This is a genomic window from Corynebacterium sp. HMSC062A03, assembly GCF_001811145.1.
Classification (GTDB): Bacteria; Actinomycetota; Actinomycetes; order Mycobacteriales; family Mycobacteriaceae; genus Corynebacterium; species Corynebacterium aurimucosum.
This window is the reverse complement of sequence record NZ_KV803703.1, coordinates 13294-70642: the sequence shown is the minus strand read 5'-3', so window position 1 is coordinate 70642 and position 57349 is coordinate 13294. Positions and strand designations below refer to the sequence as shown.

Genomic DNA, 57349 nt, shown 5'->3' with positions numbered 1-57349 from the left:
CGTCGCTTCCTTTTCGTGGAATCTGGAATTCCCAAGGAAGACGTTTCTATCTCTGGCTACTGGCGTATCGGAATGACTGAGGACCAATGGCAATCCTCCAAGCGCGAATTCAATGCAGAGATTGAAGCAGAGGAAGAAAGAGCTAAGGCCTAACGCTTGTTTTCACGTTAGACTGCGGCAATGATCGATTTCACCGACACCGCCGACGTCGTTGCTCCCCAGCTTCTGGGCACGGTGCTCACGCACAACGGCGTTTCAGTACGCATCACGGAGGTCGAGGCTTACCTCGGCGCAGACGATGAGGCCTCACACACTTTTAAGGGCCGCACTCCGCGCAACGCAGCCATGTTTGGCCAACCCGGGCGCTTCTACGTCTACATGTCTTATGGCATCCATCGGAACGGCAATATCGTCTGCGCGCCCGAAGGCACCGGTCAGGGTTGCTTGCCCCGCGGCGGAGAAGTCATCGACGGGCTAGACATTGCCTACCAGCGCCGGGGCGACACGGATTTTCATAATCTCGCCCGCGGCCCTGGCAATTTGGGCAAGGCCTTAGGATTCAGCCTTGAAGATAACGGAACCCCGGTAAAACTTGGCGCACGCGAAGAGGAGCCCGAGTGGGTCCGCGGGCCGCGCATCGGCATCTCAAAGAACCAAGACGCCGCGCTACGATTTTGGATTCCCTTCGACAAGACAGTGTCTCGGCGTCGCGGTCTCCCCCGCTAGCCCCTACCGGCGCATGAGTCCTGAGACTCATGCGCCTTATCTTTAAGCCAAGGCTGCTCGCACCAGCTCCGCGGCCTGCGAGGGGGTCTTGCCCACCTTCACGCCGGCCGCTTCCAGCGCCGCCTTCTTGCCTTCTGCCGTACCAGAACCACCAGACACGATGGCGCCAGCATGCCCCATCGTCTTGCCTTCCGGCGCGGTAAAGCCCGCGATATACGCAATCACCGGCTTCGTGACGTGGTCCTTGATATAGGCAGCGGCATGCTCCTCTGCATCACCGCCGATTTCACCGATCATAATGATCGCCTCGGTATCCGGATCATTCTGGAAGGCCTCAATCGCTGAAATGTGCGTGGTCCCAATAATCGGATCTCCACCGATTCCCACGCACGTGCTAAAACCAATATCGGATAGCTCGTACATCATCTGATACGTCAGCGTGCCCGACTTCGACACCAAGCCAATCTTTCCTGGGTTTGGCGCAGTCTCTGCCGGAATAATGCCCGTATTAGATTCGCCCGGTGTGTAGAGCCCCGGACAGTTCGGCCCAATGATGCGGGTTTTGGATTCTCGTCCCAGCGCATAGAGCTCAGCGGTGTCCTTCACCGGAATTCCTTCCGTAATGATGACCACGAGTTCAATACCGGCGCGGATGGCTTCTTCCGCTGCGTCCTTAGTGAACTTTGCCGGCACAAAAATGACGGTGACATTGGCATCGGTAGCCTGCATGGCCTCACGCACGCTGCCGAAGACGGGAATCTCACGCCCCTCAATATCCACGCGCTCACCTGCCTTGCGCGGGTTGACCCCACCTACGATGGTGGAGCCGGATTCCAGCATGCGACGCGTGTGCTTCATACCTTCGGACCCCGTCATGCCCTGGACAATGATCCGCGAGTCTTTGTTGAGAAAAATCGACATGTCTACTCCTAGTTCGCCAGCTCCGCAGCCCGGCGGGCCGCAGCGTCCATGGTTTCAACCTGCTCCAGTTTGGGCAGGTGTGCGTCATTCAGAATCGCGCGCCCCAATTCCGCGTTGTTGCCATCCAGGCGCACCACGAGCGGCTTGGGTTCAATCCCCTCCGAGTCCAGGATTTTGTAGGCCTGCACGATGCCCTTGGCCACTTCATCGCAGGCGGTAATACCGCCGAAGACATTGACAAAGACCGATTTCACCTGCGGATCACTGAGAATCACTTCGAGCCCGTTGGCCATCACCTCCGCATTAGCGCCACCACCGATATCGAGGAAGTTCGCGGGCTTCGGCTGCGAAGAAAAATCCTCGCCGGCATAGGCCACGACGTCGAGCGTGGACATCACTAGGCCAGCGCCATTGCCGATAATCCCCACGGAACCGTCAAGCTTCACGTAGTTCAACCCGATCTTCTGCGCCTTGAGCTCCAGCGGATCGGTCGCCCCGTGGTCTTGGAGGTCCCGGTGCTCGGGGTGGCGGAACTGCGCGTTATCGTCCAGCGTGATTTTGCCATCAAGCGCGATGATCTCACCGCTCGATGTCTTGACCAGTGGGTTCACCTCTACAAGCGTGGCGTCTTCTTCCGTGTACACCGTGTAGAGCTTCTTGAATACGGGCACCAGCTTGGCGACGTCCCCCTCGTCAAACCCCGCCTCATACGCCATGTCTCGAGCGAGGGTGTCTGTCATGCCATCGAGTGGGGAGAAGCTGCGCTTAATCAGGGCATCTGGGCGCTCTTCGGCCAGCTTCTCAATCTCCACGCCGCCTTCTTTGGAGAGCATGGCCAGGTAACGGCGTTTGGTGCGGTCCAGGAGGATGGAGAAGTAGTATTCCGCAGCGATGTCGGCACCTTCTGCCACCATGACCTTGCGCACGGTGTGCCCCTTGATCTTCAGGCCTAGAATCTCATTGGCCTTCTCCGCGGCTTCCGCAGGACTGTGCGCTAGCTTGACTCCCCCAGCCTTTCCGCGCCCACCGGTTTTGATTTGTGCTTTGACCACGACCACCGGTGTCCCCAACTTCACGGCTGCTTCTTCAGCCTGCACGGCCGAGGTCGCAACGATGCCTTTGAGGGTGGGAACGCCATGAGCTTCAAAGAGGTCTCGAGCTTGGTACTCGTAGAGATCCACTTCTGCCTCCATCTTTGCAGTGAATAACTAGTTCTCCACAAGATTCACCAAAACAAAGACGTGATGCAAACCACTTTGTAGAAGTTAAAGCATTACACTTCACACACTTTGCATTACATGCGCGCACGTCGCAATGCTGCCCGTTACAGCCATTTAGGCCACTGACGCCGAATTAGCTGTTTTAACTTTCGGGTGCACCCTGATCGATCCCCGGGGAGCTACTGATTAGCGGTAGCATTGCCCGCAGACCAGGTAGCCCAATCCATATTCCAGTCCCCTAGACCATCGAGCGCACTCAGCACACCACCGCCGGTGTTGGAAACCCTCACAATATCGCCGCGTTTGACCGTGTTTTGGAACCACTGAGCAGCCTCAGTAGTTACATTGATACAGCCGTGGGACTGGTTATAACTGCCCATCGCACCCACAGCCCAAGGCGCCGCATGGACATAGATTCCGGAATAGGACATCTGCGTCGCCCACTGAACGTCGGTCTTGTAACCGCCAGCGTCGAGAGCCAGGCCAAAGGTAGTCGAGTCCATGGTAAGGGACGGGTACTGGTCACCGATGATGTAGGCGCCGTTCGGGGTATCCCACTGGCCATCCCTGCCCATCGAGACAGGAATGCGGCGCAGCACCTCACCATTCTTGAACACCGACATCATCTTCGTGTTGTTATCGATCAGCGTGATGACGCGGTCGCCGATAGTAAAGTTGGTTGAGGCATCCTCGCCGCCGTAGACACCGCCGCCGAGGTTGCGACCGTACAGGTCGACGTCAACAGTCACCTTCGTACCCGGCTCCCAATAGTTTTCCGGGCGCCAGCGCACCTCCTGGTTATTCACCCAGTAAAAAGCACCGTCGACGGCGGGCTCTGTTTTGACCGTAATAGCCTTTTCGGCCGCCTTGCGGTCAGTGACGTAGTTGCCAAAGCGCACGCCGATAACCTGACCCACGCCTACTTCGGAGTCCGGCAGTGGGCTCAAAGCTACCTCGGATACCCCCGCGGCCTGCGGGGTGGTGAACGTGATGGTCTTGTGGGTGCCATCTTTGTCCGTGGCATCGATGGTGTACGTGCGGTTATATCCCAGCACCTCAGCACTCTTCCACGTGGTCGAGTCCGAGGACAGCTCATCTTCCACTTCAATGCCAGCCTCGTTGGTCATCGTCACCGACTTCAGGCCAGCCGGGGAGTTCACTTCTACCGGTTCGGATGGATCAACATTGCTAGCACCGTCCTTGACGGAAAACTTCAGCTGCTTCGCTTTAGCGGCTGCCGAGGCCGACGCCTCCGCCGAAGCACTCGTCTGAGCATCTGCTTCCGATTGGTTTTCGGCTGGGCCAGAATCCGCGGCCCCGCCGATGGTGCAGGCGGCCAGAAGGGAAGCCGTTGCAACGAGGCTCGAGAGAAGTACTGCGGGACGTGCAGAAGGGAATAGAGAACGCACAGAAACCCCTAGCTCATAGAAATGATTAAAGACAATGACAAGAGTTCTCATAGCCTAACCGCCAGCGCACCTCTCAAACCAGTTGACGCCACCACCCTTAACCGTTTCGTTACCCACCCGTTGCGCACCCAATTCGCCCCTCCTTCAAAGCGGCCACAACGCCACCACCGAAGACCCCAATAAACCACCAACTACCTGGCGATTTTACCTTTTTACAAAGAGGGTGTTAAAGTTACATCTCGTTGCACGGCAGGCACTGAGGAAATCAGCAGTCACCGAGTAAACACAAGCGCCATTAGCTCAATTGGCAGAGCAACTGACTCTTAATCAGTGGGTTCGGGGTTCGATTCCCTGATGGCGCACAGTTCAACCCCCTTCATCCTTCGATGAAGGGGGTTTCCTCATTCCGTGGCCGCCCCAAAGACCTCCAGGCGCTGCGTCTTGGGCCGCCACCAGGCGGCAGATTCTGCCCTGAATTCTTTATGCTCCGGCCCGGCAATCTCATCGAGGACGCGCATATAGTCAGGCACCAGCGCCCGGGGCAGGCGCAGGCCCATCGTCAGATGCGGCGTCCACCGTGGTCCGCGCCCCTCGGGGTTCTTAGCGCTTATCTTCCGCGCCGCAATTTCTAGCTCATCGGTGGTCTCCAGAAGCCAGGCCACGGTCTGCTTGCTTTTCCTTCCGAAGACCACCGTTCCTACGCGATGAAATTGCGCCGGCATCAGCGGTGGGAGCAGGCTGCGAGCCTCGTCAACGACTGAAGTCTCGAGCACCGGCGCGAACGTCACCGTAATGTGCGGGCGCTGGTGCTGCACCGGAAAGCCACGCTGAGCCAGGGCTGCGTAGACTTCCCGGATGGTGTTTTCGTCCTCCGGGGTGAGGTACAACAGGAGGTTCTCGGGCGAATTTCGGCTCACACGGCCCGAGTCTAACTAACCTCCCGCAGCGCCACGACGGGTTGCCCGCGGTGGTCCAGCACATCCGTCTCTACGCCGTAGACCTCGCGCAAGAGTTCCTCCGTGAGCACCTCCCCCGGCGCGCCATGGGCGCGGGCCTTGCCACCGTGGAGCACGACGAGCTGGTCACACATCCGGGCCGCCAGGTTGATGTCATGAATCGCTACCAACGCGAGGCTGCCTTCCTCCCGAGCTTTTGCCCGCACGCGGCCCAAGACGAAGAGCTGGCGGTTGAGATCGAGGGCGGAGGTGGGTTCGTCGAGAAGCATAAGCCCAGGGGTCCCCACCAGCATCTGCGCCACGGCGACGAGCTGGCGCTGGCCGCCGGAGAGCTCGTTGAGGTAGCGCTGCGCAATGTCGTCGAGCCCCATGGAGTGCAGGACCTCGGCGGTGCGGGTGACGGGGTCCTCGCATGCTTCCCGACGCGCCGCAATCAGCACCGCCTCAAACGCCCGCAGCGCCGCGGTGTGCGGCAGGCCCTGTGGCACGTAGCCAATGAGCCGGCGGCGCCGCTGTCCGCGCGGAACCTGGCCGTCGACACGAAAATCCACCGTGCCGCCCCGCGCGCGGTGCACGCCGGCGAGCGTCTTGATGGTGGTGGTCTTGCCGGACGCGTTCGGCCCCAGCAGCCCCACGACCTGCCCGCCGCACAGGGTGGGAAGGCTCAGCCCGTCCACCACCGTGCGCGAGCCATAGCCGGCAGATAGATCGGTGATGGTGAGTTCTACGTCCACAATGCCCTCCTTCGGGTCATGACGATGGCGATGAAGAACGGCACGCCCAGAAGCGAGGTGACGATGCCAATGGGGATGGCGAGCCCGGGCTTAATCAGGAGGCTTAGCGCGTGGGCGGCGCACATCACCGCCGCGCCCGCGGCCATGGAGGCCGGCACGAAGTAGCGCTGGTCCTCGCCCACCAACATGCGCGCGATGTGCGGGCCCACCAGGCCGATAAATCCGATGATGCCGGCAAAAGCCACGGTGGTTGCCGCGACGAGTGAGACCACGACGAGAACAATCACGCGCAGGCGGGAAGTGTTGATGCCGAGGGCGGTGGCGCGGGCGTCGCCAAGCCGCAACGCCGTCAGCCGCCACGACAGCGCGCCCAGGATGGGCAACGCCACCGCAAGCACGCCGGCCAGCACGGCGTTGGCCTGCCAGCTAGCGCGGGTGAGGGAACCCATGGACCAGAAAACGATCTGCTGGAGAGCCTCGCTAGAAGAGCGGTATTGGATGAGCGCCAACATGGCCTGGAAGAAGAAGACGAGGCCGATACCGAGCAGCACCATCGTCTCGGACTTCGCACCGCGGATGACGGCGGCGACGACGATGATGGCCGTGGCCAGCGCCGCCGACAGCCACGCGATGAGCGCGAGGTTGAACTGCGGCTGGGCCAGGAGCTGCCACCGCAGAACGATGGCGCTGGCCCCGCCGAAAGCAGCCGCCGCGGAGATGCCGAGGGTAAAAGGCTCCGCCAGCGGATTATCCAGGATGGTCTGCATCTGCGCGCCAGCCAGTGACAGGCTAGCCCCGATGAGCAGCGCCATGACGGCCATAGGCAGGCGCAGGCTCCACAGGACTGTACGCGTTTGCTTGTCGACGCCTCCCGGGTCCACCATCCCCCGCAGCACCTGCCCCGTGGTGAGGTCGATGGCGCCAACGATCACGCTCACGACGAAGGCGGCGAGTGCTACGGCGATAAGCCCGGCGACGATGGCGATGCGGCGGCGGGTCACGCGGGAATGTTCGTGTGCGAGGGCCTCCACAGGAAGTTCCGCGGTTTCTGCGCGCGTGGTTCGTTCAGGGTTTGCCGTGCGCGTGGTTGATGTGAGAATGCTCATGACTAGTTGGTGCTGAAGAAGGTTCCGTCGCCGGGGACGGGCGAGTATTTCTCTTGGGCTTCGGCCCATTCTTGCTGAACGTTGACGTCTGCGTAGTCCTCCGGGTGGAGCCACGCGGCGATCTGGAGGAGCGCCAGGTAGTTGAAGGGCGAGTTGTAGAACTGGTGCCACAGGCCGTGGAGGTTGTGCTCCTTGACGGCAGAGAGGTCCTCAAAACCAGGTTGGACGCTGGCCAGCGTCTTGGCGCTGTCGTGGGCATCCTTTTCGCTGATGCCATAGCCAGTAGCGGCGAAACCGGTGTGGCCCCTTGCGTTATCCACCTTGGTGGACCAGTCACCGCCGGTGGCGATGACCATGTCGGGATCGACATCGATGACCTTCTCCGGGGTCAGTGCGCCAGACTCGCCCTCGATGATGCCATCTGCCACGTTCTTTCCGCCGGCGACATTGACCAACTCAGAAATATTGGAGTCGTTCCACGAGCCGCAGCAATCTGAGATACCTGCTGCACGCCACACGAAGGTGGACGGCTTATCCTGCGCCTTCTTTGCGCGCTCAGTTACCAGGTCAACGTTCTTTTGCCAGTCTGCGATGAACTCCTCCGCGCGGTCCTCGTGGCCGAAGATATCGGCGAAGATTTCCATGGTGGGCACGGTGTTCTCCAAGGGCTTGGAACGGAAGTCTGTGACGGCATAGGTCAGGCCGGCCTGGTCCAGCTTGTCGGTGAGCCCGGCGGTCTGGGAGGCCTCATACTGATCCTTGGAGAGCACGATGAGGTCCGGGTCGAGGCTGATGAGCTCCTCCACGGTGACATCACCCTTGGTGAAGCCGCCGATTTCCGGCAGCTCGTTGACTTTGGGCGTGGTCTTTTCCAGCTCGCGGTAGTAGTCGGGCACATTCTGCTTCAGGTCCGATCCGATGGCCACGACCTTGTCCAGCGGGTCTTCCTTGTTGAGGATGCCGGTGGCAAAGACACTGCGGCCCTCTCCCAGGATGACGCGTTCCGGCGCGTGGTCCAGCTCCACCTGGCGGCCGGCAAGGTCTGTGAAACTCACAGCAGCAGTCCCGGCCTGCTCGCTGCCAGCACCGGCATTGTCGGCGGCACAGCCCGCCAGCGCGCCGGCCAGCGCCGCCACCATGGCGCACGCCCCTACCACTCGCCCGGTGCGTGGACGGGATGCCTGGCCTGCAGGCGTCGATACGTGAAGCACAATTTCTCCTTCAAGCTTTCGTCTTGTGGTCTGTTCGGAGGTTCATACTACACAGATAAGTAAGGCTACCCAAAGCTTGCATAGGGTAGGCAATGCTTTTTCTAGTTTATGCGGAGCGTAAAAATGCCCCACCCCAGGCATTTCCCAAGGCAGGGCCTCTACGCGCGCAGTCGCGCCCACTGGCGCGCGCCCGCGCTAGCGGCGCTCAGCGAGCAGGCGCTGCAGCTCCTTGATGTCGGACTTACGGCGCTTGGAGCGGAAGACGGAAAAAGCGATGAGGCCTACGACGGCCGCGCCAACGCCGGCGAGCGCCATCTGCACATTGCGCTCCTGCAGCTTCTGGGTTGCCGCGCCCTTAGCATCCTCGACGAAGTTCTGCGGCTTGCTGCGATCAGCGAGCTCATCCAAGGTACTAGCCAGCTGACGGCGGGTGCGCTCGATGTCGCGCTGGATATCATCAATGTTGCGTGCCACGTGAATCTCCTGAATTTTGACTTCGTTCGGTGTTGTTGCGGTTAGCTTCTATCTAACCGTTGTGGTTCTAACGTGGACATTCTACATTGACCGCCAGCGTGTCTGCAGAGTCGGTCAACGTTTATCTCACCCACGCTGCACCGAGTGAACATCGATGAGCGAAAGAGCCCTTGAACAGAGCACGGTAAGGTAGACACCATGACTGAAGCACAACGACTGTCCGTAGGGGACAAAGCCCCCGCTTTTTCCTTGAGCGATGATGCCGGCAACACCGTGAGCCTGAGCGACTACGCCGGCCAGCGCGTCGTGGTTTATTTCTACCCGCGCGCCAACACTCCTGGCTGCACGAAGGAAGCCTGCGACTTCCGCGACAGCCTGGAACAACTCAATGGCATGAACATCGCCGTGGTGGGAATCTCCCCTGACAAGCCCGAGGCACTGGCGAAGTTCCGCGAGGACCACGAGCTGAATTTCCCGTTGCTGTCTGACCCCGACAAGGAGGTCATGACGGCGTATGGTGCTTTCGGCGAGAAGAAGAACTACGGCAAGATCGTCCAGGGTGTTATCCGCTCTACCTTCCTCGTCGAGGAAGACGGCACGATCGGCCAGGCCATGTACAACGTCAAGGCCACTGGCCACGTCGCCCGCGTGCTCAAGGGGCTCAACTAAACCGTGGAATCTAGCTCGAAGTCACCGGAGATTCTGGTCCCGAGGCGTCGCCCAGCGCAGGCACGCAGCCGGGCCAAGTATGACCGGATTTTGTCCTGCGCGCGTCAGGCGCTCGTGGACTATGGCTTTGAGTCTTTTACCTTCGACGAGGTCTCGCGCCGCGCGGAAGTACCAATCGGCACGCTATATCAGTATTTTGCCAACAAGTACGTACTGATCTGCGAGCTCGACCGCCAAGACACCGCCGCAATGCAGGCGGAGGTTGAGCGTTTTTCCCAACGCGTGCCGGCCCTGCAGTGGCCGGACTTTCTCGAGGAATTCATTGACCGCATGGCTCGCGTCTGGCGCGAGGACCCTTCGCGCCGCGCGGTGTGGCACGCCGTGCAGTCCACGCCAGCTACCCGCGCCACGGCCGCTGATACCGAGCTCAGCCTGCTCAAGCCCATCGCGGAAATCATCGAGCCTCTTGCACAGGGCATGGACGCCGACGCCCGAGTGGAGATCGCCGCCTTCCTCGTCCACACCGTGGTGTCCTTGCTCAACTACAGCACCATGCGCTCCGAGGAGAGCTTCGATGGCGTGGTGGAAGAGATTAAGCGCATGCTCATCGCCTACCTCTTCGCCATCGCGACCAGCGCCTAGGTCATGGCGTGGGTTATGGCATGTGCCGCGAAAGGTGCACGGTAGCGGTGGCGTAGTCACCATCGTGGCTGATCGACAACGCCGTAGAAAAATCCCCCAGGGATTCCCGCACGAGCCGGGCAATCTCCCCGCGCAGTTCAACTGCCACGCGCCCCCACGCATCCGGGCGGACCTCAATCTCGGCCCAGTCCACGGCCTCCTCCGCCAGGACCGGCGGGCGCCCGTAGAGCGCTTGCGACCACGCCTTGATGAAGGCCTCCTTCGCTGCCCAGCGCCCTGCGAAGTGCTGCGCGCGGGCAGCACCGATTAGCCCACGAGCCTGCGCCACGCGCAGCTCGGAGGCGCTGAAGACCCGCGCAAAACGTGTGCCGGGAAGCTCCAATTGCTGGGCAAAGGACGGAATGTGCACCAAGTCGGTGCCCACGCTCACGCCACTCATAGTCATGCAGACCAGCTTAGTTACGCCAACCGTGGTCTAGCGCGCCAGCTCCTGCTTGAGCTCCTCCAATTCGTCGCCGCCGGCCATCCACTGGGTCAGCTCCGGCAGCGTGACCTCCTCCTTGGAAGCGTCGAGAGACATCTGCCCCACCGTGAGCACGATGAAGTGATCGCCCACGAGGTAGGCGTGTTGCGGGTTGTGCGTAATAAACACCACGCCCATGCCGCGTTCGCGGGCGGCGTCGATAAAGCGCAGCACCATGCCTGATTGCTTCACACCGAGCGCGGCGGTGGGCTCATCCAGGATGATGTAGCGCGCGCCGAAGTAGATGGCGCGGGCAATGGCGACCACCTGGCGCTGGCCGCCGGAGAGGGCGGAGAGTTCCACGGAGACATCGCCAAGCTCAATGCCCATCTCGGCCAGCTGGTCATGCGTAATCCGCTTCATTTCTTCTTCACGCAAGCTCCCCAGCGCCCCGGTGAGCTCTTGGCCTAGGAAGAAGTTACGCCACACAGACAGCGAGGGCACTAGCGCCAAATCCTGGTACACGGTGGCAATACCGGCGCCGAGGGAATCGCGCGGACTCGTGAAATTCACCTCTTCCCCATCGACGGTGATAGTGCCCCCGGTGGGCTGGTTGAGGCCGGCGAGGATTTTAATCAGCGTGGATTTACCCGCGCCGTTATCACCCAGCACGCAGGTCACTGCGCCTTCCTTGACGCGGAGGTTGATACCGCGCAGGGCGTGGAAGTTGCCAAATGTTTGGGAAATATCGTGCAACTCAATCATGGTTATCGCTTCCTCGTAAAGTTGGCCACCGAAGTGTTCGTGAGCACGGCAAAGAGCAGCATCGCGCCGAGGAAGAACTTGAACCAGTCGGGGTTCCAGCCGGCGTACACGATGCCCTGGTTGGTCATGCCGAAAATAAGCGCGCCGATGGCGGTGCCCACCGCGGTACCGCGCCCGCCGGTCATGGAGCAGCCTCCAATGACCGCAGCGATGATGTAGAGGAACTCGTTGCCAATACCCTGGCCGGCCTGGATGGAATCGAAGGCAAAAAGGGTGTGCATGCCCACGAACCACGCTGCAAATCCGACGAGCATGAACAGCGCCACCTTGACGCGGCGCACGGGAACGCCGACGGCGCGGGCGGCTTCATCGTCGCCACCAACGGCGAAGATCCAGTTTCCCCAGCGCGTCTTGTAGAGCACCCACGAGGCGATGGCGACGAAGAGGATCCACCAGATGACGGTGGCGCGGATGCTCAAGCTGCCGATGTGGATGGTGCCGGAAAAAATGACGCGGGCAGAATCGAAGCCTTCCATGTCCGAAATGGTGGGGGTAGCCACCTGGCCGGTGACCAGCTTGGTAATCGCCAGGTTGAGACCCTGCAGCATAAGGAAGGCCGCCAGAGTAATAAGGAAGGAGTCGATCTTGGTGCGCACCACCAGGAAGCCGTTGAGCGCACCGATGGCCAGTGCGGTCAGCAGGGAAAGGCCCACGCCCACCCACGAGTTGAGGTGGAAGTTGTAGTTGAGCATGGTGGCCACGAGCGCCGCGGAGGTCACCGCCACGCCGGAGGACAAATCAAACTCATTACCAATCATGAGCAGGCCCACCGCCAGAGCCACGATGCCCAACGTGGAGCTGGCGTAAAGCACCGTGGAGAAGGCCTCCACCGAGCGGAAGGCGGGCGCCACGATCATGAAAAGGACGAAGATGACCACCGCGCCGAGCAAGCTGGCCAGTTCCGGACGGCGGATGAAGCGCGCGAAGCCGCTGCGGCGGGTCAGGCGGGTATCGGCGGGGGTTGATTGCGCCTCGTCTGATGCAGTCGTGGCTTCGCTCATCGCAGGCCTGCCTTAGCGGATTCGGAGATGATGTCCACGTTGGTGGAATCCACGAAGGAGGGGCCGGTGTACACGGGGCGTCCGCCGCCCATGGTGGAACCGTTGCGGTGTGCCAACCACAGCGAGTCGACGGCAAGGTAGCCCTGCATATAGGGCTGCTGATCGACGGCCCACTGGATACGCTTATCCGCAATGGCGTCGACAAGCTCGGCGTTGGTGTCGAAGGTGGAGACCTTGGCCTCGGAGGCGGCGTCAGCAACCGCGTCGGCGGAGCGCATGGCCACGGAGGCCTGCAGCGCCATGACCCAGTCAATGGATGGGTCCTGGCTCAGCTTCGCGTTGATGGTGGACTGCGCGGCGGTCAGATCCTTGCCGTTGACGTACAGGAGCTCAACCTTGCCGTTGTCCAGTCCCTTCTTCACACCGGCGCAGCGCGACTCCTGCGAGGAGTTGCCTTGCTCGTGGATGACGCACAGAACGTGCTTGGCGCCATCGTCTTTGAGGCGCTCGCCGGCCTTGGTGCCGGCGACCTTCTCCTCCTGGCCGAAGAAGGCACTCATTCCATACTTCTGGTAATCATCCATGCCGGCGTTAAGCCCCACGGTGGGGATGCCAGCATCCACGGCCTTCTTGGCCACCGGTCCAATCGCTCCAGCGTTGGGCATGGTCACGGCGATGCCATCCACCCCGGAGTCGATGGCGGACTGGACCAAGTTTGCCTGGTTGGGCGCTTCCGGGTCGGAAGAGTAACGCAACTCGATATTGTCCTTGCGAGCGGCATCCTCCGCGCCCTTGCGCACGAGATCCCAGTACGTATCACCTGGTGCGCCATGGGAAATCATGGCAACGACAAGACGCTCGGTGTCGACGCCACCGGCTAGCTCACCGTCAGCTTCGGGACGGGGCGCACCACCGGTGGCGGAGCAGGCGGCAAGAAGGGTGGCAGCGGCTACCGAAATAAGGCCTAGTAGTGGCTTCTTAGTTTTATTCACCCTTGCATGGTGCCCCAGATTGGGGGACTTCTCCAACCCGCCTGACCTGCTTCTTTATCGTTCCAGAGGGGACACGCTGGGGATACTCTAGCGCCTGCTACCCCCGTTTCGTTGTGTCTCCTCCCTCCGGTTCGAGGATGCCGTTGCGAAGCCGAGCGGATTCGCTCAGCAGCGTTGCTGCCTCACGTTCAGCTACCTCGTCAGCTGTGCCTGCTCCCAAGTTGCGCTTTACCGGCCGCTCGTACAGCGATGGCCCACCGCGCATGCCTTCTTCTAAGCGCCGCAGTCCACGCAGCTCGCGATCGGCGGCGGCCACCCGCCAGGCTTCGGCCACGCCCTCACCCTGCTCCCGGGCCAATGCGGCAAAGAAAGCACTCGGGTGAACCAGCGCGATGAGGGCGGAGACGTGCCCGAAGCCCAGAGATGTCACCAGGCCCGCCTTCGGCGGGGTGCGGCGAAGGTCCAGCGGCTGGCGCAGCCACAGCAGGTGCTCGTGGCGGCGCAGCACGGGGTCGACGCAGTCCAGGGAACGGTTCGGCGGGAGAATTCCGCTGCGCAGTACCTGGGTCAGACCGATGAGTTGGAAGGCGGCGGCACCGCCCTTGGCATGCCCGGTCAGGCTCTTCTGCGATATCACATACAGCGGGTTGCCGGGGCTGCGGCCGAGGGCGGCGGCGATGCGCTCGTGCAGGTCAGATTCGTTGGGGTCGTTGGCGTTGGTGGAGGTATCGTGCTTGGACACCACGGAGATATCGTCGGGGCCGACCCCCAGCGCCTTCAGCGAGCTAGCCAGGCGAGACTCCCTACCGCCCCGCGCCGCGGAGAGTGCGCCCAAGCCCGGCGCGGGGATGGAGGTGTGCGCACCATCGGCGAAGGACTCGGCAAAGCCCACCACGCCAAGGACGGGCAGCCCCATCTGTGCGGCAAAGCTTCCCCGGGCGAGCAAGATAGTCCCGCCGCCTTCGGATTCCACGAAGCCGGCACGACGGCGGTCATTAGCGCGGGAAAAGAAGCGATGCTCAATCCCCTTCGCCGCCATCTCGGCGCTATCGGCCGTAGCCGCCATGTCACCAAAGCCGGTAATACCCTCGATAGACAGGGCATCGATGCCGCCGGCCACGACGAAGTCCGCCTTGTGCAGGCACAGCTTGTCGAAGCCCTCCTCCACCGACACCGCCGCCGTGGCACAGGCGGCCACCGGGTGCACCATCTGGCCATAGCCGCCGACATAGGACTGCATCACGTGCGCGGCAATAACGTTGGGCAGCGCTTCCTGCAGGATGTCATTGGGGCGTGGCTGGGCCAAGAGCTTATCGACGTACAACGAGCGCAGCGCCTCCTGGCCTGCCATGCCGGTGCCCTGGGTGGAGCTCACCCGCGCCGGGTGGACATGGGACAAGAGCTCGGCCGGGCTAAAGCCTGCAGAAAGGAAGGCATCCACTGTGCACACCAGGTTCCACAAGGCGAGCCGGTCGAGGTTATCCACCATGTCCGCGGGGATGCCGTAGACCTGTGGGGCAAAGCCCTCCGGTATCTGGCCGCCCACGAAGCGGGTCATGGCCACGCGCCGCGGAACCCGCACTGCGGAGCCAGCGGGCCGGGTGATTTGCCATTCAACCTCGCCAGTCTGATCAGTAACGCGCCGCAACGTGGCACCCTCGCAGCTGTCGACGAAGCTGCGCGCCGTCTCTTCGTCCGGCACGCTAAAACTCAGCGGCTTCTCTAGATAAATGGTGGTCAGCTCGGGCGCGAGGTTATCCAGCATAGGTAGGTGTGGCCCGAAGTCATCGTGGAAGCGGCGTACACCAATCCCAGCGAGAACTTCGTCGTGGAAGCGCTCGTAGACGTCTTCCTCTGCTAACTTTTCACCTTCGGCCGTCAGCCATCCGGCTGTGCGCTCATCCCAACTGACGAGTCCGCGACTCCAGGCCAGTTCCAGCACGCCAGCCGCGGAGAGCTCTCCGCCGACCTCCGCCTCATAGCGGGTACGCGAGGAGCCCAGCGGACCGAGCTCTCCCGCGCCGACGATGACCACCATGTCCTCGAGAGTCTGCGTTACCCCACTGAAGTCGGGGCTGGTCGACTCCGCAGGTTTCAGCACGTTCGGCAGGGCCTTCGCCGTTCGCGAAGCCTTCTCTACGCGCGAGCTACCAGCTGCCAGTGGTGCATCTGCTTCCTCTGGCTGTGACGCCCGGGCAAGTGCGGCTAGGTCCAACTCAGCATCGGCCAGCCCGCCGGTGAGGTCGACGCTCAGCGGTGAGGACGCTGCCTGAGCGCGGATCTGCGGGGACGCGGTGACGTCGAGAAGCTGCACCGCCATCTCCTTCGCTGAGAAGGTCCGCACGCCGCGGGCCTCCACCTGCTCAACCAGCGGATCGTTGCCGCCCATCAGGCCGGTGCCGCGCACCCACCCGATGTGGGCGTGCACCAGCGAGGTGCGCGCTCCCCAGCTGGATTGCTCGGAAGACCAGCGGTTAACCAAGGCATCGAGGGCCGCCTTGGCCTCGCCGTAGGCGCCATCGCTGCCGAAGCGCCCGCGGTTGGGTGAGCCCGGCAGCACCACGTGCAGGCGGTGGCCCACGCGTGTATCCGTACCCACAGCGGAAAGCGCCGCAATAAGTTTTTCCACCGACCACAGCAGCAGGCGCATCTGGGACTCCGCCCCCGCACCGGCATCCTGGAGGGTACCGGTAACGCGCGGCGCGGCGAAGGGAAAGAGCAGGTCCGGCACATAGGCCGGTTTTATCTGCACGGTTTTACCGCCCACGGTGGCGGTGTGCTCTGCCGCAATCCATTCCACGAGCGCATCCACGTCCGCGAAGGAACTGAGGTTTGCTGGAACTACCCACAGCGCGGCCGCGCCGACAGCCCGCCTGCGGTAGAGCTCCTTATAAAACTCCAGGCGCTCGTGGCTTAGCTGGGAGGTCGTCGCAATCACGGTTGCGCCCTCCGCGAGCAACTCGCCAATGAGCTCGGCGGCAATCGAACCCGGCGAGCCACCCGTCACCACCGCCACCTGGTCAGCCAAGAGCAACCCATCGGCCGGGGTGCGGGCATCGCGGGCCAAGTCCACATAGCCGAAGTGCTCGGCTAAGAGCGCTACCTCCTCACCGGCGCCCAGCACGGCGAGTTCAGGCTCTGTTTCTCCGGCGGCGGCTGCGCGGGCGATGTCCTCGCGGGCGCTGGCCCAGCGGTCGTCGAGAAGCACTGCCTTGCGCGCATCAAAAGCGGGGGCGACGCGCTGCTGCCAGTCCGGCCCCAGCTCCGTGGCAACGAGCTGCTCCAGCTCCGTGCGTGCTGCGCTGTCCCCCTGCTCAATCAGGGTCTCCTCACAGCCGAGAGCGGCGAGTGCGGCGCGGGCGGAGTCCTCCAGCGCCGATTCAAGGCGCTCGGTATAGGCACGCACCGCCTCCGGGTCCACGGCCTCGTGTGGCGTTGCCGCTGCGGCCTTCTGAAGCGCGATTCCTTCGCACTCGCCGGCAGCGCGCACCGCGGCGTCGATCAGTTCATCGAGCTCAGCTACCGACGCCACGGCGGTCGTGGGCAAGCTGGCCAAGTCCCCGCCGCGCAACGAGGAGCCCTCGCGAGTACCCAGGACCAGCTGCACAGTCGCGCGGTCGACCCAGCCTGGCCCCAATCCCCAGGTACCGCTCACGCGCTCGGCCACGTAGCTGGGCTTCTTGCCCGCCGGTCCCGTGAGCCGGTTGAGCGCCTGCGCAACCTGCTCTGTGAGGACCTCCCCGAATGGTGCATAGCCCGGCGCGCGCTGCGCCACACTCTCCGCCAGCTGCGGGATGGGTGTATCCGCAGCATTCTCGATGGCGCTGATACCGAATTCCACGCCAAGGTCAACGAGCAACTGGTTGCGGCGGGAGGATACGCCTTCCACGAGGGTTTCGATGGAATCAGTCGCGGCCATTTGATCAGGGCGGACCTTCGTCCACAACGCAATAAGCATCTCGAGGGCCTGGTGCACGCTCAGCGGGCAGTCCTCGATGGCGGCCGGCGCCTCCTCACGTGGTGCCTGCACGGTTTCTTCCTGGTGTGTGTCAGGTTCTACCGATTCCGCTTCGGCGCTAACCGGTTGTGCGGCTTGCTCTGCGACCGCCTTCGCTGCTGGCCCGGGTGCCGGCTCGGCGTCTTCGGCAAAGACTCGCCCATGGTCGCGCTCATAGTTGAGCACCTCGAGGTCTGCGCTGCCCGCGTGCTGGGGAAGGCGCAGGGTTTGGCCCAGCATGTTGGAGAGCGTTGGCGCGCTGCCAACGCCGACCTCAATGAAACGCTCCACGCCAAGCTGCGCGAGGAGCAAATCCTGGGTCTCTATCCAGCGCACGGGGGAAGCAAACTGCCAGGCCAGAAGCTCGATGAGCAGGGTACGGCCCAGGCGCGCCGGGCTCGCCACGGCACCATCGAAGTCCGCCAGAATCTCCGCGATGGGTTCCGAATCCACCACCGCGGCGATGGATTCCACGAACTCGCGGCTCAGCGCGAAGGGCCGCGCCACAAGGTTTGGAATATAGCGCCCCACCAGCGGGTCGAGATTGATTTCTTCAGGGATGAGTACATCGAGGTGCGCGCGGAAATCCGCTACGCCGCCCACCAGGTGGGAGGAGTGGAAAGGCACGTCAATTCCCGGAATGGGGATGACGGCACGCTGCCCAGGGGCGCGGCGCTCGGCGTCGCTCGCCAGTGCATCCAGGCCCGCCTTCGTGCCGGCCACTGCATATTGGCGCCCGGCGATATTGTGGTTGACCACCTCGAGGAACTCGTCCGTATCCGCAGCGACCCGAGCGACATGGTCAAAGGCTTCGGTCGCGCTCATCCCCATCTTGTTCGGGCGCAGCGCAGCGAAACCGTAGAGAGATTGCCCAGCGGAATCGCGCTCGACCAGACGGTGCATGGTTAGACCGCGGACATAAACGATGTCCAACACTGCTTCCAAGGACAGGACCTCGGCATAGGCGGCCAGGGCGTTGTACTCGCCCACCGAGTGGCCAGCGAAGAAGGCACAACTTTCAAGAACCCCGGATTCTTTAAGCGCTGCAATCTGTGCGCAACCCAGCGTCGCCATAGCCACCTGCGTGAACTGCGTCAGATATAGCACGCCATCTGGGTGGGTAAAGGTCTCACCAGCCACCACCACGGTGTCGGGGTTGTGGCGGACGATCTCCAGGATGGAGAAGCTCAAGCTTTGCCGCGTGTGCTCATCCGCACGCTCCCACACGGCGCGCGCCGCTGCGGATTCTGCGTAGTCCTTCATTCCCATTCCTGGGGACTGGATGCCTTGGCCCGGGAAAGCATAGAAAGTAGTGGGGCTGCTCATCGTCGCTCGCGCCTGCAGCACCGGCACGCCCTGACTCGTGGCAGTCACGCTGCGGACCTCACCGTAGCCGCGCCGCTTGTCGACGCCCACCCGTTCCACATCAAACTCCACCTCACTGCCGGGAAGCACGGGTGCAAGCCAGGTAACGGACCACTCGAGAACGCGGGTGCTGTCAAATGCCGCAGCCGCCTGCGCCAGCGCCGAGGTCCACATGCCGTGGACGATCGGGCCTTGACGATGCCCCGCCAGTGCCGCAGCGTTCGATGACAGGTGGATGGGGTTCCTATCCCCCGTTACAACGGCGAAGGGCCGCAGTGATTCCGGTGCCACCGCGGTGGTGCGGTGGCGGAAGGAACACGGAGTCTCACGGAGAGAGGACCCTGCACTGTTTTCTTGGCTGTTTGCTTGCGCGTTGGTTTCGGATGCATCACCATGCCGTCCGGTAATCAGGAAGCGCTCGTGCATCTGCGCGAATTCATGTTCTTCGTCGCGCACGGCTGTAGTCACGCCGACTGTAATGTCGACAACGCGCCCCGACGGTGTATCGCGTACCTCCTCCAGCTTGGCGGTGTAGCGCAGGTCCAAAGGCTCAGCGTCGGGGGCGGCGCTGCTGCGAAGCCGATCCCAGGCGTGCGGTGTGAGGCTCAGCGAGTGCTCGAGGTGGACAAGGTTGAGGAAGCCCTCCACTATCGGCTCCCCGGACTCGGTGTGGGCGCCGGCCAGGACTGCGAAGAGTGCCGGCCAGGCGCGGCCAACGAGGACATCGGGCGAGACAGCAGTGCTCATCTCCCCGCTCGTCACCGCACCATACTGGGCAATGTCGGTGGCACTGAGGTCAGCGCTGATTGTTGCGGCCCCGGAATCAACCTCAGGTAGGTCGCCGCCGACAGCTTGGCGCAGCAGCTCCCGCATGGCGGATTCGGCATAGTCGACAGTGACCAGTGGTGAGGCACCCGGAATGCGCGGCGAAGTGATGCGCACACGCAGCCTAGCTCCGGACTGGAACGGAACGGTCAACCACATGGCATCGTCGCCGGCAGCCTCCAGTTCCACGCCATGAAGGCCCAAGCGCAGAAGGTTGGGCTGCTCGCGCCCGGCCCAATTCAGCCCCGGGGCGCGGCGAATGAGCTCTTCAGTGCTGAAAGCGGGCTCGCCAGAGTCATCCTCGGTCTCGTCAAGAAGCGCAAGTGCCGCCTGTTCGAAGCGGCCAAGTATCTGCGCCACCGGCCCGTTGGCCTGCTCGATTCCCTCAACGGCTGCCGTGCCAGGGATGATGCAGACCTCATCGGCCTCGTAGTGCTCATCGTGCGCCTGCCACAAGGTGTCGCGGCGCCAGCGGCGGCGTACGTCAGAATCGATGACCGGCACAAAGTTTGCGGGTTTGCCCGGACCATCCACGAGCTGGATGAACCATGCGGCGTCGGTCGGGTGCAGCGCGGCGTCACCGTAGAGTTCGGTTAGCTGAGCACTTGCCTCAGCTGGGTTCTCGCGGTCAACCTCAACGCGCAACTCAATCTCGCCGTGGTCGGTCGGATGAAGGCGGGCTTCGGCGCGAGCCACCATGCGCATGAATCGACTCAACCAGGATTCATCGACCCAGCCGTCCAGATAGGACAGCTCAAGGTAGCGCTGCAGCCACTCGGAATAAGACATCTCATTAAGGTCCCCGAAATAGGGCTTGCACGTGCACCCGATGGCCTCAATGATCTCCGCGCGGTGAGTCTCCACGGCCGCAGCGTCACCGGCCACCTCATCCAAGAGGCGCCCAGCGCGGGCAAAGGAATTGTCCAGCTCGTGAATGTCTGCCCCCAGGTCCGAGCGTCCCGATACAACGTCGTCGCGCTTCGCAGCGACGAGCGCCTGCTTTACCGACTTGGATGCGGTGGATTCCTTCGCCGCCATGGCAGCGGTGCCCACCATGATGGCATCGACTGGCGCTGCGGGCAGACCGTAGCGCTGCGCCCACGTGCCCAGCAGGTACTCTGCTCCACGCGCTGGGGTACCGATTCCCCCACCAACGGCGAGAAGGACATTGTCATGCTCACGGATCCGCGCGTAGGTAGCAACAAGGACCTCATCGAGACTTTCTAAAGAGTGGTGGCCACCGGCCGAGCTACCTTCCAGCTGCATGATTACGGTGGTCTCAGGGAGAGCGTCCGCAACGCGGAGAACCTCCTCCACCTGCGCCGAAGTTCCCGGCTTGAAGGCGACCCACGGGATATTCGCTGCGTGGAGCTTCCCCACCAGCTCTATTGTCTCCTCCACAGGCGGAATACCAGCGGAAATCACCACGCCGTTGATAGGCGCTCCCACTGCGCGTGCCTGCAGAATCGAATTCGGCCCCTCGATCTGGCGGCGCCACTGGGAAGCCGCGAGGTACAGCGCATTGAACTGGGCGTTAACCCCAGGCTGCAGTAGCCGGCCCAGGGTGTGCAAGTTCTCTTTAAGGATGGCATCGGTGTGCTGTCCCCCGCCGGCCAATTCGGCCCAGTGCCCGGCATTGGCTGCCGCGGCGACGATGTCCGGGTCCACCGTGGTGGGGGTCATCCCGGGGAGCATGACTGGTGAGTAGCCGGTGGCCCGAGTGAAAGCGGTCGACAGACGCCCGTTTACCACGCGCGGGGCCCACTCGGACCACGCGCGTGGCAGAGAAGGTGCGCGTCCCGGTTCCACGAGCTGAGCCAGTCCTTGCGCTGTCCCCACGGCCAGCGTGCCCACGCCGTGCCCGGCAACGAGATCTCGTGTCAGCGGCTCCACCCCGCGGGTGGGCCCGACTTCAAGGATCCAGCGAGCCCCAGCGTCAAGCGACGAATCAACGCGCTCGGGCCAGTCCACGTAGTCCGTGAGCACGGCGCGCGCGAGCTGCGCGGTGATTTCTGGGTCCAAGCCGATTCGCCCCGCCCAGCTTTCTACCTGTTCCACCGCATACTGCATGGTGGGATGGTGGAACGCGGCCGAAACGTCAAGGTCGGAAACGGTAACTGCGGCGGGCTTGACTTCCTCCCCTTCCGTAAGGGTCGCGTTCTCCTGCAGCGCGGCCTTCACTCGGGCAAGCTCAACCGGTGTTCCGACGATGACGAAGCGCCCCCGTCCGTTGTCGAGGCCAATGCGGGCACCGGCTTCATGCAGTTGCTGCTTCGTCGCACCGGTCACCGCCGCCATGGGTGCGCCCTGCGCGGTGCGGACGAGCCCAGCGCTGCGCGCGGTAGTCACCATGGCTGCGCCGATGAGACGCGCCAGTGCCAGAGCCCCCGCTGGGCTCATGCGCTTCTTCACCACCGCTGCGGCGAGCACGCCTTGGGAATGGCCGATGCTGCTCACAGCGTCCTCGAGTTCTACTCCGTGTGCGCGCAGGTTTTCTAGCACCGCCAGCTGTGCGGTGAGGATGCCGGGAGTGGAAAGTGGGACGTCGGCAAGCGCGTGCGCCCACGCCGGCTCCGCATCCGCCCAGGCCAGGGGTGCAAACCCGTGTGGCGCAGCGGGCAGGAGTTCCTCGTCCAGTGGGGCAAGCAGTTCTTCCGCCTCAGCGAGGTACTCAGTCAGTTGCGGCCCGACACCAGTGGCAAGGGCGTCGCGCAACGTCGGCAGCCAGGCATAGCCTTGTCCGGAGAAAGACAGCGCGAAAGGCTCGGAGCCCAAGTGCGCAACCAAAGGCACAGAGACGTGGGAATCGGACACCGTCACTACTCCCCCAAAGCGCGAGCGACAAGCTGCGCGGCCTCATCGAGGGAAGACTGGGTCTTCGACTCAGGAATATCAGAAAAGACCTGGCAGGCGTGGTCTGGGACAACCTCGGCTGAGCGCTGCAAGCCGCGTTCAGCAAGGTACTCGTCAAAGAACATATCGATACTCATACCGTGTGCCGATTCTACCCACTAGGATCACTACGTCATGTCCACTCGTACCCCGTTCTTCATCGCCGCACTGCTTAACGCCGCGATAGCCGCACTGGTGGCTGTGGGCCTTTTCCTTCCCGCCCCAGTCGATCCCCCATTCGAGCAGCCCAGCGCCACAACGGCAGCGGCGCCGGTCCAGGAGGGACCTACAGAAGAACAGTCCGAAGAGGCCGCTCCCGCGCCGGAGATCGCCGAAACACTCGCCGCCTTGAATTCCTTGGAGGTCAAAGGCCGCGCTCCCATGACCGGTTATGAGCGTGAGGAATTCGGCCAAGCGTGGTCCGATGATGTGACGGTGGACTTCGGACACAACGGCTGCGATACCCGCAACGACATCCTCCGCAGGGATCTGGATCCGGAAAGCCTCGTGCTCAAGGAAGGCACCCACGACTGTGTGGCGCTGTCCGGGGTTTTGCACGACCCTTATTCGGGCCAGGACATTGAGTTTCAGCGCGGGGCGCAGACCTCACGCGCGGTGCAGATCGATCACGTTGTGGCGCTGGCCGACGCCTGGCAGAAAGGCGCCCAGCAATGGTCACCGGAGAAGCGCCGCAACTTTGCCAATGATCCACGCAACCTCCTTGCCGTCGGCGGTCCTCTCAACCAGCAGAAAGGCGCTGGTGATGCCGCCACGTGGCTGCCGCCTAACAAAGGTTTTCGCTGTGAATATGCGCGCCGCATCGTCGAGGTAAAAGCGACCTATGGAATCTGGGTTACGGAGGCAGAAAAGGATGCACTCAGTCGGCTGCTGCACGCCTGCTGAGTATTTCTATCCCCCTTAATGTGTTTTAAGCGTTGCGGGTGCGTTCCGGCTACCCCCGAAATTATGCGCATAATATTCATCCGCACCTAACGCTGGAGCTTAGTTTTCCACGATCGGAATTCCGGGGCGCACTGCACGGACAAAGGGCCTGACCCGTTCCCAAGCCATTCGCAAGCACGCCCTGCGCACTTCCATCATTCCGGTTGCGACCTCCGTTGCTTTCTCCGTTCCCGACATCTTCACCGGCGCCATCATGATGTTGACCATCTTCGCGTGGAAGGGCAACGAAAAGAGAGCCTTCCCAAGCTGCGGAAAGGCCCTCTTCATGTGGTTTTGAATGTGCTTAGTTATTGCCCTTGTTGAGCTGATTGCGCAACTGATCAAAGTAGTCGCGCGCGCTCTGCGGCTGGTTATTGCCCTGCGGCGGGGCCGGGAAACCCGAGAACTGACCAAAGCCCTGGCCCTGCTGTGCGTTCTGTACGTGCTCCTGTGCTTGTTGCTGTGCGCGCTGCGCCTGCTCCATCATCTCAGCATCGCGGCGGGCACGCTCATCCCGCTCGCGGCGCTCCTGTTCCTCACGACGGCGACGCTCCGTGGCGGCATCCTCGCGGCTGTGCTTTGCTTCGCCGGCCGGCACCTTCGGCTTCGGGGCTTCGTTAATAGCGTTAGTGGACAGCAGCGTATCGCGCATACCGCCGAAGAGATCCTGCATGCCGCCCGGGTTAGACGGCATGTACAGCACATTGGTGTGGGCGCGGTCGGCCACGTCCACCATGGCGTCAAGGTACTGGGAGACCAGCATGAGGGTCTCGGGGTTCTCCTGCACACCGGCAGCACGCAGCAACTCGTACTGCTGGGCAATACCTTCGACGATTTCCTTACGCTGGTCAGCCACACCGCGGCCCTGCAGCTTCTTGGCCTCGGCCGCACCTTCGGCTTCCTTGACCACACGGATCTTCTCAGCTTCTGCCTGCGCCACGGCAGCCTCGCGCTCACGCTGTGCGGCGTTAATAGAGTTCATGGACTCGCGCACGCGGGCATCCGGGCGAATATCGGTTACGAGGGTGTTGACGAAGTTCCAGCCGTAGGCGGCCATGTTATCGCGCAGGGACATCGCTACGTTGCGGGCGATGGTGTCCTTGGAAGAGAAAGAATCATCCAAGTTCATGTTCGCCACGGAGGAACGGACGTTGTCCTGCACATAGGCCACGATCTGCTGCTCGTGGTTGGACAAGGTGTAGAAAGCCTGACGCTCGCTGCCCTGAACTACCTCGTACTGCACGGCAACGGGGATCTGGACGAAGACGTTGTCCTTGGTCTTGGTTTCCACCATGACATCGAGCTGACGGATCTGCAGGCTAATCTTGGCGCGCACGCGGTCGACATAAGGCACCTTGAAGTGCAAGCCCGCGTGAGCAACGCTCACGAACTTACCCATCCGCTCAATGATGGCGGCCTCCTTCGTCCGGACGATGAAGAAACCGTCGAAGGCAGTGGCAATAATAATGAGGAGAATCACGCCAATGACGATGAGACCGGCCATAGGCTTATCCTTTCTGCTCGGTTAAGGTTTTCCTAACCAGTGTGCCATACGGTGACCACCACCACATCTCGAGAAAGAACATTCCCCGAGAGCTCTCGGAGCACTCTTATCGCTCATCAGCCGCGCGGAAGAGCTCGCCCAAAATCCCCGCGCCGTCCTCACTAATACCGTTGTGCTGGAAGCGGTTGGTCACCACTGGGCGCAAGTCGCGGTAGGTCTCTCCTGTAGCCAGGGAGTCTTCGAAGGGCACGAAGATATCGTCCAAGTAGATGGCGGCGGAGGCGGTAACGGGTGCGGCGGCAAGCGCAGCGGCGTCATACGGAGAGCTTGCCCACTCGTGGGCGGCGAGCTCCTCGGCGGCCTGCTTGAAGGGGCGCAGCGCCGGATCCTCATCGAACTGCCAGGGGAAGATGTGCTCACCAGTGAGATAGGTACCATCCTCGGCGAACTCGGGGAACTCCTCACGCATGCGGTGCGCAGCCCAGCCGGTGACGGCCTGGCCGCCGACGCCACCGTAGATAGATTCATGGATGGCCGCGTACAGCGGGCCAGCCTGGAAGCTCACGCGGCTTCCGACGTCGTTGAGGAAGTCCGAACGCAAGCGCTTCTCCCCACCCACGGTGCGGAAAGGTTCCTCCAGCAGGTAGCCCAAAGAATCGAAGCCAGTGCCGCGCCCCAACTCAATTCCGATAGTGCGGAAGCGGCGCGCAGACAGGCGCTCCCCTGTCGGAAGTAGCTCCTCCGAGTTGTCTAGGTGGTGGAGGATTTCCTCGACGCGCGCTTTAGCCCACGGGAACTGGGCATAGAAACGCTCGTGACGCACCTTGAGCTTGGCAAAAGTCGTGCGGTAGAGATCATCTGCACCCTTGGCCAGGGTAGGAAGGCCACCGGTGAGGAAGGCTCGGCCGATAGACTCCGGGAACATCGAAGCATAGGCCGTGATGATGAAGCCGCCGAAGGACTGACCAAAGAGATCCCAGGACTCCTCCCCCAGGTGCTCACGCAGGTGTTCGGCATCGCGCACGATGTTTTCCTGGCGCAGTTGGGCCAAGCGCTGTGCGGTGCGGTCCTCGGCAGGACTCAGCTCATCAATGCGGTGGCTGCGACCCGTGCCGCGCTGGTCCATGAGGATCCAGCGGTAGCGCTCCAAACCCTTCCCGATGAGTCCGGAAGCACCCGTCGGCCTTGGCGCGGGAAAACCCGGCCCGCCCTGGTTATAGAGCAGCGCTGGGTAATTCTCACCGCCGGGCGGGATGATTTCCCGGGCGTAGAGCTCGAACTCCCCCGCGGCGGGATTGTCATAGTCCCAGGGGACGGTGATGGTGTGTTCCTTGATGGTGTGGCCGAAGCGTTTCATGCTTCTAGTAGACCACGAAACCCTCCTCGCGGAACGCATCGCGGATAGATTCAACATCTTCCGGTTTCGGCGGCTTGGTGTCCTCGAGAGTGTAGGGATAGCCCAACTCGCGCCACTTGTCCGCGCCCATGTTGTGGAAAGGCAGGACCTCGACGCGCTCGACGTTGCTCTTCCAGCGGGAGACAATCTTGACAACGTTGGCGACGTTTTCTGGGGAGTCTGTCAGGCCAGGGACGACCACGAAGCGAATCCACACCGGCTTGCCCATCTCATTGAGACGGTCACCGAAGTCGATCGTGGGTTGCAACTCGCGGCGAGTGACTTCCTTGTAGGTCTCTTCGTCACCAGACTTGACGTCCAAGAGAACCAGGTCGATGTTGTCCATGTCCTCATCGCGCAGGCGCGCGCCGAGGTATCCCGACGTGTCAATCGTCGTATGAATACCGGCGTCATGGACCTCTTTGAGCAGGCGCCGGGTGAAGGCGATTTGGAACAGCGCCTCGCCACCCGACAAAGTCAGACCACCTCCTGAAGCCTTGAAGACGGGCTTATAGCGCTTGACGCGCTTGACCACATCCTCGATGCGCTCCAAGGTGCCAACCTTCATCTCCATGGTGTCAGGGTTGTGGCAATACTGGCAGCGCAACGGGCAGCCCGACATGAACATGGTCATGCGGGTTCCGGGGCCATCAACAGCCGTAACCAGCTCCCAAGAATGCACGAGCGCGACATCACCGGAGCGGCGAGCCTGCATCAGCTCCGAGCGGGTAAAACCGTCGAGGTCATTGTCCGTTCCTAAACCGGCGGCGGCGCCGCGCACCTTCTCCCCTTCTTCAGGAGAAAGACGCACGACGCCGGTAATGCCATCTGCCATTTAGGAACCCTGGTGGAAGGTGCGGGAGATAACGTCCAGCTGCTGCTCGCGTGTGAGCTTCACAAAGTTCACCGCGTAGCCGGAAACACGGACCGTGAGGTTCGGGTACTTCTCCGGGTGCTCAACGGCGTCCTCCAAGGTGGACTTGTCCAGGACGTTGATGTTGGCGTGGTAGAGGCCCGAGTCCATGTTGTTGGCGGTGCGGTTGGCCTTCATGGTGGCGAGGCGCTCGTCAAAAGTTGGGGTTGCCATGATGTGTTCTCCTTGGGAAGTGGTGTGGAAGTGGTCTATTCGGAATCCATGATGAAGCCGGCATCGAGGACGCCCACCAGGTTGGTGATGCGCTCCTCCGGGGTGCGGCCCAATCCGGATGGGGTGATGGTGTTGGTCAGTGAGATGCCATCGAGGGCATCCTTGTAGTCCAACTTGCCCACCGACAGCATGGAGGCAACCATGCCGTGGTTATCCGCGCCGTTCTCCGGGTTAGCGCCTGGGGCGAACGGGGTACCTGCCTCGTGGCCGGACGGGAAGGAACCAGTTGCCTTGCCGTAGACCACGTTGGAAGTAATGGTCAGCACCGACTGGGTCGGAATGGCGTTGCGGTACATCGGGATGGCCTTAATCTTCGCCATGACGGTGTGGACGATGGTGGCGGCGATATCATCGGCGCGGTCATCATCGTTGCCGTAGAAGGGGAAGTCACCTTCCGTCTTGTAGTCCACGATGAGGCCGGTCTCATCGCGCACCGGGTAGACCTTGGCGTACTTAATGGCGGACAGCGAGTCAGCCACGATGGACAGGCCGGCGATACCGCAGCCCATGGAGCGCACGATATCGGAATCGTGCAGCGCCATCTCAATGGACTCGTACGCGTACTTGTCGTGGCAGTAGTGGATGATGTTCAGGGCCTCAACGTAGGTGCCGACGACCCAATCCAGCATCTCCTCGTACTTCTGCCAGACCTCGTCAAAGTCGAGCGGGCCATCGCCCTGGATAGGCTCATAACCATCCACGACCTGCTTGCCGCTGACCTCGTCGCGGCCGCCGTTGATGGCGTAGAGCAGGGCCTTGGCGGCGTTCACGCGGGCGCCGAAGAACTGCATTTGCTTGCCGACGGCCATCGGGGACACGCAGCACGCAATCGCAGCGTCATCGCCCCACTGCTCACGAATCTGCTTATCGGACTCGTACTGGATGGAAGAGGTCTCAATCGAGATATGGGCACAGAATTCCTTGTAGCCCGCCGGCAGCTGCGGATCCCAGAAGATGGTGATGTTCGGCTCCGGTGATGGGCCCAGGTTAATCAAGGTCTGCAGCAGGCGGAAGGAGGTCTTGGTGACCTGGTGGCGGCCATCCGTACCGAAACCAGCATCGGTCCAGGTTGCCCAGTACGGGTCGCCGGAGAAGATCTGGTCATAGTCCTCGGTACGCAGGAAGCGCACGATGCGCAGTTTGAGAACCAGCTGGTCGATGATCTCTTGGGCATCTTCCTCAGTGAGGATGCCTGCGGCGAAATCACGCTCAAAGTAGCAGTCGAAGAAGGCGGAAAGGCGGCCGATGGACATCGCTGCACCGTCTTGGGACTTGATGGAGGCCAAGTAGCCAAAGTAAGTCCACTGCACTGCTTCGTGGGCAGTCTTCGCCGGCTTCGAGATATCGAAGCCATAAGACTCAGCCATGATCTTGAGCTTCTTCAGGGCCTTGATCTGCTCGGCGTGCTCCTCACGGTAGCGGGCCCAGTGCTCGGAGAAACCGAGGTCTCCCACCGCGCTCTTGGATGCTTCCTTCTCGGCGATGAGGTAGTCCACGCCATAGAGAGCCACGCGGCGGTAGTCACCGATGATGCGGCCGCGGCCATAAGCATCCGGCAGGCCGGTGATGATGTGGGAGGAACGCGCTGCGCGGATGCGCGGGGTATAGATATCGAAGACCGCATCGTTGTGGGTCTTGCGGTAACGCGTGAAGATCTTCTCGATCTCCGGATCGGTTTCCTTGCCGGCTTCCTTAATGGCCTGCTTGACCATGCGCCATCCACCATTGGGCATCATGGCGCGCTTGAGCGGAGTATCCGTCTGCAGACCGACGATGACGTCATCATCCTCGGAGATATACCCAGCCGGGAAAGCATCGATATCGCTCGGGGTGTGGGTATCCACATCGAAGATGCGCTTCTGGCGCTCGACGGAAAGATAGTTCTTCTCCAAATGCTCCCACACGCGCTGCGTCTTCTCGGTGGGCCCAGCGAGGAAGGAAGAGTCCCCGTCATAAGGGGTGTAGTTGCGCTGGATAAAATCACGAACGTCAATGTTCTCAGTCCACGGGCCGGGCTCAAAGCCCTTCCATGCCTCGAACTGCACAGACTGTTCCGTTGCGGTGGTCACTATATTGACTCCCTTCATAGTTCACACGACGCGTAAACACTTAGTCGCAGAAGGGTTGTAGGTGACTTCGGCTCACGGGCAATTCGGTCAACACGTATCGTCACCGAACCCCTCTCTGTAGCCCATAGTAGGGGGACAAACGCATAACCTCACATCGGCACATGCGTGCCCCGCGCCACCGAACGGGCTGGTTTTAGCACCACACAGGTCAGCTCTCTCATAGGTAACGGCCGTACGGTTGGATGCGGGGGTAAATCACCCCCTGACGTGGCCTTTCCCACACCTTTCGGGCGAGTTCTTGGTGCCTGTCCGCGCCGCACTCTATTGTTATGCGCAGTATCCTCATCTCGCCCTTCAGCAAGGAGCTCTTTGCGTGTCTCACACCGCCGCTACCGCTAGCCCTGCCACTGTCCCAACCCACCCCGTTGATGTGGTCCCGCCGGCGCCCAAGCTGGCGGCACTCGGACTCCAGCACGTTCTCGCTTTCTATGCCGGCGCGGTCATCGTGCCACTGCTTATCGCTGGTTCCTTGGGCCTCGATGAGGCCACCACGATTCACCTCATCAATGCAGACCTGTTGACCTGTGGTCTGGCGACGTTGATCCAGGCGGTGGGCGTCGGCAAGCACATCGGTGTCCGCCTTCCCATCATCCAGGGTGTGACCACCACGGCGGTAAGCCCGATCATTGCCATCGGCATGAGCGCTGGCGACCAGCCGCTGCCGACGATTTATGGCGCGATTATTGCTGCCGGTATCTTTACTTTCTTTGCTGCGCCGGTCTTTGGACGCGTGCTCAAGTACTTCCCCCCAATTGTCACCGGCACCGTGCTTCTGGTGATGGGAACGTCGCTGCTGGCGGTCTCAGCAAATGACTTTGTCAATTACGCGGACGGGGTTCCGGCCGCACGCGATCTGCTCTATGGTTTCGGCACGCTCACCATCATTATCATCGTGCAGCGTTTCTTCCGCGGCTTCCTGGGTACTCTGTCTGTGCTGCTTGGTTTGGTCATCGGTACTGGCGTGGCCTTCGCACTGGGCGATACGTCCTTTGACGGCGTGCGTGAAGCCGATGCCATCGGTATGACAACACCTTTCTACTTCGGTATGCCGAAGTTCGACATCATGGCGATTCTTTCCCTCATCATCGTCATGATCATCACCATGGTGGAAACCACCGGCGATGTCTTCGCCACCGGTGAGATTGTGAAGAAGCGCATCAAGCGCGATGACGTGGTGCGCGCCATTCGCGCCGATGGTCTCTCCACCACCCTTGGTGGCGTGATGAACTCCTTCCCCTACACCTGCTTCGCGCAGAACGTCGGCTTGGTTCGCCTGACTGGTGTGAAATCCCGCTGGGTAGCCGTGTCCGCAGCGGGCTTCATGATCATTCTGGGCCTGCTACCTAAGGCCGCAGCTGTTGTGGCGGCTATTCCCTCCCCGGTGCTCGGCGGCGCCTCCCTCGCATTGTTTGCCAACGTTGCGTGGGCGGGCCTGCAGACCATTGCGAAGGAAGACATTACTGATGGCCGCAACGCCGCCATCGTTACCACCGCGCTGGGACTGGCCATGCTCGTTACCTTCAAGCCGGACGTGGCCACCGCCTTCCCGGAGTGGGCGCAGATTTTCGTCTCCTCCGGAATGTCGATCGGCGCTATCACGGCGATTTTGCTCAACTTGCTCTTCTTCCACGTCGGCTCGCAGTCTGGCGATGATGTCAGCCGTCTCGACGGCGCCGGCGTCTCGCTCAAGGAGCTCAACGACATGGACCGCGACAGCTTCGTCAGTGCGCTGCGCCCGCTCTTCAACAACGAAACCTGGCCGCTCGAAGCTGCCTGGGAGCTGCGCCCCTTCCAGGATGTCAGCCAGCTGCGCGAAGCAATCCAGGTCACGGTCCTCACTGCCCCCGGCGAGCAGCGCCGTGCCCTGATCCACGACTACCCCGCGATGGATGAGCTACTGCTTGCCGATTCCGACACCGCCGCCACTATCTCTGCTGACCGCGGTTCCTTGGCTCTGGATGACCTCGACGACGTTCAGACACAGCAGCTTATCGACGTCTCACAGGCCTACCGCGAACGCTTCGACATGCCATTTGTGGCGTACCTAGACACCAATGACTCGGCCGATCGCGTCATCGATGCGGGCGTGCGCCGCTTGTCCAACTCGGATGAGCTGGAACAGCGCGTGGTCTTGAGCGAAATCATCGAGATTGCCAATGACCGCTTCGATATCCTCCTTGCGGACGCTAACCCGGTGCGGGCTTATTGGGACCGCAAGTTCACGGAGGTGGAATGAACGTAGTTCATTCCACGTAGATGTAGTTCATTCCACGAAAGAGGGCACTCAGAGTGAGGATTAGCTGAACTCCATGGTGACCTGGGCCTCAGGGTCTACTCCGCGAATGATGCCTTCATAAAAGCTGCGGGCTTGGTCCTGCAGGAGCTCGCGGTTGTCGTTGATGTCCTTGCGCTTCTTATCGGCGCTGAGGACATCTGACACTGTCGAGGCGGCGTCGAGTGGCTGGGTGGTCCAGCTGAGCACGCCGTTATCTTCCACTGCGGTCTTAAACTCTTCATCGGTATGCCCGATAAAAATGAAGTCCGGGATATAGACCGTGTAGGCATGCTCGCCGGTCTCAGTGACGCGCACGTCCTTGCCTTCGATACCGAGCTTGGCTTTGTAGGAATACTGCACAAATTGGGTGCGGTCGGTCCACGGGACGCGTACACCAAATACTTCGCCGACAGAGGATTTCTCCGCCAGCCCCTGGATGCCCAGGCTGAGCAAGACCACTTGCTCTTGACGTTCGACTGCGTTGACCACCTGAGTATTAGTGGACTGAACTGGGGCGCTATAAATCTCGTTCGGCTGGCGTACGGCATACACACCCAAGCCAGCGCAAGCGAGTGAAAGAAGCACCACAATCGCGATAAGTGTGGTGCTCAGTTTGCGGCTCGTCATACCTACCTACAGCTGGAACTGCTCAACAACTTCAGTGCGGCGCTTGTGCTCCATCCAGAAGGACAAGAACGGCACAACGCCGGCGAGCGCCGTGGTGAAAAGCTTGCTTACCGGCCACATGGCACGCGGACCGAGGACCAGGATGGACACGAGGTAGACCATGTAGGCCACGCCGTGTGCTTGGGCGATGAGCGTGGCCCAGGATGGCATCTCCATCCCCACGCCGTATTGCAGAATCATGCGCGCAACAAGAATGAGAAGAAAAATACCGGTGATAGTGGCGGCAATGGAAAAGAACTTCAGCGGGCCACGGATACGCGCCTGGCGGTCAGGATGGACAGCGTTGTTGACTGAGTTGCTCATTAATACTCCTCTTCAGTGCCGCGACGGCGGCGCTGCTTGTTCATAGCGTTAAAGGTGTCCACATCAATCTGTGGGCGAGACGGTAGGAAATCTTCGTCGATTTTAGTCGCGGTGTGCTCCTTGGCCGCGCGCACGCTCTCTGCCTCATACTGGGCTGGCTCTTCTCCCCGCTCGAGTGCTTCGTTCTCGGCATCAATTCGCTCATTCTCGTAGCGTATGGCAGTGCGGTAAGCGTAAACAACAAATACCGCGAACAGCGGCCATTGGAAGGCGTATCCCAAGTTCTGGAAGGTTCCCGAACCGGAGCGGAACCGCGTCCATTGCCAATAAGCAAGGAATAAAAAGAGCACGACAAAGATCACGATGAGGACGATGTGCCACCATCGAACCTTCATCCGCTTTTTCGGTGCTGGGTTGGTGCTCACTCTCAACAGCCTACCCACCACGCCCGGAAAAGTGGATTTCCGTCTATGGGCTGCTGCCCTGTAGGCTAGTGAACGTTGCGTGGAGCAAAGAGTGCTCCGCAGCAACTAAACCCGCGCCCGTGGCGGAATTGGCAGACGCGCTAGATTTAGGTTCTAGTGTCTTATGACGTGTGAGTTCAAGTCTCACCGGGCGCACATAGTCAGACCCCCGCGCGGTTTCCGTGCGGGGTCTTGTCGTCACAGCGCTCGGCGAGCCAGCCCAGCTCGCGGATGCCGGGCTTGCGGTCATGGCCCGGCGGATGCTTAGGCTTGGCCGGCAAGCGCCGCTAGGGGTTCACGCAGCTGCGCCAGCGCGCGGCCGCGGTGCGAGACAGCGTTCTTCTCCTCCGGGGACATCTCCGCGGCAGAGCGGGATTCGCCTTCGGGCTGGAAGAGGGGATCGTAACCAAAGCCATTTTCGCCCTGTGGGGCGGTGAGCAAGGAGCCAGTCCAGCGGCCCTCCACCACGTGTTCCTGCCCATCCGGAGTCACCAACGCGCAGACCGACACGAAGGCAGCCGCGCGACGTTCAGCGGGTACATGGGACATCTGTCCTAGCAGCAGCTGGTTATTCGCTTCATCGTCTCCGTGACCGCCCGACCACCGAGCGGAGAGCACACCCGGCATGCCGTTGAGTTCTTCCACCGCGAGGCCAGAATCATCCGCGATCGTGGCCAAACCGGTGTGCTGCACCCCGGCGCGCGCCTTGATCAGCGCGTTATCGGCAAAGGTGCGGCCGTCTTCCACAGGCTCCGGGTAGGTTTCCACTGCGGACAGCGGGAGCAGTTCGATGCCCGCGATGCCGGCATCAGCGAGAATCTTCTCCAGCTCCTTGAGCTTCTTGGCATTATTCGAAGCGACGAGGAGCTTTACCATCCGAGGGCCGCCTTTTGAGCGTCGATAAGCTGGGCGCAACCTGCCTGGGCCACGTCCAACATGTCGTTGAGCTCCGCGCGGCCGAACAAGCCGTGCTCACCGGTGCCCTGAATCTCGACGAAGTCTCCGCCCTCCTGCATCACCACGTTGAGATCAACCTCCGCGCGGGAGTCCTCTTCATAGGGCAGGTCGAGGCACACGTGACCGTCAATGATGCCGACGGAAACAGCGGCAATAGGATCCAACAGCGGCTCGCCTGGGACGACACCCTCCTCCTTGAGGTAGGCAATCGCGTCAGCCAGCGCCACATACGCGCCGGTAATCGACGCCGTGCGGGTACCGCCGTCGGCCTGCAGCACGTCGCAATCCAGCTGGATAGTGTTCTCCCCCAGCTCGGATAGGTCCACGGCGGCGCGCAGGCTGCGGCCCACCAGGCGGGAAATCTCGTGGGTGCGGCCCTTGACCTTGCCCTTCATCGACTCGCGCGGCATGCGATCGTGGGTGGCCGAAGGCAACATCGCGTACTCGGCTGTCAACCAGCCCTCGCCGGAATCCTTCTTAAAGCGCGGCACCCCAAATTCCACGGAAGCCGTGCACATAACTCGGGTGTTGCCGAACTCCACCAAGACCGACCCAGCCGGATTGGTGGTGAAGTTGCGGGTAATGCGGACGCTACGGAGTTGGTCGAGCGCGCGACCATCGGCACGAGTGAAATCAGTCATGCCTCCTACCCTACCGCGCGTGCTAAAAGTCGAGCTCCATACCGGCGGCACCGACGATGATCTCACCGTCGAACTCACGGGCAGCTGCGGTATAAGTGGCGGCAGCATCACCCCAAGGCTGGAGGTGCACGAGCACCAGCTTCTTCACGCCCGCCTCACGCGCCAAGCGCCCGGCTTCTGCCCCCGACATATGCATATCCGGGGCCTTGTCCTCCGAGGTCTCGCCCCATGCGGCCTCACAGAGGAAAACATCCACGCCCTGGGCAGCCTCGACGAGCGCGGGCGTATAAGCCGAATCAGCTGAATAGCACAAGGTTGCACCGGTTTTAGTGTGTTCGACCCGCAAGGCGTATGTCTCGACCGGGTGAACTGTGCGGAAGGGGGTGATATAGACATCGTCAACAAGCTGGCGCTCGCGGTCCACCCAGGGGCTGAACGCAAACGTATCGCTCATGTCATCCACCCCGTCCGGAGCATCAGAGGACAAGCGGCCCAGGTGGGTTTCGGTAGTACTGGGCCCGAGGCAGAAATTGCGGGACGCCGCGGGTGCTGTGGGGTGGAAGCGCCGCCACACCATCAAAGACGGAAAGTCCAAGCAGTGATCGGCATGAAGATGAGTTAATGCCACGTGTGCATCGCAAGGATCCTGGAGTTCCTGCAGGCGTGCAAGCGTACCCGGGCCCAAGTCCATGATGATGGACGGAGCAGAGGGGAAAGACAAGAGATAGCCAGAGGCCGGATTACCCACGGTGGGCACCGAGCCGGAACAGCCTAGGATGGTCAGCTTCATGCGTTCAATAGTTCCACGAAACAACGGGGGATGCGGGATTTGGGTCGATTGTACATCTTCACTAGGACTAAATCTTGGGTCCCAAGAAACGCGTGGCTAAGAGCTCGAAGGCCGCGTGATCACCGGTGCACTCGAAACTGCGGGTGGGCACCTGTCCCGCTGGGGCGAGCATGTCCGTGGTTGTGAGGGTACGTAGGACATCCTTCGTAGTCTCCTCCGCCGAAGACACCAACGTGACGTTATCTCCGATGGCGAGCTGGATGACGCCCGTCAGCAGCGGATAATGTGTGCAGCCAAGAACGAGCGTATCGACGCCCGCCGATTGCAACGGCGCCAGGTAGCCCTCCGCCACGCCAAGGATCTGGCGCCCAGCCGTAATGCCGCGCTCGACAAAATTCACGAAATCAGGACAGGCCACCGCCTCGCATTCGACATTCGGATTGACGGCAAAAAGATCTTGATAAGCACCTGAATTGATGGTGCCCTCCGTGCCGATCACGCCAATTTTTCCGTTGCGGGTGGTGGCGATGGCACGGCGTACAGCCGGACGGATAACCTCCACGACCGGAATGTCATAGCGCTCCCGGGCGTCGTGCAAAAAGGCGGCCGTCGCGGTGTTGCAGGCAATCACCAGCATCTTGCAGCCGCGCTCCACGAGCTCATCGGCAATCGCGGTGGACAGCTCACGCACTTGGGCGATGGAGCGCGGGCCATAGGGCGCATGGGCGGTATCGCCGATGTAGATAATGGATTCGTCGGGAAGCTGCTCGATGATGGTGCGCGCAACGGTCAAGCCACCCACGCCCGAGTCAAAAATCCCGATGGGAGATGTTGCATCAGGCATTAGCGCGTTACTCCTTCGGGCGCGGGCTTAACCTTTTTAATCGGGTCATCGGAGGTGATCACCATTCCCGCGACGACGCCACCGATGGCACCGAAAAGGTGCCCCTGCCAGCTGACTCCTTCATAGATAGGCAACACGCCCCAGATGAGACCGGAATAGGCAAAGCCCAACCCCACGCCGACGAGAAATTGGCCCAGGGAACGGTTGAAGATTCCCCGGACGATGAGGTAGGCCAGCCAGCCATACACCATGCCCGAGGCACCAATATGCGAGGTCCCCGGCCCGCCCAACAGCCAGGTGCCGATGCCAGCGATGAGTACCACGATGATGGTAACTTCCCACCATGCCTTGCGGCCTGAGAGGCCGATCAGGAAACAAAAGACGGCACCGGGCAGTGAATTTCCGATGAGGTGCTCAAAGTTCGCGTGGAGTAGCGGAGCGGTGAAAATCCCCCAGATGCCATTAAAATCCAGTGGGCGTATGCCGTATTGACCCAGCTCGCTGCCAAAAAACAGGAAGTTGATGATGTGGATAACCCACTCAGCGACTAGGAAGCCCACCGTTAAAGACGCTGCCGTCTTCAGGCGTCCAGCCCGAGTGTAATTCTTCGAATCCCCCGTGTTGAGAACAGGCTGCTGCCCCGCCCCGGGGGCTGCCGGGCGGGGCCGGAAGGGGTTGGGCCCATGCGAATGCTGCTGGCCAAAAGGTCCACTCGTCGTCATAATGACTCCAACTTTAGCAAGCGCGCAGCGAGGAATACGCCTCCAAACCCAGCCCCGGGGTGGCGCTCACCACAGCCTCGACGATGGCTGCCTCCACTGCGTCGGCAGCGGCGGCGCTTAACGACGCCAACTCCGCAGCGCCGATCCCCTGCTCCGCAGGTTGTGTTCCGGAGGCGGCGGCAAAAAGCGTATCTCCATCCAGTGGAGAATGCGCCGGGCGAACCGCCCGGGCAATGCCGTCGTGGCCCGCTAAAGCAAGACGTTTTACTTGGGCCTTGGTTAACGGGGCGTCGGTCAACACCGCGCCAATGGTGGTGTTTAGTTGAGAAGCCTCTGCGAAAGATTCAGCCAGGCTGCGGGCCGCGGCAAACCGCTTAGCGTCCACGGCCGGCGCGTCCGGTGCGCCAAACAAACGCCCAGTCTCAGCATCAATCACCTGCCCCACCGGGTTGGCTACAACAACCGCGGCGACGGTGAACGGGGAGACATCGATAAGCACGGTCCCCACCCCACCTCTGATCTTGCCTGCGCAGGCGCCGGTGCCTGCGCCCACGCTGCCGCTCGTAGCGTCGTGCCCTGCCAACGCGGCGCGTAGAGCCGCCTGACCATCTGCCGCCGTGGGGCGCTGTGGGCCGGCGAGCAGATCAAAAATGACCGCGCCTGGCACGATGGGCACGCGGGGGCCGGGGATCTCCTCCCCAAAGACGGGGAAACCAATTCCCGCTTCCTCAAGCCCGCGCATGACACCATCCGCTGCTGCCAGCCCAAAGGCCGAACCGCCTGCAAGGACAAGAGCATGAACGCGCTCAACCGTGTTGTGCGGCTCCAGCAGATCCGTCTCGCGGGTGCCGGGGCCTCCGCCGCGCACATCGACGCCAGCCACGGCACCTTGTTCACCGCAGTAAACGACGGTGACGCCGGTGTCCTCACGCGTGACGTGACCGACAGAAAAGCCCATGTCGGGGAGAGTCTGCACGGTGCTAATCCATGATGACGTCGAGCAGCGAATCCTGGCAGAACGCCAGCCATTCCACGAGCGTATCGCGGTCCGCTCCAGGGGTATCCTCCGGCACGTCCCCGGCGGCGATGAAGAGGCGCAGGTCATTGAGCCCTGCGAGGAAGGCATGTGCTTCTTCCTCGCTGATAGCCACCTCTACCCCGCCGGTGGGCCCCAGCGCGGTGTTAATCACTTGGAGGTTTTCCAGCTTGGCGCGCGCGATGTCATTTTCGTGCAGCGAACGCAGCAGTGAATTATCGCCGTCGAACTCTTCATCCCCTGCCTTCTTGAAGTCGGGGAAAAGGCGGGCCAGCGATGGATCCTCCGGTGCTTCGGTGTGGCCGGTGGGCATGTCGAGCATGTCCGCCAGCTCATCCTTGGGGGCCGATTGTGCGCGGGCAATGATGGCCTCGGAGACGGTTGCGGTGAGATCACCTAAAACTTCGCGCTCCATGGGCTCGAAAATAGTCGTGTATTTCGCGCCACGCATGAAGGACTTTTTCTTTTTCCAAGCCTGCATACTCTTATCCTGCCTGCTGCATCGTGGCCCACAGGCCGGCGACTTGCAGTTTCTTCACATCGGCTTCGACTTTGTCGCGTTCACCCGAGGAGACTGCCGCCTTACCTTCGGTATGGACTTGCATCATCAGCTCGTTGGCGCGCTTTTTGTCATAGCCCAGCACAGTCTGGAACACGTAGGAAACATAGCTCATTAGGTTGACTGGGTCATCCCAAACAATGCACATCCACGGCAGGTTTTCGCTCGTGGCGACGTCGACCTCAATCGCTTCATCCAGCTCCGGGGTGGCCATGGGCGAACTCATAACCACACCCGCGGACGTTTCTTTGTGCGCTTTCATGTCCTCTACCCTAGCCAAATTTTTTCCGGTAGCGAGCGGTTATACTGTCATCAACTTCTGACCTGATTGTCGTTTCCAGGTGGCACCGATGAATTCTTTCACCCTTCCCCCAGCCGTTACTGACATTCTCGCGGGACGCCAACCGGCGAAGGAGGATGTCGTGTTCCTCCTGCAGCGCATCCTCACCGTGCTCGTCCTCGGCGGCACGCTCGTCACTGCCGTGATTAGCCTGACCAACCCGTCGGACGACGGCAGCTCGACGGATGCGGAACCCCCGACGTCGGAGGCGTGCGACTACGAGCTTCCCGACGTTCCCGTCCAACGCCAGCTCGCCACCATCCAAGAGGAGCTCATGGAGGGGCTCAACGAGTGGCGCAAGGAAGATGGCCAAGCCCCACTGGTGCCCTGGATCGACCGCCAAACCGCAGCCCGCGAAAAGGCAGAGTGCAACGCCGTCACCAAGACGCAAGACTCGGCCGAAGAAAATGTGCAGATGGTTCAGCACCACCTGCCCTTGGAGGAGGCTAGCGGCTATCAATTCATGGAAGCCTTCCTTGCTTCTCCCGACCATGTGGCTGCTTTGCAGGATCGCCGGATGTCCACTGCAGCCGTTGGAGTGGCTTATAACGACGGTGAGGTCTACGTTGTCATTCAGCTTGAGGAATAGAAGAGCTGATTTTTCAGAGCTCCCTGAGTAGCATCTTCGATGTGACTACTATCTCAGACAACACCCAGGATTCTGGGTTCGGACCTAGCGATCGTTCTACGGCTCTCCTTACGGATAAATACGAGCTGACCATGTTGGAGGCAGCGTTGCGCGATGGCTCCGCGCACCGCCAAGTGGCCTGCGAGGTATTTGCCCGCCGCCTCCCCAACGAGCGGCGCTATGGTGTCGTGGCCGGCACCGAACGCGTACTTCGCGCAGTCCGGGACTTCCGCTTTACCGCCCAACAACTGGCAGAGATGGACTTCCTTGATGCAGAAACCAAGGAATACCTGGCCAATTACCGCTTCTCTGGACACATCGATGGCTACCGCGAAGGCGAGCTCTACTTCCCCAATTCGCCCCTGTTGACCGTGCGCGGAACCTTTGGTGAATGCCTGATTCTGGAAACGGTGATTCTGTCCATCATGAATTCCGATTCCGCAGTGGCTTCTGCGGCCTCACGTATGGTGGTGGCTGCAGATGGCCGCCCCATCATCGAGATGGGTTCGCGCCGCACTCACGAATACGCTGCCGTGACCGCTGCCCGCGCCGCCTACCTGGCAGGTTTCCAGGCCACCTCCAACCTGGAAGCCGGCTACCGCTACGACATTCCGGTCTCCGGCACTGCGGCGCATGCGTGGACGCTGGCGCACGTCAACGAGGACGGCACTCCCAATGAGGAGGCAGCCTTCCGCGGGCAGATCGAAACGCTCGGCGTCGATACCACCCTGCTGGTGGATACCTATGACATCACCAAGGGCGTAGAAACCGCCGTGCGCGTCGCCGGCCCCGAGTTGGGTGGCGTGCGCATCGACTCTGGTGATTTGGCCGCGGTCACCCGTCGCGTGCGCAAGCAGCTCGATGACTTGGGCAACCACAACACCAAAATCGTGGTCTCCTCCGACCTCGATGAGTTTGCCATCGCCGGCCTGCGCGGCGACCCCGTCGATGTCTATGGCGTGGGTACCTCAGTGGTTACTGGCTCGGGCGCGCCAACCGCCAGCATGGTGTACAAGGTCGTCGAGGTTGATGGCCACCCAGTAGCCAAGCGCTCCTCCTCGAAGAAATCGCAGGGCGGGGCTAAGCGCTCTCTGCGCACCTACCGTTCCTCGGGGGTGGCCGTCGAGGAGCTCGTGCTCCCCTTCTCCGCCGAGGACCCAGACACGGGCACGCTGCGCACCCGCGAGATGACGGTACCGCTCATGCGCGACGGCGAAATCCTCGACAACCTGCCTACCCTCGAAGAATCCCGCGAGTATCTGGCTCAGGCCATCACCACCCTGCCATGGGAAGGCCTAGCGCTCACCCGCGACGAGCCTGCGGTTCCCACCCGCTTCGTTGGCTTCGGCTCTTAAGAAGCACGGCGAAGGCGACCGACTACACTGCCTGACATGCACGACACAACGGTTGACCTTCTCGACGCCGCAGTCTCTTCCCTCGGCGGCGCGCGGCGTGCCGGCCAGGTGCGCATGGCGAAGGCCGTAACCACCGCGTTAGAAAAGGAACGCCACCTCGCTGTGCAGGCAGGAACTGGTACGGGTAAGTCCCTGGCTTACCTCGTGCCCGCCTTCCGCCACGCGCAAGGAACCGGACACACGGTGATCGTCTCCACCGCCACGCTGGCGCTGCAGCGGCAGCTCGTGGAGCGGGACCTTCCGCGTCTGGCCGAGGCCCTCGAGCCGCACCTGGAGAAGAAGCCCACCTTCGCCATCATGAAGGGCCGCTCCAACTACGTCTGCCTCAACAAGGTGTCCCGCGCCGCCGAACTGGAGGATGAGGACGCGCTACTCGACGAAGACTCGGTCTCTCACCTCGGCCGCCACGTCCAACGTGTCTATGAATGGGCGGAAGACACCGAGACGGGTGACCGTGAGGATTTGGAACCGGGCGTGCCCGACCTCGCGTGGCGGCAAGTCTCCGTCACCTCGAACGAATGCCTCGGCGCCACACGCTGCCCGCACGGCGAGGACTGCTTCGCGGAACTCGCGCGACGCCGCGCGGCGGACGTCGATATCGTGGTCACCAACCACGCGCTGCTCGCCATTGACGCAGTAGCAGACATCAATATCCTGCCGGAACACGATGTCGTCATCATCGATGAGGCCCACGAGCTAGACGGCCGCATCACCTCGGTTTCTACCGCCGAAATCACCGGGCGCGCGCTGAAGATGGCGGCCAGCCGCGCCAAGTCTCTCGGCGCCAACGGCAAGGACCAACGCCTCGCTGAGCAGGCCAACGAGCTGAGTCAACTCCTCGGAGAGTTCGCGCCAGGCCGCTGGACCGACTTGCCAGAGGAAGCCAAGCAGCAGCTCATGGGTTTGGCGGACACGTTGGCCGACTGCCGCGAGACCATCGCCCGCGCCCCCGAGGGCGAGCAGTCCCAAGACCCGGAAAAATCTGCGGAGCGCCAGAACCTGGCCAATCACCTCGCTAGCCTCGTCGAAGCCATCGCTCGCATCCTTGACGTTTTCGCTACCGGTGACCCCGCCGCGCATGCCGACGTAGTCTGGCTGGAGCGCGATGAGCGCACGCTGAACGACACCCTCGCCGTGGCCCCGCTCTCCATCGCCGGGATGCTGCACGAAAAGCTCTTCGGCGAACAAACCGTGGTGCTGACCTCCGCCACGCTGGCCTTGGGAGGGCGCTTCGACGCCATGGCCGCACAATGGGGCCTGCCGAAGGGCACGTGGGACAGCCTTGATGTGGGTTATCCTTTCGACCCCGCGCGCAGTGGCATCTTATATACCGCGTCGCACCTACCGCAGCCGGGCCGTGACGGCCTCAGCCCCGAGACGCTCAAGGAGATCCGCGAGCTCATCATGGCTGCGGGCGGGCGCACGCTCGGGCTCTTCTCCTCGCGGCGAGCCGCGCAGCAGGCAGCCGAGGAACTCAAGCCCACGCTCCCCTTCGATATCTACCTCCAGGGCGAGGACTCCATCGGCGCTCTCGTGGACAAGTTCACGAAGAACGAAAACTCCTGTCTTTTCGGCACGCTAACCCTTTGGCAGGGCGTCGACGTACCGGGTCCTGCTTGTTCCCTGGTCCTCATCGACCGCATTCCCTTCCCCCGCCCGGATAACCCCCTCATGCAGGCTCGCACCGAGGCCGCGAAGGCCGCCGGGCGCAACGGCTTCATGGAAGTCTCCGCCACGCATGCTGCATTGCTTATGGCCCAAGGCGCGGGCCGTTTGCTGCGCTCTGCTAACGACCGCGGCGTCGTCGCAGTACTGGATAACCGCTTAGTAACCAAGCGCTATGGCTCCTACTTGCGGGCCTCGATGCCACAGATGTGGCCCACGAGCGACCCGCACGTCGTGCGCGGGGCTCTCCAGCGCCTAGTCGAAGCCCGTTAGGGGCGGCGCAGCGCGCAGACCGTAGCTGAGTCTGGGGCAACTTCGGTGAAGCCGGCGTCGTGCACCACAACAGCACCGGGGCGAGCGCATGCCGCTGCAAAGTCCGCAGTGCCGAGTGCGCGCACGGAAAGCGAAAAGTCCTGCGCTGCCCAGTCCTCTACTTCCTTGAAGCTCATTGCCGCAGCCAGCAGCATTGAACCATGCCCCACTTGCGCCGCAGCCTTTCCGGCGCTCATGGCAAGGGATGAGTCGATGTAGATCACGGGGTCGTCGGCAAGCGCGGGGCCCGGCTCATCCTGCGGGAGATCAGTATGGCCGATCTGCAGCTTGGCGACGAGCGGGTGCACATCCTGTACCGCCGAGGGGACGAAGACACGCGCGCGGTCATTGACAGTGACCCCAGGCAGAGCCTGTACATCGCGCCACGCCTTGTTGCGCGCGCGGCGGGCCACCTTGCGGATGCGGTGGCCGTACCACTGCCCCAAGGCCTCGGCGAAGGCCCCATCCTGCCCGGCCCGATCGTCGAGGCAGAGCTTGACCACGCCCCGCGCCGCTGCCTCCAACACCTCCGTGCGCGTGGGTGTGTCTTGCTTGGGCAGGTTGAGCGCTATCTGCATCGCCTGGATGGTCTCGGGCTTGTTGGGGTCCTCGGGATCCTCCCGCCAGCTGCGCTCGCTGCACGCGGCCACGAGGCGACGGTGGGCCTCGCGGAGGTTATTCACTGGCAACTTCCTCCATGGGGATACCCAGGATTTGCAGGATTTCATCCATGTACGGATGGTTGACCGAGGTATCCGCAACCTCTCGCAGCGCGGGTTTGGCGTTGAAGGCGATGCCCAAGCCGGCAGCGGAGATCATGTCGATATCGTTGGCACCGTCACCAACCGCCACGGTCTGCCGCATGCTCAGGCCCGAATCCGCAGCAAATTCGCGCAGGAACATCTCCTTGGCCTTACGGTCCACGACGTCCCCGATGACCCGGCCGGTGAGCTTGCCGTCCTCGATCTCGAGGGTATTGGCGCGCACGTAGTCGAGGTCGAGCTCTTTAGCTAGATCCTCGAGGACCTGAATGAAGCCGCCAGACACCACCGCAACGCGGTAGCCCATGCGCTTGAGCGTGCGGATGGTGGTGCGCACGCCTGGAGTCAGACGAATATCGTTGGCGGTTTCCTTAATCACCGTTTCCGGCAACCCGGCCAAGGCGGCGACGCGTTCGCGGAGAGACTCTTCGAAGTCCAGCTCACCGCGCATAGCGCGCTCCGTCACGGCGGCAACCTCTGCCTCCTTGCCGGCGTGGGCGGCCAACATCTCGATAACCTCGCCGGTGATGAGGGTGGAATCGCAGTCAAAGCAAATAAGCCGCTTTGAGCGGCGTTGCAGGCCGGAGCGCTCAATGGCGATGTCGACGCCCTGCTCCGTGGCCAAGCGGGCCAGCATTGCGCGGACTGGGTCGGAAGCTCCCTCAATGGTGATGTAGAGCTCGAGACCGTTGAGCGGGTAGGTAGAAAGACCGCGGATGCGGTCGATGTTGACGTTCAGGTTGGCCAGCTCCTTGGCAATCGCCGACATGTGGCTGGCGTTGAGCTGGCGTCCTAGCACCACGACGACGTGCGTGGAGCGCGGCCGTGAGGTTGCCTCCTCTTCCCGAAGATCCACGTTGATGGATTGGGCATAAATGCTCAACGTGTTGCGTAGGCCCTGCTCGAGCGCTTCGAGGCGGGAGGCCTGCACCCGGATATACGCAGAAAGGGAGATACGGCCGGAAAAGATAGCCTGTTCGGCGTCGACGAGCTCGACGTTGTGGGAGCTCAGGACTCGGAAGAAGGCGGCCGATACGCCGGGCTTGTCGGGGCCAGAGGCGGTGACAACGGCGAAGACTTGTTCACTTTGATTATCCACGGGCCTCATTATCGCACACCGCGATCCTGGAATCTCCACCTACGGCAAACGCCGCCTCCCCATCGCGGTGATGGGGAGGCGGCGTTTTCAGGAGTACTCAGCTAGTGAGTGCTTAGTGCCCGACGTGTGCTTCCTCGCGCATGCGCTTGACCATGTGCGGGTAGTGCAGCTCGAAGGCCGGACGCTCGGAACGGATGCGCGGCAGGGATACGAAGTTGTGGCGCGGCGGCGGGCAGGAGGTAGCCCACTCGAGGGAGTTGCCGTAACCCCACGGATCGTCCACGGTGACGATCTCACCGTAGCGCCAGGACTTGAAGACGTTCCACACCAGCGGGATAACCGATGCGCCGAGAACGAAGGAGAAGATGGTGGAAATCTGGTTGAAGACCGTGAAGCCATCAGACTCCAGGTAGTCAGCGTAACGACGCGGCATACCCATGTTGCCCACCCAGTGCTGAACCAGGAAGGTGCCGTGGAAGCCAATGAAGGTCAGCCAGAAGTGAATCTTGCCCAGACGCTCATCCAGCATGCGGCCGGTCATCTTCGGGAACCAGAAGTACAGACCACCGAAGGCGGAGAAGACCACGGTACCGAAGAGGGTGTAGTGGAAGTGAGCAATCAGGAAGTAGGACTCAGCAAGGTGGAAGTCCAGCGCCGGAGAGGCCAGCATAATACCGGTCATACCGCCGAAGAGGAAGGTAGTCAGGAAGCCCATGGCGAAGATCATTGGGGTATCCCAGGTGATATGACCCTTCCACATCGTGCCGACCCAGTTGAAGAACTTCACGCCGGTCGGAACCGCAATGAGGAAGGTCATGAAGGAGAAGAACGGCAGCAGGACGGCGCCGGTCACGAACATGTGGTGAGCCCACACAGCCATGGACAGTGCACCGATGGCCAGCAGAGCGAAGACGAGGCCAATGTAGCCGAAGACCGGCTTACGGGAGAAGACCGGAACAATCTCGGAGATGATGCCGAAGAACGGCAGTGCCAGGACGTAAACCTCCGGGTGGCCGAAGAACCAGAAGAGGTGCTGCCACAGGATGCCGCCACCGTTGGCGGAATCGAAGATGTGGCCACCCAGCTTGCGGTCATAGAGAACGCCCAGCGCTGCGGCGGTCAGCAGCGGGAAGATCATCAGCACGATGATGGAAGCGGTGAAGACAGCCCAGGTGAAGACCGGCAGACGGAACATGGTCATGCCTGGCGCACGCAGGGTGAGAACCGTGGTGATCATGTTGATGGCGGAAGCAATGGTACCGACACCGGTAGCACCCACACCAACAATCCACATGTCAGCGCCGATGCCCGGGGTGTGAACCGAGTCAGCCAGCGGCACGTACATGGTCCAGCCGAAGTCAGCAGCACCGCCCGGGGTTAAGAAGCCCGCGAGCATCACGATGCCGCCGGTCAGGGTAATCCAGAAACCGAAAGCGTTCAGACGCGGGAAGGCCACATCCGGTGCACCAATCTGCAGGGGCAGAACGTAGTTACCGAACGCCCACACCACTGGTGTTGCAAACAGCAGCAGCATAACGGTGCCGTGCATGGTGAACAGCTGGTTGAACTGCTCGTTGGACAGGAACTGCAGTCCTGGGGTGAAAAGCTCAGCACGAAGAAGCAGAGCCATAAAGCCACCGAGGAAGAAGAAGCTGAAGGACATGATCATGTACATGATGCCCAGCTGCTTGTGGTCGGTGGTGGTTAGCAACGTCCACGCCTTGGAACCGGTCTTTGCATTACCAGTCGGCTCCGGACGTGTAGGCGCGACGTAATCGTCGAGCCGTGGCGCCACAGCGGTCATAAAATCCTCCTGAAGAACAAGCGTTTAACCACATCGGTATCACGCGTTTTCACGCGCCACACGCTCAGCGATCAAACACCTAGGTTTACTCGCATTATATTAGGCCACCTCAGGGCCAAATTTCCAGCGCTCTGTTATTTTCCACCGCCCTCGCTAGCCCCGTTTGGAGCAGATAACCCCTTGTACGCGGCCGACCCGCCGCAGCGCACCTTAACGCTCGGTGATATAGAACACAGAAGGTCGGTGCTGTAGGCCCCGGAAAGCCAAAAACGCACCCCCTGAAAGAATCAAACTTTCGGTTGATCCTCTCGGGAGGTGCGCGGTACCGACAGGGAGGGCTTAGAAGTCCCAGTCGTCGTCGGTGGTTTCCTCGGCCTTGCCAATTACGTAGGAAGAGCCGGAGCCAGAGAAGAAGTCATGGTTCTCATCGGCGTTCGGAGACAACGAAGACAGGATCGCTGGGGACACGCGGGTTTCATCCGCGGGGAAGAGACCTTCGAAACCTAGGTTGTTCAGCGCCTTGTTGGCGTTGTAGCGCAGGAAGCGCTTCACATCCTCGGTCCAGCCCAGTTCATCGTAAAGGTCCTCGGTGTAGTCAATCTCGTTCTCATAGAGATCGTAGAGCAAGTCGAAGGCATAGCCCTTCAACTCTTCCTGCTCCGGCTCCGAAAGCTCCTTGTAGCCCTGCTGGAACTTGTAGCCGATGTAGTAGCCGTGAACGGCCTCATCACGAATAATCAGGCGGATGATATCGGCCGTGTTCGTCAGCTTTGCTCGCGACGAGAAGTGCATCGGCAGGAAGAAACCAGAGTAAAAGAGGAAGGATTCCAGCAGCACGGACGCTACCTTCTTCTTCAGCGGGTTATCTCCCTCGTAGTAGGACATGACGATCTTAGCCTTGCGCTGGAGGTTTTCATTCTCCTCAGACCAGCGGAAGGCGTCGTTGATCATGGGGGTCGACGCCAGCGTCATAAAGATATTGGAGTAGGACTTCGCGTGGACGGACTCCATAAAGGCGATGTTGGTGTACACGGCCTCCTCGTGGGGCGTGACGGCGTCGGGAAGCAGCGAGACCGCACCCACGGTGCCCTGAATGGTATCGAGCAGGGTGAGGCCAGCGAAGACGCGCATGGTGGTCTCCTGCTCCTTCTCCGTCAGCGTCTTCCAACTCGGGATGTCGTTGGACACCGGAACCTTCTCCGGGAGCCAGAAGTTACCGGTCAGGCGATCCCACACCTCAAGGTCCTTCTCATCCGGAATGGTATTCCAGTTAATTGCTTTCACCGGAGCCTCGTGGCTAGCGATGTAATCGTCGTACTCGTGAGACACGCACGTCACCTCGTCTTGCTAGTAATTTTGGGGTTCGGTGCCATCGTACCCGCTAAAATTAGGGGCCAAAATTCCAGCGTGTTTTATACTTAAGTCCTGTTCTCATGACCCCAAGTTTCGATGGAATGACTGACTCCTCCGCTCCCCTCCTCAGCACCGTGCTCGACGCATTGGGCACGGACATCGTCAGCGGCACGCTGGCAGCCGGTGATCGATTTACGCTCACTGATCTCTGCGCGCGTTTCGGTATTTCCCGAACCGTAGCCCGCGAAGCCATGCGCGCGCTCGAGCACCTAGGGATGGTCTCCTCGTCGCGCCGAGTAGGTATTACAGTGCTCCCCATCAGTGAATGGGCGGTCTACGATCCCGCAATCATTTCTTGGCGTTTAGGATCCGAGAAATCGCGCGATAGCCAGCGCACCTCTCTTAATGATCTGCGTCTCGCCATCGAGCCTGTCGCCGCGGGCTTAGCCGCGCAGCACGCTTCCCCAGAAGATAAGGAAGAGATTTTGGACCTGGCCCACCGCCTTCAGGTCACGCCAACGCGGCGCGTGGGCGAGCACCTCGCCACAGATCTGCGCTTCCACGCCATGGTTCTCCATGCCTCAGGCAATGAAATGTTCACTGCGCTAAGCCCCTATCTCCTATCCATGGTGCGCGGGCGCTCCCTCTATGGTTCCCGCAAGCGCAACCCCACGGCCGGCACCGCACAGCTCCACCTCGATCTAGCGGAGGCAATCCACCGCGGTGACTCCCCCGAGGCAGAAAAAATCGCACGCGCCATTCTCATTGAGGCGCGTGCGAATAAAGACTAGAGCATGCAGGAAACGCAGCCCTCAACCTCGGTTCCCTCCAGCGCCATCTGGCGCAGGCGGATGTAGTAGAGAGTCTTAATACCCTTGCGCCAAGCGTAAATCTGAGCACGGTTGATATCGCGGGTAGTGGCGGTGTCCTTGAAGAACAGCGTCAGCGACAGACCTTGGTCAACGTACTTCGTGGCCTCGGCGTAGGTGTCGATGATCTTCTCGTAGCCGATCTCGTAGGAGTCCTTGAAGTACTCCAGGTTGTCGTTGTCCATGTGCGGCGCCGGGTAGTAGACGCGGCCGATCTTGCCTTCCTTACGAATCTCAATCTTAGAGGCAATCGGGTGGATCGAAGAGGTCGAGTTATTGATGTAGGAAATCGATCCGGTCGGCGGCACCGCCTGCAGGTTGCGGTTGTAAATGCCGTGCTTGGCGACGTCCACCTTCAGCTGCGCCCACTCCTCTGCCGACGGGGTGTGGATCGAGGACTTGGCGAAGAGCTCCTTGACCTTCTCCGTACGGGGAGCAAAGTCAGCCGGATCATAGCGGTCGAAGAACTCGCCACTAGCGTAGTCAGACTCGGGGAACTCGCTGAAGTACTCGCCGCGTTCGCGGGCCAGCTTGTTGGAGGCGCGCAGCGCGGCGTACATGATGGCGGCGAAGTAGGCGTTGGTGAAGTCCAAGCCTTCCTCGGAGCCATACTCAATGTGCTCGCGGCCGAGGTAACCGTGCAGGTTCATCTGGCCCAGGCCAATGGCATGGGAATCATCGTTGCCCTTGCGCACGGAAGGAACAGAGTTGATGGCGGTCTTATCCGACACCGCGGTCAAACCACGGATAGCAGTCTCCACCGTCAGCGCGAAGTCCGGGGAATCCATGGTGGCGGCAATGTTCAGGGAGCCAAGGTTGCAGGAAATATCGCTGCCCAAGGTCTTGTAGGTGAGGTCCTCGTTGAGCTCCGACGGGGAGTTGACCTGCAGAATCTCCGAGCAGAGGTTCGACATGTTGATGCGACCGGTCTTGACCGGGTTCGCGCGGTTCACGGTGTCCTCGAACATGATGTACGGGTAACCGGATTCGAACTGCAGCTCCGCAACGGTCTGGAAGAAGTGGCGAGCGTTGATCTTCTTCTTGCGGATACGCGGATCCTCGACCATCTCTTCGTAGTGCTCAGTAACGGAAATATCGCCGAAGGCCTTGCCGTAGACGCGCTCGACATCGTACGGGCTGAACAGGTACATATCGTCGTTGTTCTTCGCCAGCTCGAAAGTGATATCCGGGATCACGATGCCGAGCGACAGTGTCTTAATGCGGATCTTCTCATCCGCATTCTCGCGCTTGGTGTCGAGGAAGTTCATGATGTCCGGGTGGTGCGCGTTGAGGTAAACCGCACCAGCGCCCTGGCGAGCGCCCAGCTGGTTCGCGTAGGAGAAGGAATCCTCCAACAGCTTCATCACGGGGATGACGCCGGAAGACTGGTTCTCAATGTGCTTGATGGGCGCGCCAGATTCACGGATGTTGGACAGCAACAGGGCCACGCCGCCGCCGCGCTTGGACAGCTGCAGAGCGGAGTTAATGGAGCGGCCGATGGACTCCATGTTGTCCTCGATACGCAGCAGGAAGCAGGACACCAGCTCGCCACGCTGAGCCTTGCCGGCGTTAAGGAAGGTCGGGGTAGCCGGCTGGAAGCGACCGGTCATGATTTCATCTACAAGGTGCTCAGCCACCTTGGTGTCACCATCCGCCAAGAAGAGTGCGGTCATGGATACACGGTCTTCGAAGCGCTCGAGGTAGCGGCGGCCGTCGAAGGTCTTCAGCGTGTACGAGGTGTAGTACTTGTAAGCACCCAGGAAGGTCTTAAAACGGAACTTGAAGGCGTAGGCGCGCTTGAACAGGGATTTAATGAAATCAAAGTCGTACTGCTCGAGCAGTTCCGGCTCGTAGTACTTGTTGTCCACCAGGTAGCGCATCTTTTCTTCCAGATCATGGAAGTAGACGGTGTTCTGGTTGACGTGCTGGAGGAAGAATTGGTTCGCGGCCTCGCGGTCCTTGTCGAACTGAATCTTGCCGTTCTCGTCATACAGGTTCAGAAGTGCGTTGAGCGCATGGTAATCCAGCTGCTCCTCTGGCTTCACAGGTTCAGCGACGGTCTTACCCAATTGCGTGGTCACGACGTTCACGGGCCTTTCTTTGCTATGGCGAAATGGAGAGACAAAATAATAGAAATGAGGCTTTAGGCGGCTAAACCTAAAGCGGCCGCGTTGGCCAAGAGGCCTTCACGGCAAATTGTGACATCTTCCTCGGTTCCGAGAAGCTCGAAGCGGTACACATAAGGAACCTTACACTTGGCGGCGATAACGTCGCCCGCCTTACCAAAGTCACTGCCGAAGTTACTATTACCTCCGGCTACGACAGCACGAATAAAGCTGCGGTTGTGCTCGTCATTGAGGAAACGAATGACCTGCTTGGGGACAGGCCGGGTGTTCCGCCCGCTCATCGACGCCCCTCCCCCGTACGTCGGACAAATCAAGACGTAGGGTTCGTTCACGGTGAGGGGCTCGTCATTAAGACGCAACGGGATGCGGGCGCTGGGAAGGCCGAGCTTCTCGACGAAGCGGTGGGTGTTTTCCGTAGCGGAAGAGAAATACACGACCAACATGGCTGCACCCTAGGCGCTCGCCGCCATGGCAGAGAGAGCCTTGATGCGGTCGGGACGGAAGCCAGACCAGTGCTCGCCGTGAGCTTCAACGACCGGCGCCTGGACGTAGCCCAGAGCCATGACGTAGTCGCGGGCATCATCATCCATCGAGATATCCACCGACTCGTATTCGAGACCAGCACGGTCGAGAGCCTTCTTGGTGGCGTTGCACTGGACGCAAGCGGGCTTGGTGTAGAGGGTGATGCTCATGTGACGTTCCTTTGGCTTCCTTCGGCGCTACACGCGGAGTGACTGTTGAATTCGATACGAGCAGAGCATCGAGCAGCTCTGCTTTTAAGCTCTGAGCAGCGATATAGAACCGCCGCTCAAGCAACATCAACGACACTATACTTTGTGCCAGAAACCCGCAACTAGCACCACATGTAGTAGTTACAAGGGTGGTATTCCCAGGATGTAACCCGACTCGACCCCACATGTTGACACCCCATCACTCCGCCCACTGCCACGGCGGTAACTACACGAGTGATATTCCCTGCGCGTTTACCAAAGATTCACTTAGTTTGTGACAAACACCACCCGGGGGCCTGGTTTCGCCTCTCGCACATCCACACGAAATGTCCCTTAAGCTCACAGGACTTCGGAGAATAAAAGAAACCGCCCCGCTCCAGCAGGCAAAAAGCGTGCTAAAGCGGGGCGGTAATTAAGTCCGTGCGACTTAGCCCTGGCGAGCCTTGAAGCGCGGATCCTTCTTATTGATCACGAAGACCTTACCGTGGCGGCGAATAACCTGGGCGCCCGGCTTCTTCTTCAGCGACCGAAGCGACTTGCGAACCTTCATCGGGCGCTCCTTTCGTTATGCGCAATCTTGATGCGATTGATTAGTTCAAAGCACAGCTGGGAATACACCCAGCAATGACACGAGGAAAAATGTTACCCCACGCGCGCGTCATAACCAAAACACTCAGCTTTCGGAGTAGCGGGCGCGAAGCTGCTCGGCAACATCCTCGAGGCTCTCCCCCGCCGTTTCCGGAACGAGTGCGCGGGTATATCCCACCGCGACGAGACCTAAGACCGCGAAGATTCCGAAGGCCAGCGAGCCGCCGAGCCACTCGACCACCGGCAAGAAGAACTGCGCCACCGCCCAGTTACTCACCCACAGTGCCAGCCCAGCAATTCCCATGCCCACGCCGCGGACCTCTGGCGGCACGATTTCTGACATGAGCAACCACGTGGCCGGGGAGACTGCCGCCTGCTGGAAGGCAATGAACGCCGCCATGCACGCTAACGACAGCAAGGCCAGCGGAATGGAGTCATGGGCGAAGTGATAGGCCACCGCGAGGACCACGAGCGAGACGACGTTTCCTCCTAGGCCTGCTAGCAGCAGCCGGCGGCGGCCCAGTCGGTCTATCACGCGCATGCCTACGAGGCACGCTACGACGGATACCGCACCGATCACCATCGACGTATACACCGAGTTGGTAGTGGAGATACCCACCTGGTTCATCATCGTGGGCGCGAAGTACACAATGGCGTTCACACCCGTAATCTGCTGAGTCACCCCCATGAGCATGGCAAGCGCGATGGCCCAGCGCATCCAACGGTGGCGTCGCAAAGCTCGCCATTCACCCGTGCTCGGACGTGGACTAAGCTCCAACTCCGCTCCCTGCGCGCCGACCCGAGTACCGACCGCGGCAGCTTCACGCGGTCGCCCTTGTGCCGCGAGCCATGCCGGGGTATCGGGCAGGAAGACCATGCCGAGCGCCAGCGCCGCGCCTGGGACCGCGGCCAGCCCCAGCATCCAATGCCAGCTGCCGCTCGCAGCCAACAGCGAGTTCACGCCGTACGCCAGCAGCTGCCCGACGACGATCATGAGCGTATTGAGGGAGACCATCCGGCCCCGCACAGCCGCCGGGGTGATTTCGGAGATGTACATCGGGGAGACGATCGACACAGCACCTACCGCCACGCCGAGGAATGTACGGGCAGCAGCGAGTTCAGCGGCCGAGCTTGCCAGCGCGCACCACACGGAACCAGCCACGAAGATGAGTCCACCGGCAATGAGGGTGCGACGCCGCCCGATCATGCTCGCCACACGCCCAGCGACCAGCGCGCCGACAGCCGCTCCAACCAACAGCATCGAGGTCACAAGCCCCTCCTCGTGGGCGGACATGCCGAATTCTGGCCCCACGAAGAGCAGGGCACCGGACATCACTCCGGTGTCATATCCAAAGAGCAGGCCGCCCAGGGCGGCTACGCCTGCGACCATCATGACGTACGTATCTTTGTTCACGGGTTCCTATTGTCGCAGGCGGCTACCATGGTCGTCATGTCACATGAATCCACAGACCTCCAGCACGACATCATCAAGGCCCTCGGCGTGAAGCCCCGTATCGATCCAGCAGAAGAGGTAGAGCGCCGCGTCGCCTTTTTGGTGGACTACCTACGCACCACCGGTGCGAAGGGCTTTGTTTTAGGTATCTCTGGTGGCCAGGACTCCACCCTGGCAGGGCGCTTGGCACAGCTGGCGGTGGAGCGCGTCGACGGGGCGCACTTCTGGGCCGTGCGCCTTCCCCACGGAGTGCAGGCCGACGAGGATGACGCACAGATCGCTCTCGACTTCATCGAGCCTGACTACTCCCTCACCGTCAACATCGCGGAGGCCACCGCGGCTCTCGACGGCGCCGTGGCCAACGCCCTGCACCAGGATTCCTTGGGTGACTTCAATCGAGGCAACCTCAAGGCTCGCCTGCGCATGTCTGCGCAATACGCGCTGGCCGGCGAGGTCGGGGCCTTGGTTATCGGTACCGACCACGCCGCTGAAAACGTCACCGCCTTCTTTACCAAGTGGGGCGATGGCGCCGCCGACGTCCTCCCCCTCGCCGGGCTTAACAAGCGCCAAGGTGCTCAGCTCCTCGAGCACCTCGGGGCCCCTGAATCCACGTGGAAGAAGGTCCCCACCGCTGACCTTGAGGATGACCGCCCCTTGCTTTCCGACGAAGAAGCACTCGGCGTCACCTACGCCCACATCGATGACTACCTCGAGGGCAAGGCAGTGCCTGACGACGCCCGCGAGCGCATCGAAACCCTCTGGCGCCGCGGCGGCCACAAACGCACCATGCCACCGGGTCCTACCAGCGCTTAAGGTTCCACGCCCCTCCTCACGGGGCTTTTCCCGCCCCGTTTCCGCACCCAGCAATTGCGCCTGAGGCCAGCGTTTCCCCGCATGCCAGTGGTATTTCCTCCGCGGCGATGGACTTTCCCCCTTCCAATAACGCGAGTCCGTTGACCCCAACACCTGTCGCGTGCACAGTCCCGTGCGCTCCTGACAAACGGTCTTGCGTCCAAAACCTCTAGCGCACAAAGCCCCAGACCCATAACTGGCACTTAACCCCTCCACCATGACACGACCCCTCTAACCTGGGTGTTTGTTCTTCCGGTTGCGGGGTACATAGACCTGTTTTAGTCTCTGTGGCCATGGGGGATATTGAAACCTACATCCGCCTTCGCAACTCGGGGATTGCACTGGTGGAACATATACCTGGCACACCCGACGAGCTCCGCGCGCTCGGAGCTTCTGCCTCCGATGCCGCCGAACTAGCAGCACTACACCAGGTCTACTTCGGCCCCACCCGCTATACGGGTAAACAACGCAAAGCCCGCCAAGCAGCACTTGCGCAGAAACACAGCCTCGGCACCCTCACACTCATCGAAACCTACACCGCGAAGGTCAAAAAGACCCTCGACGCCTGGAACCTAAGAATCAAACTCGCCGCCACACCCGCACACCGCATCCGACACGTTGCCACCGCACGGCTAAAAGAACTCCAAGCCAAACGCACAGCCAAACCAGGCGTGCGCATTACCTACAGAGCCGAAGGACCCAACACACTCTCCATTACCGACGATGCGACCACCATCGCCAACATGCGCGGCGTCTTAGAATCCACCAACACCGACCTACTCCAAGCCGCCAACGACGTTTTCTTCAAAGAAGGCACCGGTTCTAAACCCGCGGTGCGCACCCAAGTCATCGTCACCCTGAACGAGCTCGACCAGATCATCAACGGCGAGGGTGATGACATCAAGCTCAACCTCACTAACGGCGGGCGCATGACCGGGGCAGAATTCTTGACCCACAAGTTTGCCGAAATCGGCTACGCCACCCTGGTGCATCCCCTCGACGGGCCCATCAACACCTGGCGCCTATCACGTGGGGCAAACCTCAACCAACGGCTTACCCTGCATGCCGAATTCCACACCTGCTCAAGACCAGGGTGTAATAAGCCAGCGGATTACTGCCACGTCCATCATTTGGTGCCCTGGCAGGCAGGTGGCTACACCAACATCAAGAACCTGACGTTCTTGTGTGCCTACCACAACGGCATTAATGATGATGACCCTTTAAGGCCTACCGGGCGCGGCTACATGTACCGGCTCAATACCGGGGTTAGCTTCATCCCACCCTGGGGTGCCCCAATTACCGCAATGCCGGAATACCAGGAAGCACTAGCCAGACTCAACACCGAACAAGCCACAGCACCAGCCCAAGGAGCTGCAACAACACCGGGCAAAGCCAGCCAAAGCCAAGCAGTACCACCCCAGCCACCACCCGACAGCAGCTAACACCCGCAGCCACCACACACCGCGACGACAGAAAGGACAAGACTCACCACCAGCGACAACACCGCCACCCGCCAACCACAACCAGGTTGCCGGGCATATCGGCGATCCTTGACCACGCTTCACGTGCTGCCCGCTGAGGGTTAAGCCCTTAAAGGGCGAAGCCCGACAACTCAACCATTGTTGACGGTCGAGCTGTCGAGTGCAACGCGAATTCCGAAGCTCAAAAGCGCACCCAGAGCTCCTTTTCCTTAAAACCCGGCAGAACCTTCGAGCGGTCATGCGCTCATCGCAATGCCTCAAGCGTGGCACGCGCAGCCCGCTCAAGCGGAGCGTAGTAGGCCGGACCATGCGTCATCGCGTGGACCGCAAGTGGGTGCAACTGATGCATCGGCACCCACTTCCGATACTCCTTACCCACCCCATAGCCCCGCAGTATCTCGTCATAGTAGGGCGTTCCAAACAATTCCAGCATGGCCAAATCCGTCCATGGATGTCCGCCGTGCGCTGCAGGGTCAATCATGACCGCCGTGTCCTCCTGGAACAACACATTCCCTGCCCACAAATCACCATGAATTCGTGCAGGCTCAACATCCCAGTCCACGGCGGCTATAGCTTCGGCCGCCACATTTACGCTGTCCCGCAGCCCCTCCGGAAGTCCTCCTAAAAACTGCACCACCCGCTGTTCGGCGTAGAACTCACCCCAGGCTTCGCGTGGTTCGCAGGGTTGCTCCACGCGCCCAATGAAGTTCGCGCCTTCCCACCCCTCTGGCGGTGCGCCGAAAGCCGGGGCTCCTGCCTGATGAACCTGCCGCAACGCTTCACCAAACGCCCGCGCTGCAGCAGCACTCGGTCGCGCCTGCGCTACTCGACGCGTACTAATCGTCGAACCTGTCAGCCCCGCAACTTCCACCACGACGTCCTTTCTTGCGGCCGCTAACCAGCGCAGGCCCGCAGCCTCCGCCCCGGCTTGATCGGCTCGTGCTACTGACTTGGTGAAAACATCCATGCCCCCAGCATAGAAAAAGGCCGCCTCTGCGAAAGAGACGGCCGATGGTGGAGCTAACGGGATTCGAACCCGTGACCCCCA

Annotated in this window: 52 protein-coding genes, 2 tRNA genes and 1 pseudogene (1 of these 55 cut by a window edge); 15 read left to right on the top strand and 40 right to left on the bottom strand. The window is 61.3% G+C overall.

What is annotated here, in order from left to right; all coding sequences use genetic code 11:
• Nucleotides 1–153 carry the final stretch of a siderophore-interacting protein gene (locus tag HMPREF2781_RS10895; protein WP_070645959.1) on the top strand. The gene continues 708 nt to the left of window position 1, outside the view, so 153 of the gene's 861 nt are visible here — the last part of the coding sequence; the start codon falls outside the window, past its left edge; it ends in the stop codon at nt 151–153.
• Nucleotides 154–180: 27 nt separating this feature from the next.
• Complete coding sequence (locus tag HMPREF2781_RS10890; RefSeq protein WP_070645957.1) at nt 181–726, top strand: DNA-3-methyladenine glycosylase; 546 nt, start codon at nt 181–183, stop codon at nt 724–726.
• Between the two features lie 42 nt (nt 727–768).
• Here HMPREF2781_RS10890 and sucD read toward each other — a convergent pair whose 3' ends face one another.
• From sucD to HMPREF2781_RS10875, 3 genes are all read right to left on the bottom strand, one after another.
• Entirely contained in the window at nt 769–1647 is an 879-nt protein-coding gene (gene sucD, locus HMPREF2781_RS10885; protein ID WP_070645955.1) for a succinate--CoA ligase subunit alpha, read from the bottom strand.
• Between the two features lie 8 nt (nt 1648–1655).
• Nucleotides 1656–2828, bottom strand: coding sequence for an ADP-forming succinate--CoA ligase subunit beta (gene sucC, locus HMPREF2781_RS10880; protein WP_210386034.1), 1173 nt, complete (start codon nt 2826–2828; stop codon nt 1656–1658).
• A gap of 218 nt (nt 2829–3046) precedes the next feature.
• On the bottom strand, nt 3047–4276 hold the full coding sequence (locus tag HMPREF2781_RS10875; RefSeq protein ID WP_070443420.1) for a L,D-transpeptidase: 1230 nt from the start codon (nt 4274–4276) through the stop codon (nt 3047–3049).
• A gap of 289 nt (nt 4277–4565) precedes the next feature.
• Between HMPREF2781_RS10875 and HMPREF2781_RS10870 the strand changes: the two genes are divergently transcribed.
• Nucleotides 4566–4638: transfer RNA gene (locus HMPREF2781_RS10870), tRNA-Lys, on the top strand.
• A gap of 39 nt (nt 4639–4677) precedes the next feature.
• Here HMPREF2781_RS10870 and HMPREF2781_RS10865 read toward each other — a convergent pair.
• From HMPREF2781_RS10865 to HMPREF2781_RS10845, 5 genes are all read right to left on the bottom strand, one after another.
• Nucleotides 4678–5193, bottom strand: a complete 516-nt coding sequence (locus HMPREF2781_RS10865) for a 2'-5' RNA ligase family protein (protein ID WP_070645951.1) — start codon at nt 5191–5193, stop codon at nt 4678–4680.
• Nucleotides 5194–5204: 11 nt separating this feature from the next.
• Complete coding sequence (locus tag HMPREF2781_RS10860; RefSeq protein ID WP_070645949.1) at nt 5205–5966, bottom strand: ABC transporter ATP-binding protein; 762 nt, start codon at nt 5964–5966, stop codon at nt 5205–5207.
• Nucleotides 5957–7072 carry a FecCD family ABC transporter permease gene (locus HMPREF2781_RS10855; protein WP_246817292.1) on the bottom strand — a complete coding sequence of 372 codons (1116 nt, stop codon included), beginning with the start codon at nt 7070–7072 and terminating at the stop codon, nt 5957–5959. The genes HMPREF2781_RS10860 and HMPREF2781_RS10855 overlap by 10 nt, the downstream gene beginning before the upstream one ends.
• Before the next feature lie 2 nt (nt 7073–7074).
• A complete protein-coding gene (locus HMPREF2781_RS10850) occupies nt 7075–8211 on the bottom strand; it encodes an ABC transporter substrate-binding protein (RefSeq protein WP_070645947.1) in 1137 nt (378 codons plus the stop codon).
• A gap of 267 nt (nt 8212–8478) precedes the next feature.
• Nucleotides 8479–8757, bottom strand: a complete 279-nt coding sequence (locus HMPREF2781_RS10845) for a DUF3618 domain-containing protein (protein ID WP_010191207.1) — start codon at nt 8755–8757, stop codon at nt 8479–8481.
• Between the two features lie 198 nt (nt 8758–8955).
• Between HMPREF2781_RS10845 and bcp the strand changes: the two genes are divergently transcribed.
• Entirely contained in the window at nt 8956–9426 is a 471-nt protein-coding gene (bcp, locus tag HMPREF2781_RS10840; RefSeq protein ID WP_046647348.1) for a thioredoxin-dependent thiol peroxidase, read from the top strand.
• A 3-nt stretch (nt 9427–9429) separates the two neighbouring features.
• Nucleotides 9430–10068 carry a TetR family transcriptional regulator gene (locus HMPREF2781_RS10835; protein ID WP_070645945.1) on the top strand — a complete coding sequence of 213 codons (639 nt, stop codon included), beginning with the start codon at nt 9430–9432 and terminating at the stop codon, nt 10066–10068.
• Nucleotides 10069–10081: 13 nt separating this feature from the next.
• Here the strand turns inward: HMPREF2781_RS10835 and HMPREF2781_RS10830 are convergent, their stop codons facing one another.
• The 6 genes from HMPREF2781_RS10830 to HMPREF2781_RS12585 form a co-directional block, all read right to left on the bottom strand.
• Nucleotides 10082–10507, bottom strand: a complete 426-nt coding sequence (locus tag HMPREF2781_RS10830; protein ID WP_070645963.1) for a holo-ACP synthase AcpS — start codon at nt 10505–10507, stop codon at nt 10082–10084.
• Nucleotides 10508–10543: 36 nt separating this feature from the next.
• Complete coding sequence (locus HMPREF2781_RS10825) at nt 10544–11296, bottom strand: ATP-binding cassette domain-containing protein (RefSeq protein WP_070645943.1); 753 nt, start codon at nt 11294–11296, stop codon at nt 10544–10546.
• A gap of 2 nt (nt 11297–11298) precedes the next feature.
• Nucleotides 11299–12357: an ABC transporter permease gene (locus HMPREF2781_RS10820; RefSeq protein ID WP_070645941.1), complete on the bottom strand. Its 1059-nt coding sequence runs from the start codon at nt 12355–12357 to the stop codon at nt 11299–11301.
• On the bottom strand, nt 12354–13349 hold the full coding sequence (locus HMPREF2781_RS10815) for a substrate-binding domain-containing protein (protein ID WP_070645939.1): 996 nt from the start codon (nt 13347–13349) through the stop codon (nt 12354–12356). The genes HMPREF2781_RS10820 and HMPREF2781_RS10815 overlap by 4 nt, the downstream gene beginning before the upstream one ends.
• 97 nt (nt 13350–13446) lie before the next feature.
• Nucleotides 13447–22350: a type I polyketide synthase gene (locus HMPREF2781_RS10810; protein WP_083308567.1), complete on the bottom strand. Its 8904-nt coding sequence runs from the start codon at nt 22348–22350 to the stop codon at nt 13447–13449.
• Nucleotides 22351–22355: 5 nt separating this feature from the next.
• Nucleotides 22356–22526 (bottom strand): hypothetical protein, encoded by a 171-nt coding sequence (locus HMPREF2781_RS12585; protein WP_168163690.1) that lies wholly within the window; start codon nt 22524–22526, stop codon nt 22356–22358.
• Between the two features lie 37 nt (nt 22527–22563).
• Between HMPREF2781_RS12585 and HMPREF2781_RS10805 the strand changes: the two genes are divergently transcribed.
• Together HMPREF2781_RS10805 and HMPREF2781_RS12330 are read left to right on the top strand one after the other, a co-directional pair.
• Nucleotides 22564–23331 (top strand): HNH endonuclease family protein, encoded by a 768-nt coding sequence (locus tag HMPREF2781_RS10805; protein WP_070645935.1) that lies wholly within the window; start codon nt 22564–22566, stop codon nt 23329–23331.
• Nucleotides 23332–23458: 127 nt separating this feature from the next.
• A pseudogene (locus tag HMPREF2781_RS12330) lies at nt 23459–23614 on the top strand (ABC transporter permease subunit); the annotation flags it as partial.
• 60 nt (nt 23615–23674) lie between these two features.
• Here HMPREF2781_RS12330 and HMPREF2781_RS10795 read toward each other — a convergent pair.
• The 5 genes from HMPREF2781_RS10795 to pflB all read right to left on the bottom strand — a co-directional run bounded on the left by HMPREF2781_RS10795 (nt 23675) and on the right by pflB (nt 29504).
• A complete protein-coding gene (locus HMPREF2781_RS10795; RefSeq protein WP_070645931.1) occupies nt 23675–24874 on the bottom strand; it encodes an SPFH domain-containing protein in 1200 nt (399 codons plus the stop codon).
• A 106-nt stretch (nt 24875–24980) separates the two neighbouring features.
• Nucleotides 24981–26231 (bottom strand): alpha/beta fold hydrolase, encoded by a 1251-nt coding sequence (locus tag HMPREF2781_RS10790; protein ID WP_070645929.1) that lies wholly within the window; start codon nt 26229–26231, stop codon nt 24981–24983.
• 4 nt (nt 26232–26235) lie between these two features.
• A complete protein-coding gene (pflA, locus tag HMPREF2781_RS10785; RefSeq protein ID WP_070443392.1) occupies nt 26236–27105 on the bottom strand; it encodes a pyruvate formate-lyase-activating protein in 870 nt (289 codons plus the stop codon).
• On the bottom strand, nt 27106–27357 hold the full coding sequence (gene grcA2 / locus HMPREF2781_RS12775; RefSeq protein ID WP_039676708.1) for an autonomous glycyl radical cofactor GrcA2: 252 nt from the start codon (nt 27355–27357) through the stop codon (nt 27106–27108).
• Between the two features lie 35 nt (nt 27358–27392).
• Nucleotides 27393–29504: a formate C-acetyltransferase gene (pflB, locus tag HMPREF2781_RS10775; RefSeq protein ID WP_256364853.1), complete on the bottom strand. Its 2112-nt coding sequence runs from the start codon at nt 29502–29504 to the stop codon at nt 27393–27395.
• 355 nt (nt 29505–29859) lie between these two features.
• On the opposite strand from pflB, the gene HMPREF2781_RS10770 reads away from it, so the two are divergent.
• Nucleotides 29860–31782, top strand: coding sequence for a solute carrier family 23 protein (locus HMPREF2781_RS10770; protein WP_070645927.1), 1923 nt, complete (start codon nt 29860–29862; stop codon nt 31780–31782).
• Nucleotides 31783–31842: 60 nt separating this feature from the next.
• On the opposite strand, the gene HMPREF2781_RS10765 is transcribed toward HMPREF2781_RS10770, so the two are convergent.
• From HMPREF2781_RS10765 to HMPREF2781_RS10755, 3 genes are read right to left on the bottom strand one after another with little or no spacing between them, the layout of a single operon-like run.
• A complete protein-coding gene (locus tag HMPREF2781_RS10765) occupies nt 31843–32448 on the bottom strand; it encodes a hypothetical protein (RefSeq protein WP_070645925.1) in 606 nt (201 codons plus the stop codon).
• Between the two features lie 6 nt (nt 32449–32454).
• Nucleotides 32455–32811, bottom strand: coding sequence for a DUF3817 domain-containing protein (locus HMPREF2781_RS10760; RefSeq protein ID WP_070443384.1), 357 nt, complete (start codon nt 32809–32811; stop codon nt 32455–32457).
• On the bottom strand, nt 32811–33206 hold the full coding sequence (locus HMPREF2781_RS10755) for a hypothetical protein (protein ID WP_070645924.1): 396 nt from the start codon (nt 33204–33206) through the stop codon (nt 32811–32813). The genes HMPREF2781_RS10760 and HMPREF2781_RS10755 overlap by 1 nt, the downstream gene beginning before the upstream one ends.
• A 143-nt stretch (nt 33207–33349) precedes the next feature.
• Here HMPREF2781_RS10755 and HMPREF2781_RS10750 point away from each other — a divergent pair.
• Nucleotides 33350–33431: transfer RNA gene (locus HMPREF2781_RS10750), tRNA-Leu, on the top strand.
• Nucleotides 33432–33539: 108 nt separating this feature from the next.
• Here HMPREF2781_RS10750 and rdgB read toward each other — a convergent pair.
• From rdgB to clpS, 8 genes are all read right to left on the bottom strand, one after another.
• The gene (rdgB, locus tag HMPREF2781_RS10745) at nt 33540–34151 is read right to left on the bottom strand and encodes an RdgB/HAM1 family non-canonical purine NTP pyrophosphatase (protein ID WP_070645922.1); all 612 of its coding nucleotides are present in this window, start codon (nt 34149–34151) and stop codon (nt 33540–33542) included.
• Nucleotides 34145–34873 (bottom strand): ribonuclease PH, encoded by a 729-nt coding sequence (gene rph / locus HMPREF2781_RS10740; protein WP_070525301.1) that lies wholly within the window; start codon nt 34871–34873, stop codon nt 34145–34147. The genes rdgB and rph overlap by 7 nt, the downstream gene beginning before the upstream one ends.
• A 22-nt stretch (nt 34874–34895) precedes the next feature.
• Nucleotides 34896–35663 (bottom strand): MBL fold metallo-hydrolase, encoded by a 768-nt coding sequence (locus HMPREF2781_RS10735; RefSeq protein WP_070645920.1) that lies wholly within the window; start codon nt 35661–35663, stop codon nt 34896–34898.
• A gap of 67 nt (nt 35664–35730) precedes the next feature.
• On the bottom strand, nt 35731–36507 hold the full coding sequence (murI, locus tag HMPREF2781_RS10730) for a glutamate racemase (RefSeq protein ID WP_070443374.1): 777 nt from the start codon (nt 36505–36507) through the stop codon (nt 35731–35733).
• Complete coding sequence (locus HMPREF2781_RS10725; protein ID WP_083308565.1) at nt 36507–37229, bottom strand: rhomboid family intramembrane serine protease; 723 nt, start codon at nt 37227–37229, stop codon at nt 36507–36509. The genes murI and HMPREF2781_RS10725 overlap by 1 nt, the downstream gene beginning before the upstream one ends.
• Before the next feature lie 13 nt (nt 37230–37242).
• Entirely contained in the window at nt 37243–38187 is a 945-nt protein-coding gene (locus HMPREF2781_RS10720; RefSeq protein ID WP_070645916.1) for a P1 family peptidase, read from the bottom strand.
• 22 nt (nt 38188–38209) lie between these two features.
• On the bottom strand, nt 38210–38746 hold the full coding sequence (locus HMPREF2781_RS10715; RefSeq protein WP_070645914.1) for a DUF2017 domain-containing protein: 537 nt from the start codon (nt 38744–38746) through the stop codon (nt 38210–38212).
• Between the two features lie 4 nt (nt 38747–38750).
• Nucleotides 38751–39086 carry an ATP-dependent Clp protease adapter ClpS gene (gene clpS / locus HMPREF2781_RS10710; RefSeq protein ID WP_012715272.1) on the bottom strand — a complete coding sequence of 112 codons (336 nt, stop codon included), beginning with the start codon at nt 39084–39086 and terminating at the stop codon, nt 38751–38753.
• Between the two features lie 88 nt (nt 39087–39174).
• On the opposite strand from clpS, the gene HMPREF2781_RS10705 reads away from it, so the two are divergent.
• From HMPREF2781_RS10705 to HMPREF2781_RS10695, 3 genes are read left to right on the top strand one after another with little or no spacing between them, the layout of a single operon-like run.
• Nucleotides 39175–39753 (top strand): CAP domain-containing protein, encoded by a 579-nt coding sequence (locus tag HMPREF2781_RS10705; protein WP_070645912.1) that lies wholly within the window; start codon nt 39175–39177, stop codon nt 39751–39753.
• Nucleotides 39754–39794: 41 nt separating this feature from the next.
• Nucleotides 39795–41147 carry a nicotinate phosphoribosyltransferase gene (locus tag HMPREF2781_RS10700; protein ID WP_070443364.1) on the top strand — a complete coding sequence of 451 codons (1353 nt, stop codon included), beginning with the start codon at nt 39795–39797 and terminating at the stop codon, nt 41145–41147.
• 36 nt (nt 41148–41183) lie between these two features.
• Nucleotides 41184–43145 (top strand): ATP-dependent DNA helicase, encoded by a 1962-nt coding sequence (locus HMPREF2781_RS10695; RefSeq protein WP_070645910.1) that lies wholly within the window; start codon nt 41184–41186, stop codon nt 43143–43145.
• Here the strand turns inward: HMPREF2781_RS10695 and HMPREF2781_RS10690 are convergent.
• From HMPREF2781_RS10690 to nrdF, 4 genes are all read right to left on the bottom strand, one after another.
• On the bottom strand, nt 43142–43867 hold the full coding sequence (locus HMPREF2781_RS10690; protein ID WP_070645908.1) for a peptidyl-tRNA hydrolase: 726 nt from the start codon (nt 43865–43867) through the stop codon (nt 43142–43144). The two genes, HMPREF2781_RS10695 and HMPREF2781_RS10690, sit on opposite strands and share 4 nt — an antisense overlap.
• The gene (gene serB / locus HMPREF2781_RS10685) at nt 43860–45053 is read right to left on the bottom strand and encodes a phosphoserine phosphatase SerB (protein WP_070645906.1); all 1194 of its coding nucleotides are present in this window, start codon (nt 45051–45053) and stop codon (nt 43860–43862) included. The genes HMPREF2781_RS10690 and serB overlap by 8 nt, the downstream gene beginning before the upstream one ends.
• 103 nt (nt 45054–45156) lie before the next feature.
• The gene (ctaD, locus tag HMPREF2781_RS10680; RefSeq protein WP_070645904.1) at nt 45157–46848 is read right to left on the bottom strand and encodes an aa3-type cytochrome oxidase subunit I; all 1692 of its coding nucleotides are present in this window, start codon (nt 46846–46848) and stop codon (nt 45157–45159) included.
• A gap of 339 nt (nt 46849–47187) precedes the next feature.
• The gene (nrdF, locus tag HMPREF2781_RS10675) at nt 47188–48177 is read right to left on the bottom strand and encodes a class 1b ribonucleoside-diphosphate reductase subunit beta (RefSeq protein ID WP_070443354.1); all 990 of its coding nucleotides are present in this window, start codon (nt 48175–48177) and stop codon (nt 47188–47190) included.
• A 104-nt stretch (nt 48178–48281) separates the two neighbouring features.
• Here nrdF and HMPREF2781_RS10670 point away from each other — a divergent pair, with 104 nt between their 5' ends.
• Nucleotides 48282–48992, top strand: a complete 711-nt coding sequence (locus HMPREF2781_RS10670) for a FadR/GntR family transcriptional regulator (protein ID WP_070645902.1) — start codon at nt 48282–48284, stop codon at nt 48990–48992.
• Here HMPREF2781_RS10670 and nrdE read toward each other — a convergent pair.
• From nrdE to HMPREF2781_RS10645, 5 genes are all read right to left on the bottom strand, one after another.
• A complete protein-coding gene (gene nrdE / locus HMPREF2781_RS10665) occupies nt 48989–51151 on the bottom strand; it encodes a class 1b ribonucleoside-diphosphate reductase subunit alpha (protein WP_012715276.1) in 2163 nt (720 codons plus the stop codon). The genes HMPREF2781_RS10670 and nrdE overlap by 4 nt on opposite strands.
• 62 nt (nt 51152–51213) lie before the next feature.
• Entirely contained in the window at nt 51214–51639 is a 426-nt protein-coding gene (nrdI, locus tag HMPREF2781_RS10660) for a class Ib ribonucleoside-diphosphate reductase assembly flavoprotein NrdI (RefSeq protein ID WP_070645901.1), read from the bottom strand.
• A 9-nt stretch (nt 51640–51648) separates the two neighbouring features.
• Nucleotides 51649–51888 carry a glutaredoxin-like protein NrdH gene (nrdH, locus tag HMPREF2781_RS10655; protein WP_070645899.1) on the bottom strand — a complete coding sequence of 80 codons (240 nt, stop codon included), beginning with the start codon at nt 51886–51888 and terminating at the stop codon, nt 51649–51651.
• 466 nt (nt 51889–52354) lie between these two features.
• Complete coding sequence (ykgO, locus tag HMPREF2781_RS10650) at nt 52355–52477, bottom strand: type B 50S ribosomal protein L36 (protein ID WP_003847162.1); 123 nt, start codon at nt 52475–52477, stop codon at nt 52355–52357.
• Between the two features lie 123 nt (nt 52478–52600).
• Complete coding sequence (locus tag HMPREF2781_RS10645; RefSeq protein ID WP_070645897.1) at nt 52601–53929, bottom strand: sugar porter family MFS transporter; 1329 nt, start codon at nt 53927–53929, stop codon at nt 52601–52603.
• Between the two features lie 27 nt (nt 53930–53956).
• Between HMPREF2781_RS10645 and nadE the strand changes: the two genes are divergently transcribed.
• Nucleotides 53957–54781 carry an ammonia-dependent NAD(+) synthetase gene (nadE, locus tag HMPREF2781_RS10640; protein WP_070645895.1) on the top strand — a complete coding sequence of 275 codons (825 nt, stop codon included), beginning with the start codon at nt 53957–53959 and terminating at the stop codon, nt 54779–54781.
• Between the two features lie 332 nt (nt 54782–55113).
• Nucleotides 55114–56262 (top strand): HNH endonuclease signature motif containing protein, encoded by a 1149-nt coding sequence (locus HMPREF2781_RS10635; protein ID WP_070645893.1) that lies wholly within the window; start codon nt 55114–55116, stop codon nt 56260–56262.
• Nucleotides 56263–56545: 283 nt separating this feature from the next.
• Here HMPREF2781_RS10635 and HMPREF2781_RS10630 read toward each other — a convergent pair whose 3' ends face one another.
• A complete protein-coding gene (locus tag HMPREF2781_RS10630) occupies nt 56546–57268 on the bottom strand; it encodes a fructosamine kinase family protein (RefSeq protein WP_070645961.1) in 723 nt (240 codons plus the stop codon).
• Between the last annotated feature and the right edge of the window lie 81 nt (nt 57269–57349).

Coding starts and splice junctions, on each gene's coding strand:
- serB (WP_070645906.1), bottom strand. CDS start 45,053: ATGAGGCCCGTGGATAATCAAAGTGAACAAGTCTTCGCCGTTGTCACC.
- HMPREF2781_RS10830 (WP_070645963.1), bottom strand. CDS start 10,507: ATGAGTGGCGTGAGCGTGGGCACCGACTTGGTGCACATTCCGTCCTTT.
- HMPREF2781_RS10855 (WP_246817292.1), bottom strand. CDS start 7,072: ATGAGCATTCTCACATCAACCACGCGCACGGCAAACCCTGAACGAACC.
- HMPREF2781_RS10725 (WP_083308565.1), bottom strand. CDS start 37,229: ATGACGACGAGTGGACCTTTTGGCCAGCAGCATTCGCATGGGCCCAAC.
- grcA2 (WP_039676708.1), bottom strand. CDS start 27,357: ATGGCAACCCCAACTTTTGACGAGCGCCTCGCCACCATGAAGGCCAAC.
- rdgB (WP_070645922.1), bottom strand. CDS start 34,151: ATGGTAAAGCTCCTCGTCGCTTCGAATAATGCCAAGAAGCTCAAGGAG.
- HMPREF2781_RS10735 (WP_070645920.1), bottom strand. CDS start 35,663: ATGAAGCTGACCATCCTAGGCTGTTCCGGCTCGGTGCCCACCGTGGGT.
- pflB (WP_256364853.1), bottom strand. CDS start 29,504: ATGAAGGGAGTCAATATAGTGACCACCGCAACGGAACAGTCTGTGCAG.
- HMPREF2781_RS10825 (WP_070645943.1), bottom strand. CDS start 11,296: ATGATTGAGTTGCACGATATTTCCCAAACATTTGGCAACTTCCACGCC.
- ctaD (WP_070645904.1), bottom strand. CDS start 46,848: ATGACCGCTGTGGCGCCACGGCTCGACGATTACGTCGCGCCTACACGT.
- ykgO (WP_003847162.1), bottom strand. CDS start 52,477: ATGAAGGTTCGCAAGTCGCTTCGGTCGCTGAAGAAGAAGCCGGGCGCC.
- sucD (WP_070645955.1), bottom strand. CDS start 1,647: ATGTCGATTTTTCTCAACAAAGACTCGCGGATCATTGTCCAGGGCATG.
- HMPREF2781_RS10720 (WP_070645916.1), bottom strand. CDS start 38,187: ATGGGCTTTTCTGTCGGTCACGTCACGCGTGAGGACACCGGCGTCACC.
- HMPREF2781_RS10820 (WP_070645941.1), bottom strand. CDS start 12,357: ATGAGCGAAGCCACGACTGCATCAGACGAGGCGCAATCAACCCCCGCC.
- rph (WP_070525301.1), bottom strand. CDS start 34,873: ATGACTGATTTCACTCGTGCCGATGGTCGCGCGCTCGACCAACTCCGT.
- HMPREF2781_RS10765 (WP_070645925.1), bottom strand. CDS start 32,448: ATGACGAGCCGCAAACTGAGCACCACACTTATCGCGATTGTGGTGCTT.
- HMPREF2781_RS10670 (WP_070645902.1), top strand. CDS start 48,282: ATGACCCCAAGTTTCGATGGAATGACTGACTCCTCCGCTCCCCTCCTC.
- bcp (WP_046647348.1), top strand. CDS start 8,956: ATGACTGAAGCACAACGACTGTCCGTAGGGGACAAAGCCCCCGCTTTT.
- nadE (WP_070645895.1), top strand. CDS start 53,957: ATGGTCGTCATGTCACATGAATCCACAGACCTCCAGCACGACATCATC.
- HMPREF2781_RS10795 (WP_070645931.1), bottom strand. CDS start 24,874: ATGGCCGGTCTCATCGTCATTGGCGTGATTCTCCTCATTATTATTGCC.
- HMPREF2781_RS10790 (WP_070645929.1), bottom strand. CDS start 26,231: ATGAAACGCTTCGGCCACACCATCAAGGAACACACCATCACCGTCCCC.
- HMPREF2781_RS12585 (WP_168163690.1), bottom strand. CDS start 22,526: ATGAGTATCGATATGTTCTTTGACGAGTACCTTGCTGAACGCGGCTTG.
- HMPREF2781_RS10805 (WP_070645935.1), top strand. CDS start 22,564: ATGTCCACTCGTACCCCGTTCTTCATCGCCGCACTGCTTAACGCCGCG.
- nrdH (WP_070645899.1), bottom strand. CDS start 51,888: ATGAGCATCACCCTCTACACCAAGCCCGCTTGCGTCCAGTGCAACGCC.
- HMPREF2781_RS10755 (WP_070645924.1), bottom strand. CDS start 33,206: ATGAAGGTTCGATGGTGGCACATCGTCCTCATCGTGATCTTTGTCGTG.
- clpS (WP_012715272.1), bottom strand. CDS start 39,086: ATGAAAGCGCACAAAGAAACGTCCGCGGGTGTGGTTATGAGTTCGCCC.
- nrdI (WP_070645901.1), bottom strand. CDS start 51,639: ATGTTGGTCGTGTATTTCTCTTCCGCTACGGAAAACACCCACCGCTTC.
- HMPREF2781_RS10760 (WP_070443384.1), bottom strand. CDS start 32,811: ATGAGCAACTCAGTCAACAACGCTGTCCATCCTGACCGCCAGGCGCGT.
- pflA (WP_070443392.1), bottom strand. CDS start 27,105: ATGGCAGATGGCATTACCGGCGTCGTGCGTCTTTCTCCTGAAGAAGGG.
- HMPREF2781_RS10705 (WP_070645912.1), top strand. CDS start 39,175: ATGAATTCTTTCACCCTTCCCCCAGCCGTTACTGACATTCTCGCGGGA.
- HMPREF2781_RS10635 (WP_070645893.1), top strand. CDS start 55,114: ATGGGGGATATTGAAACCTACATCCGCCTTCGCAACTCGGGGATTGCA.
- murI (WP_070443374.1), bottom strand. CDS start 36,507: ATGCCTGATGCAACATCTCCCATCGGGATTTTTGACTCGGGCGTGGGT.
- HMPREF2781_RS10850 (WP_070645947.1), bottom strand. CDS start 8,211: ATGGTGGCGGCGCTGGCCGGCGCGCTGGCGGGCTGTGCCGCCGACAAT.
- HMPREF2781_RS10715 (WP_070645914.1), bottom strand. CDS start 38,746: ATGCAGGCTTGGAAAAAGAAAAAGTCCTTCATGCGTGGCGCGAAATAC.
- HMPREF2781_RS10890 (WP_070645957.1), top strand. CDS start 181: ATGATCGATTTCACCGACACCGCCGACGTCGTTGCTCCCCAGCTTCTG.
- HMPREF2781_RS10695 (WP_070645910.1), top strand. CDS start 41,184: ATGCACGACACAACGGTTGACCTTCTCGACGCCGCAGTCTCTTCCCTC.
- HMPREF2781_RS10630 (WP_070645961.1), bottom strand. CDS start 57,268: ATGGATGTTTTCACCAAGTCAGTAGCACGAGCCGATCAAGCCGGGGCG.